The sequence below is a fragment of the Delftia sp. PE138 genome (genome assembly GCF_018320755.1).
GTDB classification, from domain to species: domain Bacteria; phylum Pseudomonadota; class Gammaproteobacteria; order Burkholderiales; family Burkholderiaceae_C; genus Comamonas; species Comamonas tsuruhatensis.
The window spans coordinates 838,824-896,494 of the sequence record NZ_JABEPN010000001.1; the positions used below are offsets into that span (position 1 = coordinate 838,824).

Consider the following 57,671-nt stretch of genomic DNA (forward strand, 5'->3'; position numbering starts at 1 on the left):
TAGAATCTTCGCTTCCTGCCTGCGCCGGGGGGCGATGCCGCCCGCCGCCTGCGCTGCCTGCACAGCCCCATCGAAGATCGCGTCCTCACATGTCTGCCAATCAACCAACGTCCGCCTCGCACAACCAGCTCGATACCAAGGCCCAGGCCTGGTCCGCTCTCTTCGAAGAGCCGATGAGCGATCTGGTCAAGCGCTATACCTCCAGCGTGTTCTTCGACAAGCGCCTGTGGCAGGCCGACATCACGGGCAGCCTGGCGCATGCCGAGATGCTGGCGGCCCAGGGCATCATCGCCGCCGCCGACCATGAAGCCATCCGCAAGGGCATGGCGCAGATCACGCAGGAGATCGAGTCCGGCCAGTTCGAGTGGAAGCTCGACCTGGAAGACGTGCACCTGAACATCGAGGCCCGCCTGACCCAGCTGGTCGGCGACGCCGGCAAGCGCCTGCACACGGGCCGCAGCCGCAACGACCAGGTGGCCACCGACGTGCGCCTGTGGCTGCGCGGCGAGATCGACCTCATCGAAGGCCTGCTGGGCGAGCTGCAGCTGTCCCTGGTCGAAGTGGCCGAGAAGAATGTGGACGTGATCCTGCCCGGCTTCACCCACCTGCAGGTGGCCCAGCCCGTGAGCTTTGCCCACCACCTGCTGGCCTATGTGGAAATGTTCAAGCGCGACGCCGAGCGCATGCTGGACCTGCGCCGCCGCGTCAACGTGCTGCCGCTGGGCAGCGCCGCCCTGGCCGGCACCACCTACCCGCTGGACCGCGAGCGCGTGGCCCGCACGCTGGGCATGGAAGGCGTCTGCCAGAACTCGCTGGACGGCGTCAGCGACCGCGACTTCGCCATCGAATTCACCTCGGCCGCCAGCCTGTGCATGGTGCACGTGAGCCGCCTGTCCGAAGAGCTGATCATCTGGATGAGCCAGAACTTCGGCTTCATCCGCATCGCCGACCGCTTCACCACGGGCTCGTCGATCATGCCGCAGAAGAAGAACCCCGACGTGCCCGAGCTGGCACGCGGCAAGACCGGCCGCGTGGTCGGCCACCTGATGGGCCTGATCACCCTGATGAAGGGCCAGCCCCTGGCCTACAACAAGGACAACCAGGAAGACAAGGAGCCGCTGTTCGACACGGTGGACACCCTGAAGGACACGCTGCGCATCTTCGCCGAGATGATCGGCGGCCAGGCCGACCCGGCCACGGGCGGCAAGAAGGGCGGCATCACCGTCAACGCCGAAGCCATGCGCGCCGCCGCTCTCAAGGGCTACGCCACGGCCACCGACCTAGCCGACTACCTGGTCAAGAAGGGCCTGCCCTTCCGCGACGCGCACGAGACCGTGGCCCATGCCGTCAAGCTGGCCTCGCAAAAGGGCGTGGACCTGACCGAGCTGCCGCTGGCCGAACTGCAGGCCTTCAATCCCGGCATCGAGGCCGACGTCTTCGAGGCGCTCAGCCTGGAAGGCTCGCTCAATGCGCGCAACACCCTGGGCGGCACGGCGCCGGCCCAGGTGCGCAAGCAGCTGGCAGGCCACCAGGCGCGCTTGAATGCACGCCTGAACGCGCGCCTGGGCTGATCCCCCCGTTCGCCGGAGCCACGCCATGACATCCTCCCGCCGCCAACTGCTGACGGGGGCGCTGCGCGCCGCCGGCGCAGTGACCGCCGTTGCCGCCTCGTCCGCCCTGGCCCCGCTGGCCTGGGCCCAGCCCGGGCAGGCCATTCGCATCCTCGTGGGCTTTCCGCCGGGCGGCGGCACGGATGCCATCGCGCGCCTGCTGGCCGACCGGCTCAAGGACGTGCTGGGCACCACGGTGCTGGTGGACAACCGCCCCGGCGCGGGCGGCCAGATCGCGGCGCAGCAGCTCAAGGCGGCTGCGGCCGATGGCCACACGCTGTTCCTCACGCATGACCACACCATCTCCATCCTGCCCCAGGTGGTGAAGAAGCCGGGCTTCGACCCGGCCCATGACTTCGTTCCCGTGGCCGGCTTTGCCACCTTCGTGAACGCGCTGGCGGTCTCCGCCAGCACGCCGGCGCGCAACCTTGCCGAGTATGTGGAGTGGGTGCGCCAGGGCGCAAAGCGCGGCAGCATAGGCATACCCGCGCCCGCGTCCACGCCGGAATTCCTGGTCAGGCTGCTGGGCGAGCACTACAGGCTGGACCTGGTGGCCGCGCCCTACCGGGGCAGCGCGCCCATGCTGGCCGACATGCTGGGCAACCAGATCCCGGCCGGCATCGCCTCGGTGCAGGACTTCATGGAAAACCACAAGGCCGGCAAGCTGCGCGTGATCGGCGTGCTGGGCACGCGCCGCCAGGCCACCATGCCCGAAGTGCCCACGCTGGCCGAGCAGGGCGTCAAGGGCTTCGAGGACACGCCCTACTACGGCATCTACGCGCCGCGCGGCACGCCCCAGGCCTTCATCGACCGCTTCTCCGCCGCCGTGGCCACCGTGCTCAAGCAGCCCGATGTGCACGAGCAGCTCACCGCCCTGGGCCTGACCGTGGGCCACATGCCGCCCGCGCAACTGGCCGAGCGCGAGCAGGCCTATACCCAGGTCTGGAAACGCATCATCCAGACCAGCGGCTTCCAGCCGCAGTAAGACAGGCGGACTGCGGGGCGACAGCCTCCGCGACCGGCAGGCGCTGTGAACCGGCAAGCGCTGTGTTTTGGTACGGCCATCGCCGGAGCTGACGGTGCAGTGGGTGGCGCGAATCCTTGTGATCGGACATATATGACGCCCTTGTGCGCCGATGTCTTACAGATGGATACACCGCAGACCCGGTTCCGGGCACCTGCAGCAGGGCCTGCAGCGGATGCGGCCCGGTATCATCCCGCGCAGTGGTTTTCAGCCGCAGCGGATGCGGCCCTGCATTCGGCGCATGCGGGCGGCGGGCATCTGCCTCGTTGCAGCCCTTGCCGCCGAGCCCTGCCGCAGCGCAGGGCTTTTCATTTGCAGCCTGTGCACCGTGCACGGCGCGCGCCGCAGCGCTGAAAGCCTGCTCATTCCAAGAAAACACCGGGCCATCTGAGCCCGACAGAAGGGATTGCCATGGGGGTGCTTCGCACGACAGCGATCAAGGGGTTCCAGAGTCCGCCGGCGCACGGCCGGCCCTGGGGCAGGTGGGGTTTGGGCCTGCTGCTGGGATCGGCGGCGCTGGCGGCGCAGGCCGTGGGCGTGCGCCAGTTCAGCCCGCAGGGAGAGGTGGCCAAGGTCGAGCAGGTGGTGGTGCAGTTCGATGGCACGGCCGTGCGCTTTGGCGACCCCAAGGCGGCCGCGCCGGTCACGCTCAGCTGCAGCGATGCGGCGGCCACCCAGGGCACGGGCCGCTGGAACAGCGACCGCGAATGGGTGTTCGACTTCAAGCAGGCCCTGCCGCCCGGCGTGCGCTGCACGGCCCAGCTCGTGGCCGGCTACAAGTCGCCTGCGGGCACGGCCGTGACGGGCGCTGCCAGCTACCAGTTCCAGACCGGTGGCCCGGCCGTGCTGGACATGGCACCCGACACCTATGAACAGATCGACGAGGAGCAGTACTTCGCTCTGCGCCTGTCGGGCCCGGCCACCGTGCAAAGCCTGCAGCAGCACATGTGGTGCACGGCCGAAGGCGTGGGCGAGCGCATTCCCGTGCGCCTGATCGAAGGCAAGGAGCGCGACGAGCTGCTCAAGCACCGCGGCTGGGACAAGGCCGCTGCCAAGAACCCGCTGCAGTACGCCACGCTGGCCTGCAACCGCCGCCTGACGGCGGGCACGACCATGACGCTGGTCTTCGGCGCCGGCATTGCCACGCCCAACGGCGTGGCCAGCCGCCAGGACAAGCGCTTCGAGTACCGCGTGCGCGAGCCCTTCGCCGCCGAGTTCAGCTGCGAGCGCGAGAACGCCCAGGCCGCCTGCCTGCCGATCCGTCCCATGCGCCTGCGCTTCAACGCCCCCGTGCCGCGCAAGCTGGCCGAGGGCATCCGCCTGAGCAGCGGCGCCTCCAAGGTGGCGCCCGTGATCGACAGCGAATACGGCGAAAAGCTCAGCGAGGATTCGCTGGTGCAGAACCTGAGCTTCCCGGCCACCATGCAGGCCCAGGCGCGCTACACGGTGGAGCTGCCTCCGCAGTTCAAGGACGCGGCAGGCCGCAGCCTGAGCAATGCCGACATGTTCCCGCTGCAGGTGGCCACGGGCGCGCTGCCGCCGCTGGCCAAGTTCGCGGCCTCGCCCTTCGGCATCGTCGAGCGCTATGCCGAAGGCCCGGACGGCCCGGCCCTGCTGCCCGTGACGCTGCGCAATGTGGAGTCCGAGCTGGCCACCAGGTCCCTGGACGCCAGCCGCGTGAGCACCAAGCAGCCCGGCAGCGATGCCGAGATCATTGCCTGGATGCGCCGCGTGGCCGACTACGAGTCCTCCGACATGGACCGCAAGCGCGCCTCGCGCGACATCAAGGGCCCGCTGCCGCCCGTGATCGACAACGAAAACCGCGACTATGTGCAGACGCGCATGCTGTCGCTGCTGGCCGGCCAGGGCGACGTCAAGACGCTGGAGCTGCCCAAGCCCGTCAAGGGCGATCCGCGCCCCTTTGAGGTGGTGGGCATTCCGCTCACGCCGGGCTTTCACGTGGTCGAGATCGCCTCGCCGCTGCTGGGGCAGTCGCTGCTCGACGAGCGCTACGGCTCGGCGCGCAGCATGTATGTGCGCACCGCGGCCCTGGTGACCAACCTGTCCGTGCACTTCAAGCTCGGCCGCGAGAACGCGGCCGCCTGGGTCACCACGCTGGACAAGGGCCAGGCCGTGGCCAATGCCAGGGTCCAGGTCTCCGACTGCAATGGCAAGGTGCTGACCTCGGCCACCACCGATGCCAGCGGCGTGGCCCGCCTGGACGGCCTGTCGCCCGAGCCGCCCCAGTGCACGGGCGGTGTCGGCTACCGCTCGCCGGCCTACTTCGTCAGCGCACGCGCCCAGGGCAAGGACGGCCAGCAGGAGCTGGCCTTCACCTGGAGCGACTGGCAGCGCGGCATCGAGTCCTGGCGCTTCAACGTGCCCACCAGCCGCAGCGCCCAGCGCGACGAAGTGGCCCACACCATCTTCGACCGCACGCTGCTGCGCGCCGGCGAGACCGTGTCCATGAAGCACCTGATGCGCACCCAGACCGGCATCGGCCAGGGGCAGGGCGGCTTTGCGCTGCCCGAGCAGCGGCCCACGCAACTGGTCATCACCCATGAAGGCAGCGGCCAGCAGTACACGCAGCCGCTGCAGTGGCGTTCCACGGGCACGGGCGGCCTGAGTGCGGAAAACAGCTTCTCCGTGCCCAAGGGCGCCAAGCTGGGTTCGTACTCCGTGGAGCTGCGCGGCGAGGGCAACGGCTCGCGCGGGCGCAACAACCGCTTCGGCACGGGCAGCTTCCGTGTCGAGGAATTCCGCCTGCCCGTGCTCGAAGGCCGTGTGGGACCCGAAGGCAAGCAGGCCCTGGTCGGCGTCTCCAGCCTGCCGGTGCAGGTGCAGGTGAACTACGTCTCCGGCGGCCCGGCCGCCAATTTGCCGGTGCGCGTGTCCGCCCTGGTGCGCTCCACCTGGATGGACCGCAGCGACTGGCAGGGCTTCAGCTTCTCGGCACCGCGAAGCGCCCAGGACACGGGCCAGAGCGATGACGAGGAGGCCACGGCCGCCCAGGACAGCAAGGTGGTGGCCGACAAGCTGCCCGTGACGCTGGACCGTGAAGGACTGGGCAAGCTCAAGATCGAGAACCTGCCCAAGCTGCGCGAGCCGCGCGAACTGCTGATCGAGGCCACCTATGCCGACCCCAATGGCGAGGTGCAGACCCTGCGCAGCACGCAGATGCTGTGGCCCGCGGCCATCGTGGCCGGCGTGCGCGCCGAAAGCTGGATCACCACGGGCCGCAAGCTCCAGTTCCAGGCGCTGGCCCTGGGCGTGGACGGCAAGCCCCAGGCCGGCGTGCCGGTCAAGGTGGAGGCCATCTCCCGCGTCACCACCAGCAGCCGCAAGCGCCTGGTGGGGGGCTTTTACAGCTACGACAACCAGACCGCGCTCCAATCCATGGGCACGGTGTGCACGGGCAACAGCGATGCCCAGGGCATGGTGCAGTGCGAGGCCCAGCTGTCGCAGCCCGGCGAGGTCGAGCTGATCGTCACCGCCTCCGACAAGGATGGCCGGCCCGCCCAGGCCGCCTCCAGCGTCTGGGTCACGCGCCAGGGCGAACTGTGGTTCGGCGGCGAGGACCATGACCGCATGGACGTGCTGCCCGAAAAGCGCAGCTACGAGCCCGGCGAGACCGCGCGCTTTCAGGTGCGCATGCCCTTCCGCTATGCGACGGCCCTGGTCGCCGTGGAGCGCGAAGGCATCGTCAGCACCCAGGTCATGCAGCTCAATGGCCAGAACCCCACAGTGGAGCTGAAGGTCCAGCCCGACTGGGGGCCCAACGTCTACGTGAGCGTGCTGGCCCTGCGCGGGCGGCTGCGCGAGGTGCCCTGGTACAGCTTCTTCACCTGGGGCTTCAAGGCGCCGCGCGAGTGGTGGAATGCCTTCTGGCATGAGGGCAAGGAATACATCGCGCCCACGGCCCTGGTCGATCTGTCCAAGCCCGCCTACCGCCTGGGCATGGCCGAGATCCGCGTGGGCACCAAGGCCCATCGCATCGACGTCAAGGTCACGGCCGACCAGGCCAGCTACCAGGTGCGCGGCACCGCCAAGGTCACCATCAGCGCCACGCTGCCCGACGGCAAGCCCGCCGCTGGCGCCGAGGTGGCCCTGGCGGTCGTGGACCAGGCCCTGCTGGAGCTCATGCCCAACACCAGCTGGCAGCTGGCCGACGCCATGCTGCGCCGCCGCGAGTGGGGCGTGCAGACCTCGACCGCGCAGATGGAGGTGATCGGCAGGCGCCACTACGGCCGCAAGGCCGTGGCCGCTGGCGGCGGCGGTGGCCGCAGCCAGACGCGCGAGCTGTTCGAGACGCTGCTGCTGTGGAATCCGAGCGTGGTGCTGGACGCCCAGGGCAAGGCCCAGGTCAGCGTGCCGCTCAACGACTCGCTGACCACCTTCCAGGTGGTGGCGGTGGCCGACTATGGCGTGTCGATGTTCGGCACGGGCCAGGCGCCCATCCGCACGGCCCAGGACCTGCAGATCATCAGCGGCCTGCCGCCGCTGGTGCGCGAGGAGGACCAGTTCCGTGCCATGGTCACGCTGCGCAACACCTCGGCCAAGGCCATGAAGGTGCAGGTCACGCCGCGCGCCACGCTGCTGGAGCTGGCAGCGCAGACCGTGGAGATTCCCGCGGGCGAGGCGCGCGAGGTGGGCTGGAACGTCACCGCCCCGGCCCAGCTGGGCCAGACCCGCGCCGAGTCGCTGATCTGGGAGATCGAGGCCCGCGACACCGCAGGCGGTGACAAGCCGGCCAGCGACAGGCTGAAGGTCAGCCAGCGCATCATCCCGGCCGTGCCGCTGACGGTGCAGCAGGGCACGCTGATGCAGGTCGATGGCAGCATCAACCTGCCCGTGCAGCTGCCGGCCGACGCGCTGGCCGGCCGCGGCGGCCTGCGCATGTCGCTGGCGCCCAAGCTGGCCGAAGGCCTGCCGGGCGTGCGCGACTGGTGGGCGCGCTATCCCTACAGCTGCCTGGAGCAGGTCACCAGCAAGGCCGTGGGCATGAGTGACGCCACGCTGTGGCAGTCCACCATGGGCCAGCTGCCCAGCTACCTGGACAGCGACGGCCTGGCCAGCTACTTCCCGCTGGCCGGCGACGGCTCGGGCCGTGCGGCCCGCGGCAGCGATACGCTGACGGCCCACCTGCTCAACCTCTCGGCACTGGCGCAGGGCGTGGACAAGCGCTTCGTGCTGCCGGCGGCCGAGCGCGAGCGCATGGAAAACGGCCTGATCGCCTTCGTCGAAGGCCGCATCCAGCGCAGCTTCTGGAGCCCGCGCAAGGACCTGGACATGCGCAAGCTGGCCGCCATCCAGGCGCTGGCGCTGACGGGCCGCGCCAATCCGCGCATGCTCGACAGCATCACCATCGCGCCCAACGACTGGCCCACGCATGCCGTCATCGACTGGGTGGCCCTGCTCAAGCACATGCGCGAGCTGCCCCAGCGCGAACAGCAGCTGGCCCAGGCCCAGCAGATCCTGCGCGCCCGCCTGAGCTACCAGGGCACGCGCGTGGCCTTCAGCAACGAGCAGGACGACCAGTGGTGGTGGCTGATGCAGGGCCCCGAGGTCAACCTGGCCCGCCTGATGCTGGTCAACATGGACGACCCGACGTGGAAGGAAGAGCTGCCGCGCCTGGCCAACGGCTTCATCTCGCGCCAGAGCAACGGTGCCTGGGGCACGACCACGGCCAACCTGTGGGGAGCGCTGGCACTGCAGCGCTTCTCGCAGCAGTTCGAGGCCACGCCCGTGACGGGCGCCACCCAGGCGGCTTTGGGCGCGTCCCAGGCCCGCGTGGAGTGGAGCCAGGTCACGCGCATGCGCGCCAGCGACAGCGAGGGCGCGGCGCACCAGGCGTCCAGCTTCGGCGCGACCACGGTGGTCGGCGGCCTGCGCAACAACACCATGTTCCTGCCCTGGAGCGCGGTGGGCGAGGCCCGCAAGGGCCAGCTGACGGTGACCCAGCAGGGCACGGGCAAGCCCTGGCTCACGCTGCAGTCTGTGGCGGCCGTGCAGTTGAAGGCGCCGTTCAGCGCCGGCTACACCGTCACGCGCACGGTCAAGCCCGTGGAGCAGGCCGACAAGAGCCTGCCCGCAGGCCAGTACTCGCGCGGCGACGTGCTGCGCGTCACGCTGGAGGTGCAGGCCCGCACCGACATGACCTGGGTGGCCATCACCGACCCCGTGCCCACGGGCGCCACCATCCTGGGCGGCGGTCTGGGGCGCGACTCGGAGATCGCCTCGGGCGGCGAGCGCGCAGAAGGCGCGGGCTGGCTGGCCTATGAGGAGCGCAGCTTCGAGGCCTACCGCGCCTACTACCAGTACCTGCCCAAGGGCAATACGCGCGTGGAGTACACCGTGCGGCTGAACAATGCCGGCGACTTCGCGCTGCCGCCCACGCGGGTGGAGGCGCTGTATGCGCCCGAGATGTTCGGCGAGGTTCCCAACGCCCGCATCAAGGTGGGCGACAAGCGCTGATGCAGCGTTGATGGCGCCCTGACAAGGGGGCGGCCCTGCGGCCTATGATGGCTGCAGGACCGCCCCCTTTTTTCATCACCCTCCGCTCCATGGCACAAGTCATCCTCTCTCCGGTTCCCGCGGGCAGCGCCCTGCAGGACCGCCTCAAGACCGCCTATTTCCACGACAGCTACCAGCTGCAATTGCCGGACGACGGCAGCAGCCCCATGGCGCTGTACCTGCGCTGCGTGGGCCGCACGCCGGGCTGGATCGACTTTCTGATGCGCCTGCGCAACCGCGTGGTGGCGCCCTTCGGCATCAAGGACCTGGGCACGCTCAGCGGCGTCGATGCGCAGCGCCAGCCATCGAGCTACCGCGTGGGCGACCGTGCCGGCATCTTCCGTGTCCATGCCCTGAGCGACAGCGAAGTGGTCCTGGGCGACAGCGACCGGCACCTGGACGTGCAGGTCTCCCTCATGCGGCTGCCCGGCCCCGAGGGCGCGACGTCCGCCACCTTCACCGCCGCCATGTCCACCGTGGTCCATGTGCACAATGCCCTGGGCCGCATCTACATGCTGGGCGTGGCGCCGGCCCACCGCGTCATCGCCCCGGCCGTGGTGGCCAAGCTGGCCGGCTGACCTGGCCTGAAGGCATCACGTCAGCAAAACGGAAGCCTTCAGGGCCTGCGTCCGACGCGGGCAGACGCGAAGAGTCACGATACTTGCGGCCTTTGCCCGGCGGACATACCCCGAGCAGGGAACGCGGCCCGCCCCACAAGGGCAAGGCCGCCACCATTGCGAATCGGTTCCCGGGCACACCATTGATCACAAGAGAGAGAGGGTCTATGCCAGACATGAACACCGATCCCCGCACGGCGCCACCGGCAGCTCCGCCACCGGATGCGCCGCAGGCGGCCACGCCATCGCCTGCAGAGCCTGCACCGCGCATCACGTTCTCGGGCCCCGTCGTCATTCCTTCCCTGCTGGTGCTGGGCCTGCTGCTGCTGTACTGCGGCTTCATGCCCGACAGCGCCGACCGGCTGTTCTCCAGCGCCCAGGCCTGGGTGGTGGGGCACATGGACTGGTTCTATGCCGTCTCGGTCACGCTGTTCCTGGTCTTTCTGATCTTCGTCGCGTCCAGCCGCTTCGGCGACATCCGCCTGGGTCCCGATGATGCGGAGCCCGAGTTCAGCTTCATCTCCTGGACCGCCATGCTGTTCGCCGCCGGCATGGGCATCGGCCTGATGTACTTCGGCGTGGGCGAGCCGCTGCAGCACTTCCTCAAGCCGCCCACGGCCGTGCCTTCCACGCCGGCCGCCGCACGCGAGGCGCTGCAGTCCACCTTCTTCCACTGGGGCTTCCATGCCTGGGCCGTCTACGGGACCATGGGCCTGGTGCTGGCCTACTTCGGCTTTCGCTACAACCTGCCGCTGACCATGCGCTCGGGCCTGTACCCGCTGCTGGGCAAGCGCATCAACGGCCCCATCGGCCACAGCGTGGATGCCTTCGCGCTGGTGGGCACCATCGCGGGTATCGCCACCACGCTGGGCTACGGCGCGCTGCAGCTGGCCGCCGGCCTGCACACCCTCACGGGCTGGGACACCTCTGCGGCGGCTTTCCGCATCGCGGTCATCGTCATCGTGGTCTGCCTGGCCGGGCTGTCGGCCGTCTCGGGCCTGGACAAAGGGGTGCGGCGCCTGAGCGAGTTCAACCTCATGCTGGCCTTCATCCTGCTGGCCTTCGTCATCGTCGCCGGGCCCACGGTCTTCCTGTTCGAGGCGCTGAGCGAGAACATCGGCAACTACGTGTCTGGCCTGGTGCAGCTGTCGTTCCGCACCTTTGCCTACGAGCCGCCCAGCCAGGAAGGCTGGTTCGGCGGCTGGACCATCCTCTACTGGGCCTGGTGGATCTCCTGGTCGCCCTTCGTGGGCATGTTCATCGCACGCATCTCCCGCGGGCGCACCATCCGCCAGTTCGTGACCGGCGTGCTGCTGGTGCCCACGGCCTTCAACCTGCTGTGGATGACGGCCTTCGGCAACAGCGCCATCTGGATAGACACCCACGTGGCCATGGGCGCGTTGGGGCAGACGGCCTCGAACGTGGATGCGCTGCTGTTCCGCTTCTTCGAGTACCTGCCCTGGTTCAAGCCCGTGGCCTGGCTCACCATCGTGCTCATCGCGGTGTTCTTCGTCACCTCGGCGGACTCCGGGGCCTTCGTGGTGGACAACATCGCCTCGCGCGGCCATGCGCGTTCGCCGGTCTGGCAGCGGCTGTTCTGGGCTGCCGTGCTGGGTGCGACGGCCATGGTGCTGATGCTGGCCGGCGGCCTCAAGGCGCTGCAGGCCATGACCCTGGTGGCGGCCCTGCCGGTGGCCGTCATCATGCTGGCGCTGTGCTACGGGCTGTGGCGCGGCCTGCTGGCCGACCGCGCGCACTTCTCGCCCGACCTGGCTCCGGCCACCAGCTTCTGGAGCGGCCAGCACTGGCGCAAGCGCCTGGAGCAGATCGTGCACCAGCCCTCGCGCGCCGATGTGCGCAGGTTCCTGGCCGGCGTGGTGCTGCCCGCCATGAACGAGGTGGCAGCCGAAATGCACAAGCGCGGCGTCGAGGCGGTGGTCACCGAGGACCTGGACGGCGAGGGCGCCGTGCGCCTGACCGTGCCCGATCCCTCGCTGCGCGACTTCGTCTACGGCGTGCGCGCCACGCGCCGCACGGTGCCCACCTTCCTGGTGAGCGAGGCGGCCAGCGAGCAGGAGCGCCGCCATGTCTACGAGCCCATCACGTTCTTCGAGGACGGCCGCCTGGGTCACGACATCCAGTACCTGCGCAGCGAGGAAGTCATCGCCGACATCCTGCGCCACTACGAGCGCTACCTGTCGCTGAGCGCCGACCAGCGCACGCATCTGCTGAACCGGGCGCCGGGCCACAGCTGAGCCGTGCCTGGCAGCGCCGCCGTCGCGGCACCCCGGGCCTTTGGGTAAACACCGGGGTGCCAGCCGGCGGCCGCCTGCGGATACTGGGCGCTGCCATGCAGCTCGAATACTCCACCCATTCGCAGGAGCCACGCCATCGTTTCGACTACTGGCACGAGGTGGTCTGCCGCCACTGCATCCCTGCCGACAGCCACCGCGCGCAGGGGGATGGTGCAGGTCCCGGCGGCTTCGGGGCCACGCTGTCCGTGCGGTCCCTGGGACTGCTGGAGATCAGTGCCATGTCGGCGCCCAGCCACCGCTGGGTGCGCAACGCAGCCCACCTGCGCCTGCATGCCCGCGACGAGCTGTGGCTGGGCTATCTGCTCCAGGGCCAGGCCGAGGTGCGCCAGGGCGGGCAAGTGGCCCGGCTGAGTGCGGGCAATCTGGTGCTTTATGACGCTGCGCAGCCTTTCGAATTCTCGGTGGCGCCCCGCGATATCCTGCTGATGCGCATTCCGCGCAGCGAATTGTTGAATCGCTTTGCCCGTGCACCCTTGCACGCGGGCCGGGCGCTGCATGGCCATGCCCCGGCCGTGGCGCCGCTGCGGGCCATGCTCGGCGAGGCCATGGCCATGCCGCATGCGCCGCACGGTGATGCCTTGGCGCAGCGCTTCGGCATGGCGCTGCTCGACGTGCTGGCCCTGGCGCTGGAGATGCAGGAAATGGCCGTGCAGCCCCGCGCGGAAAGGGACCTGCATGGCCGCATCCAGGCGTTCATCCAGGACAACCTGGGCTCGCCCGAGCTGTCGCTGCAATGGCTGGCGCAGCAGCACAACGTCTCGCCCCGTACCGTGACGCGGGCCTTTGCGCGGCACAACCAGACGCCCATGGGCCTGGTATGGCAGCTGCGGTTGCAGGCCAGCCGCCAGGCCCTGATGCAGGGGCGCTGCTCCAGCGTGACCGAGGCGGCCTTCGCGCATGGGTTCTCCGATGCGGCGCACTTCAGCCGAGCCTTTCGCAAGGCGTTCGGCTGCACGCCCCGCAGCCTGCTGGCCGCCTGAGCAAGGTCGCTGACCCTCCCGAACAAGCGTGGGTGCCGCCGGCTCCCTAGCATGGGGCTGCCGCGCGTCCCGTGCGGCTTTTCCAGTGCAACAACGGTGGCGCCCCGGAGCCGGGCGCCGGGAGACATGCCATGAACGACAGCGAACTGCACCATCTCGAACTGCTGGAGGTGGGGCGCGAGATCCAGTCCCGCCGCATTTCCTCGGAAGAGGTGACGCGCCACATGCTGGCGCGCATCGAGGCCGTGGACGCGCGGCTGCACAGCTACGTGACGGTGATGGCGCAGCAGGCGATGGAGGACGCCCGCCGCGCCGACGCCGAGATCGCGCAGGGCCGCCGCCGCGGTGCGCTGCACGGCGTGCCGCTGGCGCTCAAGGACCTGCTGTGGACCCGGGGCGTCCCCACCACGCATGGAATGACGCTGCACCGCGACCATCGCCCCACGGAAGATGCCACCGTGGTGCGCAGGCTGCGCGAGGCCGGCGCCGTCATCCTGGGCAAGCTGCAGCAGACCGAAGGCGCCTTCGCCGACCACCATCCCGAGATCACTGCCCCCGTCAACCCCTGGGGCGCCCAGCTATGGCCCGGGGCCTCGTCCAGCGGCTCGGGCGTGGCCACGGCGGCGGGGCTGTGCTTCGGATCGCTGGGCACGGACACCGGGGGCTCCATCCGCTTTCCATCGGCCGCCAACGGCATCACGGGGCTCAAGCCCACCTGGGGCAGGGTGAGCCGCCACGGCGCCTTCGAACTGGCCGCGTCCCTGGACCACATAGGCCCGATGGCGCGCAGTGCTGCCGATGCCGCAGCCATGCTCGCGGCCATCGCCGGGGCGGACCCGCTGGACCCTACGGCCAGCCAGTGCAGCGTGCCCGACTATCTGGCCATGATGACGCGCGGATTCTCCGGCCTGCGCCTGGGCATGGACCGGCAATGGGCACTGGACGGCGTGGATGCCCCCTCCCGCCAGGCGGTGGAGCAGGCCCTGGCGGTGGCGCAGCGCCTGGGGGCCAGCGTGCAGGAGGTCCGCTTTCCCGATGCCACCCAGGCGGTGGAGGACTGGCCGGCGCTGTGCGCGGTGGAGACCGCCGTGGCGCACGGCGCCACTTTCCCTGCACGGCGCGAGGTCTATGGCCCCGGGCTCGCCGGGCTGATCGACCTGGGGCTGGGCCTGTCCGCCACCGACTACCAGCGGCTGCTGCTGCGCCGCGCGGACTTCACGGGCCGGGTGCGTGCACTCTTCGCGCAGGTGGACCTGCTGCTGGTCCCCGCCACGGCCTTTGCGGCCCCCACGCTGCAGCGCATGGCGCATTTCGGCTCCGATGCCGAGCTGTTCTCGGGCATGCTGCGCTATACCTGCCCCTTCGACCTGACGGGCAGCCCCACGATCACGCTGCCCGGAGGACGCACTCCCGAGGGCGCGCCCGTGGCCTTCCAGTTCGTGGCCCCCGACTTCCGCGAAGACCTGCTGGTGCGCGCGGGCTGGGCGTTCCAGCAGGCAACGGACTGGCACAGACGGCACCCTGCTGCCTGAGCTGCCTGAGCTGCCTGAGCTGCCTGAGCTGCGCGGGGCGCCAGTCCGGTGGCGCGACACGGGCCTGTCACACAGCCTTCCTAGACTGGCGTGATGTCCTTGATCGAGATGGAAGGTGTCGCCAAGTCCTGGGGCGGCACCACGGCACTGCAGGCGCTGGATCTGCGCATTGAACCCGGATCCTTTTGCGTGCTGCTCGGTCCCTCGGGCTGCGGCAAGTCCACCACGCTGCGCATCATCGCGGGCCTGGAAAGCGCCACCTCGGGCCGCGTGCGCATCGATGGGCAGGACGTCACCCACCTGCCGCCCGCACGGCGCGGCATTGCCGTGGTGTTCCAGAACTACGCGCTGTTCCCGCACCTGACGGTGGCGCAGAACATCGGCTTCGGCCTGTCCGTGCGCAAGGTCCCGGCGGCCGAGGCGCGCCGGCGCATCGACGAGGCCGCCGCGCTGCTGGGCCTGGACGCGCTGCTGGCGCGCCGGCCCGGGCAATTGTCGGGCGGCCAGCAGCAGCGCGTGGCGCTGGGCCGTGCCCTGGTGGCCCGCGCCCGGGTCTGCCTGATGGACGAGCCCCTGTCCAACCTCGACGCCCAGCTGCGCCAGGAAATGCGCACCGAGCTGCGCGAGCTGCAGCGGCGGCTGGGCCTGACCGTGGTCTATGTCACGCACGACCAGGCCGAGGCCATGGGCATGGCCGACCAGGTGGTGCTGCTCAGCCAGGGGCGCGTGGAGCAGTGCGCCGCGCCCCAGGAGATCTACAGCCGGCCCGCCACCACCTTTGCGGCGCGCTTCATCGGCACGCCGGCCATGAACATCGCGCGCCTCGACGGCCTGCACATCGCGGGCAGCCATGCCAGCGCCGCGCCCGCCGGCCTGCAGCAGCCGGGCCAGGCGCGCTGGCTGGGCGTCAGGCCCGAGGACATGCGCCTGTCGCTCCATGGCGATGTCGGCAGCGGCCCCGTGGTGGCTGCCGACATCGAAAGCCTCGAATACCTGGGCGCCGACCTGGTGCTGCGCTGCCGCGTGGGCAGCGAGCAACTGATGGTGCGCACTGCTGGCAGCCAGCTCGGCGGCCTGCAGCCGGGCCAGCTCGTGGGCCTGCGCTGGGCGCGCGAGGCCACGCATTTCTTTGACGAAAAGGGGCGGCGCTGCACGGCCTGATGCCGAGGCACCGGCCCCCAATTCCTTCGCCAATCCACCGTTTCAGCCGTTCCGGCTTTCGCACCCGAAGCACCTTCCAGGAGAGTCCGCCATGCAACGCCATGCCTTCCTCAAAACCCTCGCAGCCGCTGCCGCCCTGGCCGCCACGGGCCTGCTGCACACCGCCAGCGCGCAGACGCCGCTGGAGGTGCCGTTCTACTTTCCCGTGGCCGTGGGTGGCCCCATCACCAAGGTGATCGACGGCTATGCGGCTGAGTTCAACAAGGCCCATCCGCAGTACCGGATCACGCCCGTCTATGCAGGCACCTACCAGGAGACCATCGTCAAGGCGCTGACGGCCCACAAGTCGGGCAAGCCGCCGGCCACCTCGGTGCTGCTGTCCACCGACATGTTCACGCTGATCGACGAGGACGCCATCGCCCCCATCGACGACTTCGTGAAGACCGATGCCGACCGGGCCTGGCTCAAGGGCTTCTACCCGGCCTTCATGGCCAACAGCCAGACGGGCGGCAAGACCTGGGGCGTGCCCTTCCAGCGTTCCACCGTGGTCATGTACTACAACAAGGAAGCCTTCAAGGAAGCCGGCCTGGACCCGAACAAGGCGCCGCAGAACTGGAAGGAGCTCAAGGAAGCCGCCCACAGGCTGACGAAGAAGGACGCCAGCGGCAAGGTCGTGCAGTACGGCATACAGATCCCGTCCACGGGCTTTGCCTACTGGATGCTGCAGACGCTGACCACGCCCAATGACGTGCTGCTGGCCAACGAGGCCGGCACCCAGGTCACGCTGGACAGCCCCAAGGTAGTGGAGGCGCTGGACTTCTGGGTGGGCCTGGTCAAGGAAGGCGTGCACCCTGCCGGCGTGGTGGAGTGGGGCACGACGCCCAAGGACTTCATGGAAAGGAAGACCGCCATCATCGTCACCACCACGGGCAACCTGACCAATATCCGCGCCAATGCCAAATTCGACTTCGGCGTGGGCCAGATCGCAGGCAACGTGCGCAAGGGCTCGCCCACGGGCGGCGGCAACTTCTACCTGTTCAAGAAGGCGCCCAGGGAGCAGCAGGAGGCGGCCTTCCAGTTCATGAAGTGGGTCACCCAGCCCCCGCTGGCCGCGCAGTGGAGCATGGACAGCGGCTACGTGGCCGTCTCGCCCGCCGCCTATGACACGCCCGCGCTCAAGAAGTACGGCCAGGACTTCCCGCAGGCCCTGGTGGCACGCGACCAGCTGCCGGTATCGGTGGCCGAGTTCTCCACGCATGAGAACCAGCGCGTGACCAAGGTGCTCAACGACGCCGTGCAGGCCGCCCTCAACGGCAGCAAGACCTCGGCCCAGGCCCTGCAGGATGCGCAAAGGGAGGCCGACCGCATCCTGCGCCGCTACAAGTGATGGCGCAGTGCCGCTGACCGCATGAGCTCCGCCTCCGCCTCCCTTGTCCGCGGCCGCCAGGCCGTCCATGCCTGGCTGATGCTTCTGCCGGCGCTGGTGCTGCTGGTGGCCTTCACGCACTGGCCGGCCGTGGCCACGCTGATCGACAGCCTGCATGCCACGCCGCGCGGCGGCCAGCCGGGGCCATGGGTGGGGCTGGAGAACTACGCCGTCATGGTGGACGACCCGGTGTTCTGGCAGGCCGTGCGCAACAACCTGTGGTTCGCGGCGGCCACGATTCCGCTGTCCATGGCGCTGGCGCTGGCCATGGCGCTGTGGGTCAACGAGAGGCTGGCCGGCCGCGCCTTCGTGCGCATGGCGTACTTCACGCCCACGGTGCTGCCCATGATTGCCGTGGCCAACATCTGGCTGTTCTTCTACACGCCGCAGTACGGGCTGCTGGAGCAGTTGCGCGGCGCACTGGGCCTTCCCGCGCACAACTGGCTGGGCGACCCGTCCACGGCGCTGGCCTGCGTGACCGTGGTGGCGGTGTGGAAGGAGGCGGGCTTTTTCATGATCTTCTACCTGGCCGCGCTGCAGACGCTCAACCCCAGCCTCAGGGAAGCTGCGGCCATCGAGGGCGCCTCGCGCTGGTACTTCCTGCGCCGCGTGCAGTGGCCGCTGCTGATGCCGACCACGCTGTTCGTGCTGGTCAACGCGGTGATCAATGCCTTCCGCCTGGTGGACCATCTCTTCATCCTCACACGCGGCGGGCCGGACAACGCCTCCACGCTGCTGCTCTACCACCTGTACGAAGTGGGCTTCAAGTTCTGGGACACGGGCTATGCGGCGGCCATCACCGTGGTGCTGGTCGTGGTGCTGGCGGCCGTGGCGCTGCTGCAGTTCTTCGTGCTCGACAAGAAGGTGCACTACCAATGAGCGCCGCACCCGTTGCCCCGCGCCATGCGCCGCCCGCGCTGTACGGTGCCACCTGGCTGGACACGCTGGCCGCCTGGCTGCTGGCCCTGCTGTGGATACTGCCGCTGGCCTATGCGTTCTGGACGGCCTTCCATCCGCCCGAATACTCGGCACGCTTCGACCTGGCCGCGCCCTGGACGCTGGAGAACTTTCGCCGTGCCTGGCAGGCCGCGCCCTTTGCGCGCTATTTCCTGAACACGGCCGTGCTGGTGGCCATGATCCTGGCGGCCCAGCTGGTGCTGGGCACGCTGGCGGCCTATGCCTTTGCACGCTACCGCTTTCGCGGCCAGGGCCTGGCCTTTGCGCTGGTGCTGGTGCAGCTGATGATCATGCCGGACATCCTGCTGGTGGCGAACTACCAGACCGTGTCGCGACTGGGCGCCGTCGATACGCTGCTGGGCATAGGCCTGCCGTACTTCGCATCGGCCTTTGCGATCTTTTTGCTGCGCCAGACCTTCCTGGGCATTCCCCGGGAACTGGACGAGGCCGCGCGGGTGGAGGGTGCCAGCACCCTGCAGATCCTGTGGCGCGTCTACGTGCCGCTGGCGCGGCCCGTGTACCTGGCGTTTGCGCTGGTGTCTGTGAGCTTTCACTGGAACAACTTCCTGTGGCCGCTGATCATCACCAACAGCGTGCAGGCGCGTCCGCTAACTGTGGGCCTGCAGGTGTTCTCCAGCGTGGAGTCTGGCGTGGAATGGGCCACCATCACGGCCGCCACGCTGATGAGTTCGGGCCCGCTGCTGGTGGCCTTCGTGCTGTTCCAGCGCCAGTTCGTGCAGAGCTTCATGCGTGCGGGGATCAAGTGACGGCGGTGCTAAAGTCACTCTTCCCTGCTTTCAATGCCGAGGTTCACCATGTCCGGACCCGCTAGCGCCGGCCTGTTCATCTACGCCAAGCAGCCTGACAGGCTGGCGCTGTTCTACATGGAGGTGCTGGCCATGCGCATGCTGCACCACACGAGCGAGCTCATGGTGCTGCAGTCGCCGGACCTGCAACTGGTGCTGCACGCCATTCCCGAGGCGATTGCGCGGCACATCACCATCACCGAGCCACCCCAGCCGCGCGAGAACGTGGCCATCAAGTTCTTTGCCACCGTGAAAAGCTTTGCGGCCGTGCGCCCCCTGGTCATCGCGCATGGCGGCCAGCTGTGGGAGCAGTCCTGGCTGGGCCCGGGCTTTCGCGTCTGCAACGCCATGGACCCCGAAGGCAACCTGTTCCAGCTGCGCGAGCCGCTGTCCGCATGATGCAGATCCTCACCTGGAACACCCAATGGTGCCTGGGCCTGGACGGCCGCATGGACCCGGAGCGCATCGTGGCGCATGCACTGTCCATGGCCGATATCGACGTGCTGTGCCTGCAGGAAATCGCCGTCCACTATCCGGGCCTGCAGGGCGCGCCCGGCGACCAGGTGGAGCAGGTGCGCGCGGCCCTTCCCGAAGGCTGGAAGGTCTTCTTCGGCGCGGCCGTGGACGAATTCACGGCCGTGGGCCGGCAGCGCTTCGGCAACCTGGTGGCCACGCGCCTGCCTGCTCTGCAGGTGGCCCATCACCGCCTGCCGTATCCGCACGATGGCGGCGTGCGCAGCATGCCGCGCTGCTGCACGGCAGTGACCGTGATGGATGCCGCACTGGGCCCCGTGCGCGTGATGAGCACCCACCTCGAATATTTCTCGCGCCGCCAGCGCATGGCCCAGGCGCTGGCGCTGCGTTCCCTGCAGATCGAGGCCCTGGGCCAGGCCGAGGCGCCGCCCCAGCCAGCCAGCGACGGCTCGCCCCAGCAGACCAAGCCGCACACGCCGCATGCCGTGCTCTGCGGCGACTTCAACTTCGAGCCGCACGAGGATGAATACGCCGGCCTGTCCGCCCCCTGGGCGGCCGGCGAGCAGGGCGCCCTGAGCGCAGGCCAATGGCACAACAGCTGGAGCGTGCTGCACCCGGACCAGCCCCAGCCGCCCACCTTCCGGTTGTTCGACCGCCAGTGGGGCCCCGAGCCCGGCGCCTGCGACTTCGCCTGGGTCAGCGACAGCCTGCGCGGCCATGTGCGCGGCTGGGCCGTGGACAGCGACACAAGGCTCTCCGACCACCAGCCCGTGCTGCTGCAGCTGGATTGATCCAGGTCACGGACCGCCGCCAAGCCGGCCTTGGCCTACAGACAGTGCCGCAGGCCTGCTCCAAGGTCATGGGGACTGTTTTGAAGGAGCATCCATGAGCCCCAATCCGCTGTCCACGATTCTTCACCGCACCTGGTGGGTGCTGCTGCTGCGCGGCCTGGTCGCCATCGCCTTCGGCGTGCTGACCTGGGCGCAGCCGGCGGTATCGCTGGCGGCGCTGGTGCTGACCTTCGGCGCCTTCACCTTCGTCGATGGCCTGCTGGGCGTGTATTCGGCCATCCAGGGGCGCGACCAGATGCGCCATTGGTGGGTGCTGCTGCTGTGGGGTCTGGCCGGCGTGGTGGTGGGCGTGCTCACCGTGGTCGCGCCCGGCGTCACGGCCCTGGTGATGACGCTGTACATCGGCGCCTGGGCCCTGGTCACGGGCCTGCTGCAGATCGTGGCGGCCGTGCGGCTGCGCAAGGAGATCACGGGCGAGTGGCTGCTGATCCTGGGCGGCGTGCTGTCTGTGCTGTTCGGCGCCTTCGTGCTGGCCCAGCCGGGCGCGGGCATGATGGCCATGCTCTGGGTGCTGGCCACGTATGCGGTGGTCTTCGGCGTGCTCATGGTGCTGCTGTCCTTCAAGCTCAAGAAGGGCATACGCCATTCTTCCTGAGCCGCTGGCTCAAAGGCGGACAATGCCGGCTCCATGATCGAATCCCGGCGACCTTCCCCCTTCATGCGTCTTCCCCGCGCGGCCCTGGCGGCCGCGCTGCTGTTCGCGGCGGCCGGTGCCGCCCAGGCGCTGCCCAGCTTTTCCGAAGTCCGCGAAGGCCACCGCTCCTCCGAGACCGAACTGCTCTCGCGCGAGGGCGAGGTGCTGCAGCGCCAGCGCACAGACGCCAGCGTGCGCCGTGGCGACTGGGTGGCCCTGGCCGACATCTCTCCCGCGCTGCGCACGGCCCTGGTGCTCAGCGAGGACAAGCGCTTCTACGAGCACAGCGGCGTGGACTGGGCGGCCGTGTCCGCCGCCGCCTGGGGCAACCTCTGGAACCAGCGCACGCGCGGCGCCAGCACCATCACCATGCAGTTGGCGGGCCTGCTGGACGGCGACTGGCGCCAGGGCCCGGGCGGGCGCAGCGTGGTGCAGAAACTGGGCCAGACCGTGTCGGCCCAGGTGCTGGACCGGCGCTGGCGCAAGGACCAGATCCTGGAGGCCTACCTGAACCTGGTGCCCTTCCGTGGCGAGATCGTGGGCATCGATGCGCTGTCGCGCACCCTGTTCGGCAAGGCCGCGCACGGGCTGGACGCGCGCGAGGCCGCCATTGCCGCCGCCCTGGTGCGTGCCCCCAACGCCTCGCCCGAGCGCGTGGGCCGGCGCGCCTGCGGCGTGCTGCAGTCGCTGGCGCCCGAGGATGCGGCGGCGCGCGACTGCACGGCCATGGAATTGCTCACCGCCAGTGTGCTGCTGCGCCGGCAATGGGCGGCCAGCGAAGGCCAGGCCCCGCACCTGGCGCGCCGCCTGCTGGCCGAGACGCAGTCCAAAGGCCAGGCCCGCGTGCGATCCACGCTGAGCGCGCCCGTGCAGCGCTTTGCCGTGCAAAGCCTGCAGCAGCAACTGCGTGAGCTGCAGGGCCGCAACGTGGAGGACGGCGCCATCGTCGTGCTGGACAACGCCACGGGCGAGGTGCTGGCCTGGGTGGGCTCGTCTGGCGAATTGAGCCAGGCGGCCGAGGTGGATGGCGTCACGGCCATGCGCCAGCCCGGCTCCACGCTCAAGCCCTTTCTCTACGCCCAGGCCATTGCCGAGCGGCGGCTGACGGCGGCCTCGCTGATCGAGGATTCATCGGCCCACATTCCCACGCAGAACGGGCTCTACATCCCTCAGAACTACGACCGGCGCTTCAAGGGCTGGGTCTCGGCGCGCACGGCGCTGGCGTCGTCGCTCAACGTGCCGGCCGTGCGCACCCTGGTCATGGTCACGCCCGATGCCTTCTTCTCGCAACTGCAGCGCCTGGGCCTGCCGCTGCGCGAAAGCGGCGGCTACCACGGCTTCAGCCTGGCGCTGGGCAGTGCCGAGGTGCCGCTGCTGCAGCTCACCAACGCCTACCGCGCCCTGGCCAACGGCGGGCAGCTGACGCCCGTGCGCTGGGCGGCGCAGCCCACGGGTGCCGGGACCGCAGCGCAAAAGCCGGCTGCGCCCGTGCAGGCCATCGACGCACGCGCGGCCTTCATCGTGGGCGACATCCTGTCCGATCCCATGGCGCGCGCGCCCACCTTCGGCACGGACAGCGTGTTGGCCACGCGCTTCTGGTCGGCCGTCAAGACCGGCACCAGCAAGGACATGCGCGACAACTGGGCCGTGGGCTGGTCGCAGCGCTACACCGTGGGCGTGTGGGTGGGCAATGCGCGCGGCGAGGCCATGCACTCGGTCAGCGGCACCAGCGGCGCGGCACCTGTCTGGGCCGCCGTGATGGGCTTCCTGCATGCCCGCACGCCCAGCCGCGCGCCCAAGGCGCCGGCGGGCGTGCTGCAGCAGGCCGTGCGCTTCGGCCCCGATGCGTCGGGCCTGCCGCTGGAGAGCGCGCGCAGCGAGTGGTTCGTGGCGGGCACGCAGCAGAGCCTGTTCGCCATGGCGGGCAGCGGCCTGCCTGCCGCATCCGCATCGACACGCGGGACTTCGGCCGCCTCGCCCGTGCGCATTGCGCGCCCGGCCAACGGCACCATCCTCGCGCTGGACCCCGACATTCCGCCAGACCGCCAGCGCGTGCAGCTGTCGGCCCGCCCCGCAGGCACGGCCGCCACGCAGGAATGGCAGGACGCCAGCCTGCGCTGGCGCATGGTCAGCGTCGCCCCGCCCGGCGCGGCCGAGCCGCCGCCCAAGGAGATCGGCCGGGGTGCTGCCGCCGCCTGGATGCCCTGGCCCGGCCGCCACCGGCTGGAACTGGTCGATGCCAAGGGGCAGGTGCTGGACAGCGTGCAGGTGGAGGTGCGCGGCGCCGGCGTGGTGGCTTCGCGCGCGGGCGGGCGCTGAAGGCCGCAGTGCGGCATCAGTGAGGCATCAGTGCGGCCCCAGGGCAGCATCAGGGCAGCATCAGGGCCGAGCCCGCACGAAGCGCTGCTCGGTCACGGTCTCGCCCCATTGCTGGCCCGGCCATTCCTCGGCCAGGGTGAAGCCTGACGATTCGTAGAGCCGGCGTGCCGCATCCAGGCCGCTGAACGTCCACAGCTGGGTGGCCTCGAAGGCCTGCTGGTCGCAGAACGCCAGGGCCTGCTGCAGCAGCTGGCGCCCCGTGCCGGCGCCGCGCAGGCCGTCGTCCAGGATGAACCAGCGCAGGTGCGCCTGGCGGTCCTCGGGGTGCTTGGCCAGGTCCTCGCCATCGATGGCCACGGAGCCCACGACGCGGTCGCCGTCCAGCGCCGTCCACAGCTGGTTGCAGGGTTTGTCCAGCCGGCTAGCGAACTCGGCCAGGCCGCTGGCCACGCGGCTTTCGAAGAAGACGCCGAAACCTGCGTGGCGTGCATAGAAGCGCGCATGCATTTCCACGATGCGGCCGATGCAGCCGGGCCGGTATCCGGGCAGGACCTGTATCTGCGCGGGTGCGGGCAGGGGCTCCTCCTGCCGATGCGCCTGCAGTGCCTGAGCGTAGAGGGCCAGCCCGCGCGAGACCGCCTGTTGCTGCGGCGGCTGCATGCGGTCCAGCGCGGCCGTCACCTGCTGGCGCCCGAAGGCCTCGATGGCGGCCAGCGTGCGCCGGCCCTTGGCGGTGAGGGCCAGCCGCTTGACGCGGCCGTCCTCGCCATCGGCGGTTTCCTTCAGCTCGCCGGCCTCCACCAGCTTGCGCACCATGCGGCTGACGCTGGATTTCTCCAGCCCCAGCGCCTGGGCCAGTTGCGAGGCCGCCATGGACCCCTGCGCGCCGATCTCCAGGATGGCGTGCACGGCCGAGGGCGGATAGTCCGTGGCCGCCAGCGTGGCCTGCATGAAGCCCAGCTCGCGCACCATCTGGCGCGAGGCGGCGCGGATGTCGTCCACCAGGGAAAGATCGTGCTGCGGCATGGGTGCTCCTTGGGGCCGTGCAGGGTTTGAATATGGTTGCATGGTACAACCATAAATGCCGCTGCGCATCTGTTGATGCAGCGATGCATACCCCAGGCGCAAAAAAGCCGCCCGGCGCATGCGGGCGGCTGAGGCCTGGCGCAGATGCGCAAGGCTCAATTGACCATCAGGCGGAACGGCCAGACATAGGCCTGCAGCGTCACGAAGATGCCCATCAGGCAGGCCAGGGCGACGGAGTGGAAGAACACGTAGCGCAGGATGTCGCCCTCGTGGTTGAACCAGCGCGTGGCCGTGGAGGCGACGACGATGGACTGCGCATCGATCATCTTGCCCATCACGCCGCCCGAGCTGTTGGCCGCGCCCATGAGGTTGGGCGACAGGCCGAGCTGCTCGGCCGCCACCTTCTGCATGCCGCCGAACAGCACGTTCGATGCCGTGTCCGAACCCGTGAGCGCCACGCCCAGCCAGCCCATCAGCGTGCCGAAGAAGGGGTAGAACACGCCCGTGTTGGCGAAGGCCAGGCCCAGCGTGGTGTCGGTGCCCGAGTAGCGCGTCAGCGTGCCCAGCGCCAGCATCAGCACGATGGTGATGAGCGAATAACGCACCAGCCAGAGGGTGCGCACGAACTGGCTGACCAGTTGCACGGGGTTGTACTTCATGACCAGGCCGCCCACGATGGCCGACAGCAGGATGCCCGTGCCCGTGGCCGACAGCAGGTTCAGCGTGTAGATGGCGCCTTCCTTGGTGGGCTGGCGCACCACGGGCGGCACCTTCTCGACCATGTTGTGCAGGCCTTCCATGGGAAAGGCCGGTGCGAACAGGCCATTGAGCGCTGCCTTGACCGAGGGCAGGCCCCAGATGAAGACGAAGACCGTGAGGATGGCCCAGGGCGTCCAGGCGCGGATCACGTCGGCGCGCGGGTGCTGGGTCACGGCGCGGGGCGCCTGGGCCTCGCCGCCGCTGCTCTCATGGCCCTTGAGCGAGGTCGAGCGCCAGATGGTCCTGGGCTGCCATATGCGCAGGAAGCCGACCGTGCAGACCATGGAGACGATGGCCGCGATGATGTCCACCAGCTCGGGTCCGATGAAGTTGGACACCAGGTACTGCGGAATGGCGAAGGACACGCCGGTCACCAAAATGATGGGCCAGATCTCCATCATGGCCTTGCGCCCGGCAAAGGCCCAGATCAGCCAGAACGGCACCAGCACCGAGAAGAACGGCAGCTGGCGGCCGACCATGGCCGTGACCTCCATCAGGTCGTAGCCATGGACCTTGGCCAGCGTGATCACCGGCGTGCCCAGCGCGCCGAAGGCCACGGGCGCGGTATTGGCGATCAGCGACAGGCCCGAGGCGGCCAGCGGCGAAAAGCCCAGGCCGATGAGGATGGCCGCCGTCACGGCCACGGGCGTGCCGAAGCCGGCCGCGCCCTCGAAGAAGGCGCCGAAGGCGAAGGCGATCAGCAGCAGCTGGATGCGCCTGTCCTCGGTGATGCCGGCAATGGAGTCCTGCAGGATCTTGAAGCTGCCGTTCTTCTCGGTCAGCTGGTGCAGGAAGATGATGTTCAGAACGATCCAGCCGATGGGCAGCAGCCCCGTGAAGCCGCCGAACAGCGCCGCGCGCCCGGCCATGCCGGCCGGCATGTTGTAGACGAAGACCGCGATCACCAGCGCGGCAACCAGCCCGGCGCCGGCCGCCAGATGGGCCTTCATGTGCAAAAAGCCCAGTCCCACCAGCATGACCACGACCGGAATGGCCGCAAGCAGTGTGGACAGCCACATGTTGGAAAGAGGGTCGTAGACCTGTTGCCAAACCATAGGAGCTTCTCCTGAAGAGTTTTTAGGATGTTGTGCGGGGCGGATCGTTACTCCCATGGCGGTTTGGCGCACTAGCGTTAGCCCTGGGTTGGGCTGCGAGAGAGAAAATTTCAATCGGCGCACAAATCACTTCAAACCCGAACGGGTGGCCGGAGCCCGCGCACGGCACTACCATGCTCGGCAGTCCCGCGGCATGCGGGTTCCAGAAAGCCAGAAAACGTGTCCACCGACCTTTCCAAAATCACCTGCATCGAAGATCTGCGCGTCGTGGCCCAGCGCCGCGTGCCGCGCATGTTCTATGACTACGCCGATTCGGGTTCCTACACCCAGGGCACCTACCGCGCCAACGAGGACGACTTCCACCGGATCAAGCTGCGCCAGCGCGTGGCCGTGAACATGGAGGGGCGCAGCACGCGCACCACCATGATCGGCGAGCAGGTCGCCATGCCCGTGGCCATCGCGCCCACGGGCCTGACCGGCATGCAGCATGCCGACGGCGAGATCCTGGGCGCGCGCGCGGCCAAGGCCTTCGGCATTCCGTTCACGCTGTCCACCATGAGCATCTGCTCCATCGAGGACATTGCCGAGCACACGGGCCGCCATCCGTTCTGGTTCCAGCTCTATGTGATGCGCGACCGCCGGTTCATGGAGCGCCTGATCGAGCGTGCCCGCGCGGCCAACTGCTCGGCCCTGGTGCTGACGCTGGACCTGCAGATCCTGGGCCAGCGCCACAAGGACATCAAGAACGGCCTGTCCACGCCACCGAAGCCCACGCTGCGCAACCTGGCCAACCTGGCGACCAAGCCGCACTGGTGCCTGGGCATGCTGGGCACCAAGCGCCGCACCTTCGGCAACATCGTCGGACATGTGGATGGCGTGGCCGACATGAGTTCGCTGTCGTCGTGGACCGCCAGCCAGTTCGATCCCAGCCTGAACTGGGGCGACGTGGAGCGCATCAAGAAGCTCTGGGGCGGCAAGCTCATCCTCAAGGGCATCATGGACGCCGAGGACGCGCGCCTGGCGGCCGACAGCGGCGCCGACGCGCTCGTCGTCAGCAACCACGGCGGGCGCCAGCTCGATGGCGCACCCTCGTCCATCGAGGCGCTGCCGGGCATTGCCGAGGCGGCGGGCAAGGACATCGAGGTCTGGATGGACGGCGGCATCCGCAGCGGGCAGGACGTGCTCAAGGCGCGTGCCCTGGGCGCCCAGGGCACCATGATCGGCCGCAGCTTCCTCTACGGCCTGGGTGCCTACGGCGAGCATGGCGTGACGCGCGCCCTGCAGATCATCCAGAAGGAGCTGGAGACCACCATGGCCTTCTGCGGCCACACGCAGATCGATACCGTGGACCGCAGCATCCTGCTGCCCGGAACCTATCCGGGCGCCGTGCGCTGAACCGGCAAAAGCTGCACGAGAAAAGGACCGCCTCGGCGGTCCTTTTCTCCTTTCAGGCTGCGCCTCAGGCTTGGGCAGGTACGCGCCGGTTTTCCGGCTGCGCCGCCACCAGCCGGCCCGCCGCATGCAGCACGGCCAGGATGGAGGCGGTCACGATGTTGGCATGGCGCCCCGCACCGAAGCGCGTGCCCGCCACGCCGGGCAGGGCGGCCTCGACGATGGCCAGCGCCGTGGCGCCGGCGCCCTGGCCCAGGCTGCGCTCCTCGTAGTGGTCTATGCGCAGCGCCACGCCCAGGTGCTGGCCGATGGCAGCGGCCACGGCGTCGATGGGACCGCTGCCCTCGCCATGCAGCTGCATTCGAAGCCCGTCCGTCCGCACCACTTCCAACGCAATGCCCTGGCCCTTGGCGCTGTCGAACAGATGGTGGCTGTGGTAGCGCCAGGGAAGCTGCCGGGGTGCGAGGTAGGTGGACTCGAACAGCTCCCACAGGTCTTCACTGGCCAGCTCGGCCTCGCTGGCGTCGGCCTGGCGCTGCACCACGGCGCTGAATTCCACCTGCATGCGCCGGGGCATGGTCACGCCATGGTCGCGCTGCAGCAGGAAGGCGATGCCGCCCTTGCCCGACTGGCTGTTGACGCGCACGATGCTGTCGTAGGTGCGGCCCAGGTCCTGCGGGTCGATGGGCAGGTAGGGGACGCGCCAGGGCGCATCGGGCCGTTGCGCCGCAAAGCCCTTGGCGATGGCGTCCTGGTGCGAGCCCGAGAACGCCGTGAACACCAGGTCGCCCACATAGGGGTGGCGCGGGTGGATGGGCAGGGCCGTGCATTCCTCCGCAATGCGCGCCACGGCGGCGATGTCCGAGAAGTCCAGTCCCGGCGCGATGCCCTGCGTGTACAGGTTGAGCGCCAGCGTCACCACATCGAGGTTGCCGCTGCGCTCGCCATTGCCGAACAGGCAGCCTTCCACGCGCTGGGCGCCGGCCAGCAGCGCCTGCTCGGCGCAGGCCACGCCCGTGCCCCGGTCGTTGTGCGGGTGCACGGACAGCACGATGTGCTCGCGCCGCTCCAGGCGGCGGTGCATCCACTCGATCTGGTCGGCGAAGACATTGGCCGTGCTCACCTCCACCGTGGTCGGCAGGTTGATGATCATGGGCCGCGCGGGGCCTGCATCCCAGGCGCGGATGGCCGCGTTGCACACGGCCAGCGATACCTCCAGCTCGGCCATGCAGAACGTCTCGGGCGAGTACTGCAGAACCCATTCGGTCTCGGGGTGGGCATCGGTGAGTTCGCGCAGCAGGGCGATGTGCCGCTCCACCATGGCGATGATCTCGGGCACCTGCATGCCGAAGACGATCTCGCGCCAGGCCGGTGCCACGGCGTTGTAGAAGTGCACGATGGCGCGCCGCGCGCCGGCCACGCTGACCACCGTGGCGCGGATCAGGTCCTCGCGCAGCTGGGTGATGACCATGGGCGTCACGTCGGCGGGGATCAGCCCTTCGTCGATCAGGTGGCGCACGATGGCGTAGTCGGTCTGCGAGGCAGAGGGAAAGCCCACCTCGATCTCCTTGAAGCCTATGCGCACCAGCTCGTGGAACAGGCGCAGCTTGCGCTCGCGGTTCATGGGCTCGAACAGGGCCTGGTTGCCGTCGCGCAGGTCGGTGGACAGCCACACGGGCGCCTGGCTCAGCTGGCGCGAAGGCCATTGGCGGTCGGGCAGGTCGACGGCGGGGAAGGGAAGGTATCTGGACGCGGGATTCTTCAGCATGCGGGCCTCGCAGGAAACGCTGGGTATGCAGCCACCGGATCGGCCGGCAGCCCCGCTCTCCTGGCTTCCCGGTGTGGGGAAGCTGCGCCAGGCCGGGATCAGGGAGAGTCGGTGCGAAATGCGGCGCCTGCGCAGGCGCCCGGACCCCGGCCATGGGCCAGGGATGGTAGGGAGGGCGAGGGCAGGCGGTGCATGGTGCGATGGCGGTGAATCACAGGGAACGGTTGCCAGTTTGCGGGCAGGGCGTTTGTCTGTCTTTATAGAATTTCTCATTTTCTCCATGGATCTGGACAAACATGCGCACTGCCGCCGACCTTCCCGCCGTGCCCTGTGGCCATGCCGGCCTGCCTGAGCTGCAGGCTGCCGCGCCCTTGCCCGTCACGGGCGTGGCCGGCGACTACCCGGCCGGGATGGAAGTGCAGGAGCACTCCCACGAATGCTGCCAACTGCTCTATGCCGTTCAGGGCGTGCTGGAGGTGCGTGCGCGCAGCGGGCGCTGGGTGGTGCCACCCACGCGCGGCGTCTGGCTGTGCTCGGGCGTGCCGCACAGCCTGCGCATGCGTGGTGCCGTGCAGGTGCGCAGCCTGTTCGTGGATGCCCAGGCGGCGCAGGGGCTGCCGGTGGCGGACTGCGTGATCGAGGTCTCGCCGCTGTTGCGCGAGCTGATCAGCGAGGTCGCGCGCTGGCCGGCGGCGCCGCAGCGCGGACAGGATGAAACGAGAAACCGGCTGGTCGTCGAACTGCTGCTGCAGGAATTGCGCCAGCCGCCTGTCGTGCCATTTCACCTGCCCTGGCCGCAGGATGCGCGCATGGCGGCTGTCTGCCGCGCGCTGGCCGAAGAAGGCCAGGCCGTGGGCCAGGGCGGTGAACGGGCTGAAAACCTGGCCGCCACGGCCGCCGACTGGGCCGCACGGCTGGCCATGGGCGAGAAGACCTTCCACCGCCATTTCCTGCAGGCCACCGGCCTGAGTTTCGGCCGCTGGCGGCAGCGCGCGCGGCTGCTGTCGTCCATGCAGGCCCTGCTGGCCGGCCGGCCCATCGTGCAGGTGGCGCTGGAGGCCGGCTATGAAAGCCACAGCGCCTATTCGCTGGCCTTCAGGCGCCAGTTCGGCATGCCGCCCTCGGCCTTCGGGGCAGGGGGCGGGCAGCCGTAGCGGCACCGGTGGCGGCGGATCAGGAAGCCTTCCAGATGATGTAGTCGGCCTGGTACTGCACCACCTGCTTTTGGCCCAGCGTGGAGCTGTTGCAGGCCATGGCCGGCGCCACGCCGCCGCGCGTGGCCACGCGCTGGATATAGGTCACGCCCTGCATGGCGCCCATGCCGGTGGCAGGTTCGGCCTTGACCAGTTGCAGGGGGATGTTGCCTGCGCTGGACGGAGCCACCGCGACCTGGGTGGCCGTGACCTTGGAGCCGTCCTGGTGCGCCCAGGTGGCGGGCGGGCCGAAGTAGCGGCCGATGACGCGGCCCTGGCGGTCCGTCAGGCGGGCATCGGGGCCGACGAAGGCCCACTCCTGCTCCATCGCCTGGTCCTTCTTGGCGCGGCACTCGTAGGTGATCTGGCCGATGCCGACGGTTTCCATGGCGACCTTGTGGCCTGCGGGCACCTGCACGGCGGCCGGCAGGCCGGACTGGGAATAGCTCTTGCTCATGTCCATGGAGGAGCAGGCGCCAAGCGTCAGTGCAGCCATGGTGGCCAGGCCGAGGGGGAGGATGTAGCTCATGAGGTTCTCCAGGTCGAGGGGTTGAGGGATGTCGCCTTGGACCGCTGTCCGGGGCGCGACACACGGAATACGCAGCATGGGTGAGGTTGGATTCACCTGGGTGCAAAAAAAATTTATCCGCATCCGGTTCGCAATGTGCTGCGTATTGCCCAGTGAGAGCCGGCGCAGGCCGGCAGACCGGTACCAGACCCCCTGCAGGCCACCGATATGACCCCTGCAGCCGATTGAAGGACACGACAAGCCCCCCGGGGCGGCGACGCAACAGTGCGGGCCACGGGGCCGCCCGCTCGCCCACAATGCGTGCATGGGCACCACACCAACCGACCAAGAGCTGATGGACCTTCTGGACCGCATCGCAGCGCAGGACGAGCCCGCGCTCCGCAGCCTGTACGAGGCCACCTCGTCCCGGCTGTACGGGCTTGCGCTGCGCATCCTGCGGCACAAGGACTGGGCCGAAGACGTGCTGCAGGACAGCTACCTGCACATCTGGCGCAGCGCCTCGGGCTACCGGGGCTCGCTGAGCCCGCCGCTGGCCTGGATGGGCCTGGTGGTGCGCAGCAGGGCGCTGGACTTCCTGCGCCGGCGCCGCGCCGAACGCCTGCACCTGAACGAGGAGTTCGATGAGGCGCAACTGGCGGCCCATGGCGGCGGTAGCGATGAAAGCCAGGGCCCGCTGCAACTGGCCGAGGCCAGCGAGCAGGCGGTGGCGCTGTACCAGTGCCTGGAGCGGCTGGAAGGCCGCCAGCGCGAGGTGGTCAGCCTGGCCTACCTGCGTGACCTCAGCCACGGCGAACTGGCCGGCCAGCTGCAGTTGCCGCTGGGCACGGTCAAAACCTGGATCCGGCGCGGCCTGGAGCAGTTGCGCCGCTGCCTCTCGCGCCATGCGTGATGCAGATGACATGCTCTGAGCGGCCCAAGGATTTGCCATGAATATTTCCCGACACCCCGAACTGCTGGACCGGCTGGCCGCCGCATACGCCCTGGGCACGCTGCGCGGTGCGGCACGCCGCCGCTTCGAGCAACTGGCCCGTGACCAGGCCCCGGTGCGCGCCGCCGCCCTGCTGTGGCAGGGCCGCTGGTCGGCCCTGTCCGAAATGCAGGCTCCCGTGCGCCCCGACGATGCGGTCTGGGTCCGCATCGACAACCTGCTGCAGGCCGAAAAAGCCCGCGCCGCCCAGCCGCACCGGCGGCGCGCCGTTGATGGGCAAGGCCTGGACGAACGCGCGAAATCCGGCGTGGGCCGTGCCCTGGCCTGGTGGCGCGGCGCGGCCCTGCTGGGCGCCTGCGCCACCGTGGCGGCCGTGGCCGTGGGGCTGTGGTCGCACCAGGACCTGCGCCAAAGCGGTGAGCGCCAGCTGGCCGTGCTGCGCAACCAGCTGCAGGCCGCCCAGGTCGCGCTGCAGGCAACGCCCCAGATCCAGTACGTGGCCGTGCTGGCCGACGACAAGGCCGATGCCTCCATGCTCGTGACCTTCGACCCCGGCAAGAACAGCCTGGTGCTGCAGCGCGTGGGCGACTTCCACGAGGCCGCAGACAAATCGCTGCAGCTGTGGGCCCTGCCGCCCCAGGGCGGCCCGCAATCGCTGGGCGTGCTGGGACGCGACAAGCTCGTGAAGCTGACGGCAGCGGCCGCCGAAGTCCAGGGCGTGCCTGCCTTGGCCATCAGCCTGGAGCCCAAGGGCGGCGTGCCCAGCCAGACCGGGCCCACGGGACCGGTGCTGTTCAAGGGCGCGCTGATCCGGCGCGACCTGTAGCGCGCCGCGCAGGCCCGCTCGCCATTGGCGACGGCCGTGCTGCTGCACAACGCAGCCTGCTTGCCCTGGCCAGAGCAGGGCGCGCGTGCAGCGTTGGCTGGCCGGCCTCTGTTTCGCTGCCGGGCGCGGCAGCCTTCTCCAAGTGCGTGCGCCTGGTGCCCGACCGGCGGCTATGCTGGCCGGCACTCAGTCGCCCGCGCCATGCCGGCGGTGCCTTCCCTTTTTTGCCGACATGCTTTCTTCCCTCCAAGACCTGACCTGGCTGTGGGTGCCCGTGGTGCTGTTCGCCGCAGCCGCCCAGACTGTGCGCAATACGGCCCAGCGCTCGCTGACCTCCGAACTCGGCACCCTGCCGGCCACCCTGGTGCGCTTTCTCTACGGCCTGCCGTTTGCCGGCATCTACCTGCTGGCGCTGTACCTGGGAGGGGACGGGGCCTGGGCGCTGCCCCGGTTCTCCTGGGCCTACCTGGGCTGGATCGCGCTGGGCGCCTTCTTCCAGGTAGCGGCCACGGCGGCCTTGCTGCTGGCCATGAAGGAGCGCAACTTCGCCGTGGCCGTCACCCTGTCCAAGACCGAGGTGCTGCAGGTCGCCCTGTTCGCAGGCCTCTTCCTGCACGAGCTGCCCACGGCCGTGGCCCTGCTGGCCATGGCGCTGGCCACCTTGGGCGTGCTCATCCTGTCGCTGCCGCCGCGCGGCCAGATGCTGTCGCTGTCGGCCTGGGCCAGCCGCTCGGCGCTCTACGGCCTGGCCTGCGGTGCCTGCTTTGCCATCGCCACCGTGGGCTACCGGGGCGGCGCCGTGGAACTGGCGCGCCTGGGCGAGATATCTCCCTGGCTGTCGGGCGCCTGGGGCGTGCTGATTGCCCAGCTCATGCAGACCCTGGGCCTGGGCGCTTGGATTGCGCGCACCCACGCGCAGGGCCTGCGCCCCATCTTCCGCGCCTGGCGCGTGTCGCTGCTGGCCGGCGGCATGGGCGCGGCCGCCTCGCTGGCCTGGTTCACCGCCTACGCCCTGCAAGGCGCCGCGCCCGTGCGCACGCTGGGCATGGTCGAGGTGGTGTTCAGCTACATCGTCTCGCGCCGCGTGCTCAGCGAAAGCCTGAGCCGCCAGGAGAAGATCGGCATGGCTCTGATGGTGCTGGGACTGGTCCTCATCTGCCTGCAGGGATGAATGGTCCAGGGCCTGTGGGAACAAGCCCTGCAGGCTGTATGAATGCACAGTTGCCGCAATAATGGCGGCGTGCCTGAAACGACACCCACGACACCCGCAAGCCCTGCCGATGCTGCGCCTGCGCGCCGCATCGCCCACCTGGACATGGACGCCTTCTATGCCTCGGTGGAGCTGCTGCGCTATCCGCAGCTCAAGGGACTGCCCGTGGTCATCGGCGGCGGGCGCCGCGCGCATGACGAGGCGCTGGATGCGCGCTACGCCGGGCGGCTGCACGAGATTCCGGTGGACGAGTTCTCGCGCCTCAAGGACTACGTCGGCCGGGGCGTGATCACCACGGCCACCTACCCGGCGCGCCAGTTCGGCGTGGGGTCGGCCATGGGCATGATGAAGGCCGCGCGCCTGTGCCCCCAGGCCATCATGCTGCCCGTGGACTTTGCCGAGGTGCGGCGCTTCTCGCGCATGTTCAAGGAGATCATCGTCTCCATCGCCCCGCTGATGGAGGACCGCGGCGTGGACGAGGTCTACATCGACTTCACCGACGTGCCTGGCGGCCAGCGCGAAGGCGGGCGCGTGCTGGCTCGGCTGATCCAGAAAACCATCACCGACGCCACGGGCCTGACCTGCTCCATCGGCGTGGCCCCCAACAAGCTGCTGGCCAAGATGGCCAGCGAATTCAACAAGCCCAACGGCATCTCCATCGTCCAGCCCGAGGACCTGCAGACCGTCATCTGGCCGCTGGCCTGCCGCAAGATCAATGGCATAGGCCCCAAGGCCGACGCCAAGCTGCAGGCGCTGGGCATACGGACCATCGGCGAGCTGGCCGCGCAAAGCCTGCCCCAGCTCGTGCAATGGTTTGGCCGCGCCTACGGCAACTGGCTGCATGGTGCCTCCTGGGGCCGTGACGACCGGCCCGTGGTCACGCACAGCGAGCCCGTCTCCATGAGCCGCGAGACCACCTTCGAGCGCGACCTGCACGCCGTGCGCGACCGGGCCGAACTGAGCGCCATCTTCACCGACCTGTGCGAACGCCTGGCCCAGGACCTGCAGCGCAAGGGCTACATGGGCCGCACCGTGGGCATCAAGCTGCGCTACGACGACTTCAAGACCGCCACGCGCGACCACACGCTGGAGCTGCCCATGGCCGATGCCGCCACCCTGCGCCGCGCCGCAGGCCAATGCCTCAAGCGCGTGCCCCTGGCCAAGCGGCTGCGCCTGCTGGGCGTGCGCGTGGGCAACCTCGTTCGCACGGCCGACTGGAACGCCACCGCCCACGACCCGCTGGCGCGCGAGCAACTGCTCAGGGGACCGGCCCAGCCCGCGCCGGACAGCGATCCCTTTACACCTCAACTGTTCTGAATCATCACCACAAATCTGGCGCACACGCTGTAAAACCATGCACCAGTTCCGAGCATGGGACTGAGGTTGCCGTGCTGTGAGATGATTTGGAAATGTGAATTTGTGTTTCCGTTTGATGGATTCCGGTGGCTTCAGAGCGCTTCGCCTTGCCATTTCACAAGAACAAGAGACATCCCAAAGGAGTGGTACCCATGCGCGTGAATTTGCCCGTCAGCCAGCTCAACTACGACTTTCCGGGCGATGAGCTGCTGGTATCCGTCACCAACACCAAGGGCGAGATCACCCATTGCAACCCTGCCTTCGTGCGGGTCAGCGGCTATACCTACGAGGAACTGATCGACCAGCCGCACAACCTCATCCGCCACCCGGACATGCCGGCCGCCGCCTTCAAGGACATGTGGCGCACCATCGCCCACGGCTACCCGTGGACTGCCCTGGTCAAGAACCGGCGCAAGAACGGCGACCACTACTGGGTGCGCGCCAACGTCACGCCCATCATGGAAGGCGGCCGGCCGCGCGGCTACCTGTCGGTGCGAACCAAGCCCCGGCCGGACGAGATCGAGGCCGCCGAAGCCCTCTATGCCCGCATGCGCGCCGAAGCCGATGCCGGCCAGGAAACCCTGCGACTGCGCGGCGGCGAACTGCGCCGCCTGGGCCTGGCCGGGCTGTGGGACCGCCGCAGCGACCTGGGCCTGACAGCCCGCATGGCACTGATGCTGGGCGGCGTGGGCCTGGCGGCCATGCTGCCCGACCTGCTGGGCTGGCAGGGCGCCGCAGCCTGGGGCACGCGCCTGGCCGCCTTGTTGGCGGGTGGCAGCTTTGTGCTGTGGCGCTTCCAGCAGCGCTGCGTGGCGGGCCTGGAGCAGGCCAGCGGCTTTGCCGCCGACATTGCCAGCTGCCAGCTGGGCACTGACATGCAGCACGACTACAGCGGCCCCATGGGCGCCCTGATGCAGCGGCTGCAGCAGATCCAGATCAACCTGCGCGCCGTGGTCGGCGACGTGCGCACCGAAATGCGCGGCTTTGCCACGACGGCCCACGAGATCGCCCAGGGCAGCTTCGACCTCGCGCAGCGCACAGAATCCCAGGCCACCAGCCTGCAGCAGACGGCGGCCTCGATGGAAGAGATATCGGGCACCGTCGCACAGACCGCCGACACGGCCCAGCTCATGGCCCATGAAAGCGACCAGAGCCGCCAGGTCGCCGGCAAGAGCGGCGCCGCCATCCAGGAAGTGGGCGCTGCCATGGAGCACATCCGCGGCTCCTCGCGCCGCATGGGCGAGATCATCGGCGTGATCGAGAGCATTGCCTTCCAGACCAACCTGCTGGCCCTGAATGCCGCCGTCGAAGCGGCACGCGCAGGCGAGCAGGGCCGCGGCTTTGCCGTCGTGGCCGGCGAAGTGCGGGCCCTCGCCCAGCGCAGCGCCTCGGCCGCCAAGGAAATCAGCGGCCTCATCAACCGCACCGTGGACGGCATCAACGATGGCAACGCCCGCATGGACGCCGCAGGCCGCACCATCGACGGCATGGTCGACGCCGTGGGCCGCGTCAGCGACTTGGTCCACCAGATCAGCATCGCCACGCGCGAACAATCCGTAGGCATCGCCCAGGTCAACGACGCCGTGGCCCAGCTCGACTCCGTCACCCAGCAAAACGCCGCCCTGGTAGAGCAATCGGCCGGCGCGGCGGGCTCGCTGCGCGCCAGCGCTCAGTCGCTGGAGCGGTCGCTGGAGGTGTTTACGTTGAGGTGAGGGGAAGGGCCGGTTGGAGGGGGTCTGCTTGGGGCAGGCCACAGTCAGGCCATGGGCTGTGACTGCCTTGAAATGCCGGGACAGTTCAGAAATCCCGGCTTTCGATAAAACAGAATTCGGTGCGGTTCGCGCCTGAGTCGGTTTTGAGGCGAGAGTCCGCGCTGACGATATGCAGCTCGTTGCCATAAGCATGCACGTAGTTGAAATCATTGCCGGATGCCACTACACCTGATTCTGTATCTATGCTTGTATGGACTGATTGGTCTTGCTGACTGATGCGGTGCACTAGGAGCTTCCTATCATTTACGCCAACCCAGGCAATGTCTTTGCCCACCTCTACCATCTTCCCAAAAATGGAAGCGATGTTCTGGCGTTGATGAAGCTTGGTTCTCCATAGAAATCCAAAATTCTCCGAACGTTTTTCTACATAGAGCTGCTCGCCGATCCAGTAGCTGATGGCCAGGCCTCCATCTTTGAGTGCAATGCCTGTGGTTGCAGTTGAATTCAAAGGGATTTCAATCAACAGATTTCCTGTGGCACCATAGACTCTCAGTGCCGATCCGATAGATTGCTGAGAGATTTTTTCTACGTAATAGTTGAGAATTCCGATGATGCGCCCCTGGCTTTCGAACAGCGCCGTTATCTCCCCTTGGCGATTACCTTGTATTTTTAGTGGCTTGCTTTTCTGTAGGTCATGGCTGAGATACTGTAGGGATGGCATATCTTTTTCTGTTATTCCTCCTATGAAATAGCCCTTGGCACTTGCGGCGATGCTGAGGACAAGTGTCATTTCGCTCAATGGTCTGGTGCGCGATACCATTGACAAGTCTTTCTTCAATTGCAGAATTGTCGAATCACCTTTGTGGCCCATGTGAATTAGTAATGGACGGTATTGGGTGGTTTCTGCAAATGACGGGAGAATATAGAGGCTGATCGGTGAATTTATTATCTCGGTGGATTTTTCTGAGCCACATCTCATCTCCTGGGTATATAGAGTTGGGGTGTTTTCAGATGAGTGTGTTCTTAATATTGACTTGACTAGATGCGAGGTGCCATTTCGTGAGATTAATTGTACATACGGAGGATGTGCTGGCTTTGTATTTGTAGTGGATAAATTTAACTTTGCGTACGCTTGAGTGATGCTGGTCGCAAAATATATGATCAATAATCGGAATATTTTCATGAAATATTCCGAATGGTTTGATGAATGATTGTCTGGCGTACGACATGTTGTGGAATGTGTTCTGGATTGTTCATGCATCGGCATAAAGTACAACATGAAAGAACACAGGCTTACGGGGTTTGCATCCATATCATCATGGATGGGCTGGAGTTTATTTTCCTGCATATGCCCCTTATTGAATGTTCTGAGTAATTGCTTCTGTCTAGCGCCACTTATAAGGTTCAGCGGTGATTTCCACTTTGTCATCTCGAAATATGACAATCATCTTCAATTGGGTATTTGGGCGGTCTGCTCGGACTTTTGAAATAAGCTCTGGAGTCAGTATGGGAGTCAGGTCCACACGCTGTACGTAATGGGGGTTGGTGGCCCAGAGTTTCTCATAAATTTCATCGCTTTTGCTCGAGTACTTTATTTCTTGCGGAGTGTTTTTTGACCAATCGAGAAATTCATTGCTATAAATAAACCACTCTATTTCTACAGATCTTGGTATTCCTCCTTGTGTATCTCCTGGCATAAAACTCATATGTGATCCTCCTCCTCCTGGGCCAAGTGGACCAGGAAATGGTCCTCGTCGTCCGTCAAAATCAAAACGCTTTGCTAATAATGAGCTTATTCCTTTGTTGTAAAAAGACAATGACAAGCCAATGCCTTGCTTTCTATTTGCGCAACTGGCTAATGGTAATAAAAATGATGAGGAAAAATAAACTATCGCAGTGCGACGGTTAGTCCATAATTTTCTTGTAGCCATTTTGCATATTCCCTTATATCTATATCTCCAGTAATAGCTGATACACCATCTCTATCAAATCCCGGCCTGTCTCTATATTTGATGAATTTTTGGCTCTCGGCGTGCGTCAGTCCTTCTATCTCTGCAACACGTCGATAGATACAATCACCTTTCTTTTCATTGTTCTTTTTTAAACAAAAAAGGCTGTCTTCTGGAATTCCGCCGGGAGGTGTAGTGCTTTTGTCGTGAAGAACGGGCTCGGTTACTGTGCCCCATTTTTTGTCACCAGCCTCCTCCCAGCTTCTCATTGCTAAACCACTCTCCTTTGCCTTCTCTGTAATCCAGTTCAGCGCCACATTGGACAAGTCGCCCGTCCCAAAGCTGCCGCCAATATCGGAATGGCTTCCAATAAAGCCTAACTGGATGCCTCGATCAATAGCTTCACCAGGGAATATTGAGCGATGCTCATTCAGCGCCACGGCCTGGAATACATGTTGAATTTCAGCAGGAATAGCGAGTTGCCATTCGTCATTGCTGGCTCCAAGGGCACCAAACTGTGCTACGGTATCCCACAGCCCCAGGAAACGCATTTCCACACAGTCGGATTTTTCCTTCCATCGACGCTCCTTGGTGCGAGTGATCACCCGGTTTGCAAAGTCCCTGGCCATGGCGGCACCACGGCTGAAACCTACAATATCTATACTTACTCTCTTTCCGTCCGCAAACTGATGAGACTCCATGTACTTATCCAGCTGTCCCAGCATGTAGTCCACACGTTCGCGGGCTGTGACACCCCTGGAATAGTCTCCCATTCGTGTGCGGATACCTTTATCCAAGTCATCACGGCCCACACCATTGATATGCAGGCGCGGTCCATTCGCTGTCTCGTCATACGCTAGAAAAAACTTGTAGACATTGGATAACGTGTCATTTCCGGGTGGTGGATTGGAATTACCTGTTCCATCAAACGCAAACAGAATTAACCCCTCCGGATCCACATACCGCAGCGGATTGCCCCGCACATAGCTGTAGGGATTGGGCCCATCCGGCGTGCCCAGCGGGTCGGGTGTGAGGTATTGGCCCCGGTCCGGGTCGTAGTAGCGGTGCAGGTTGTAGTGCAGCCCGGTTTCAGCATCGTGGTACTGGCCCGGCAGGCGCAGCGGCATTTCAAAGCCGGGCTCCGATGCCTTGGACAGCACCTGCTGCCGGCCAAACGCCGTGTAGCGGGCGCGCCAGATCAACTGGCCCTGCGTGTCGGTGGCCGCTTCCACGGCGCCCAGGTGGTTGGTGTGCAGCCAGGCCAGGCGTTCGCCGCCGCCCACCCAGCAGCCCGCGATGGTGCCCAGGTCCTGCACGATGCGCCCCAGCGTGCCGGCGCCATCCGCAGGCTTGCGGCCTTGGGGCGTGTCGATGACGGCCAGGGGCCACTGGCCCAGGTGGATGTACTGGCGCGTGATGCGGCCCTGGGCATCGAGTTCGGCGCTGAGTTGGCCAGATTCGTAGAGGTACGCCCGGCTGTCTCCTTGGGCCTTGCCGGTGTGTTTGGCAATGCGCTCGCCCCGGTGGTTGTAGCGGTAGCGGGCCAGCGGGGCGCCCTGTTCGCTGACCTGTTCCAGCCGTCCCAATGCGTCCCAGCGGTAGCTGTGCGGGCCTGCCTGCAGGGGCTGGCCGTTGGCGTTGTACTGGGTGCGCTGGATGGTTGTGTCTTTCTGGTCCGCTGCACGCTCGGCACTCCAGCGGTGGCTGCCTGGCAGGTAGGCGATGGCCCGCGTGCCCGCCTTCAGATTGCCGGAGGACACGTTCTGCTGGTCCAGGGTGCGCCTGCCGGCCTCGTCATAGTGGTAGCGGCTGGAGCGCAGTTCCTGGCCAGTGCGCTGGACCTGGACGATCAGGCGGTCGTGCATGTCGTAGGCATGGCTGTCCTGGTGCAAAGTCTGCGGGGCTTGGCTGTAGTGGTCCTGGCGCAGCAGCAGGTTGCCTTGGCTGTCCCACAGGTAGCGCATGTCCAGCAGGGCTTGGGGGTCGGTGGGCTGGCCCAGGGCTCCGGGCTGGTCGGGCGCCGGTTCGGCTGTCGTTTGCGCGGCAGTTGCTGCAGTGGCCTGTGCCTTGGCTTGCATGGGCTCGGCCGCATGGGCCGGGGTCAGGCCTAGCAGTTGCTCTGCAATGTCGGTGGGCCGGGCACCCAGCATCCAGTCATGGGATGTGCCAGAGGCAGTGCGTGTGTTGTTCTTGCCGGTCTGGCGGTAGACGATGCGCGCCAGCAGACCTTCGCGGCTGCGCTGATAGCGGGCCTCGATGCCGTTGCCTGCCTGCCAGCTGCGCAGTCCCACCAGGTCGCGCTCGAATCCGGTGGCAATGGTTTGCGCCGGGCTGAGCCAGCGCAGCCAGGGAGTGCGCACGCGCTGCCGCTGCAGGCCGGTGATCTGGCCATGGCCGTCGCGCAGGTAGTGCAGCCAGCTGCCGTCGGGAAGGCTGGCGGCGGAGAGTCTGCCGTGGCTGTCGTATTCGTAGTGGAGGGTGTGGTGCTGGCTGCTCTCCCCGCTTTCACCGTTTGCACCGCTTTCTTCATGGCGGGTGATGCGCTTGCGCACGCGCAGGCCCCTGTCGTTGTATTCGTAGGCCTCGCTTTGCTCGGGATGCTCCAGCGCCACCAGCCTGGGGCCCTGGTAGCGCCAGCGGGTGGTGGTGGTGCGTGGCCGCGCGCCATCTTGCGGCAGTTGCGTGATGGTTTGGCGCAGGATGCGGCCGCGCAGGTCGTATTCGTAGCGCGCCTGCTGGCCCAGGGCGTCGCGGCCCGAGACCAACCGGTCGGTGGCGTCGTAGCCGCGAATGCTCAGGCCGCTGTCGGGGCTGAGGGTGGCGACGCTGCGGCCGAAGTCGTCGTAGAACTGGCGTGCCTGCGGTGCAGTTTCAGTGCCGGCCTTGTCTGCGGCGGATGGCGGCTGCTCTGGCGCGCCGGGCTGGTAGGTCTGCACCTGGGCCATGAGGCGGCTGCCGTCATCGGCGCGGCCACCGTAGCGACCGGACTGCAGCAGGCGGCTTTCCGTGTCGTAGCGGTGCTGTGTGAAGCTGCCTCGGACATCGGCGCTCCACAGCAGGCGGCCCAGGGCGTCATGGTGCTGGCGGGTCTGGGCCGCATAGGCGGCATTGCCCGTCTTGTCCCCGTTGCCGGGCCAGCCGCCGGTGCCGGTTTCCGTGAGGTGGCCCAGCGCGTCGTAGCGCCAGCTTTGCTCTTGCAGCACGCTGGCGTCGGGGGCCAGGCTGCGCATGGCCACCAGTCGGGCCTGGGCGTCGTGGCGCAGTTCGGTGCGCCAGCCCGTTTCGTCCTCCTTGGCCGAGGGATCCCGGCTGTGCATCTGGATGATGCGCCCGGCCTGGTCATGCTCCAGCGCCACGGCGGTGCCATCGGGCTGCAGCACGCGCGTGACGTGGCTGCCGCTGCGGTCCCAGCGCAGCCGCGTGAGATCGTTCTGCGCCGGGCTTCCGTCGTCATAGCCTGCCAGCGAGGTGGGCAGCGGCCCGTCGATGTCCACCAGCACGCTGCGGCCGTTGATCTCGGTGTAGCGGTAGCGCGTGCTGCGTTCGATGGGCGTGGCGCCGTCCGCATTGCCTGCGGGCTGGCCCTGGGCATCCAATGGGCTGAAGCCCGTCTCGGTGATCTGCAGCGGCTGGCGGCTGCTGTTGTAGCGGATGCGGATCTGGTGTTCGCGCCCGGGCACGACGCTGGGCCGGGCAATGAGTTCGGGCGCGTATTGCTTCCAGGGGTCCTTGCCGTAGCCGTAGCGCACCTGCAGCTGCGGGGCCCGGGCTTGGCCTTGTGTGTAGGGAATGCGGTACACGGCCAGCGGGCGGCCGAAGGGGTCCAGCTCGGTGCGCGTGCCTTCCAGCGGGCGGCCTGCGGGATCGAGCCGCGTGGCTTCGGTCAGGCGCCCTTGCGCGTCGTACCGGTAGCGCATGTCGCCGGGGCCGCAGCTGGCGCAGCCCGGGCCGCGCACTTCAAGCAATCGCCATTGCCCGCCGATGGTGTCGTAGTGGTAGGTGGTTGTTTGCCCNAGGCTGTTGGTGAGGGTGTTCTTCCAGGGCTGGCTGAGGTCCAGGGTGACTTTTTCCTGCTGGCTGTCCGGCGGGCCGCGCACGCTCAAGATGGCGCGGCCGGTGTCGCCGTAGGCGTAGCTGGCGATGCGCTCGTCCATGGGCTTGCCGTCGCTGCCTTGGCCCTGGACGCTGATGCCGGTGAGCAAGGTGGGGTGGCGCGGCTCCTCATAGTGGTAGTGGCGCTGGACCGGGGCTTGGCCATCTGCCGACGGGAGGCTGACCTGCACGAGGCTGGCGTTCAGCTTGGCCTGGGGCTGGGTGCTGCCGGGCAACGGTGCGCTGCCGTGGCGGTAGCCGATGCGCCCCAGCGGGGTGTCGATGGCCTGCACGCCGGTGAAGCTGTCCTCGCCCGAAGATTGGGCGTAGTGCAGGCGCAGGCTGCGCCCCTGCGGGTCGGTGACCTTGAGCAGGCGGTTGCCCTTGGCGTTGTAGTCCAGGCGGACCTGTTCGCCCGAGGGCAGGCTGATGCGGGTCAGGCGCCCCCGGTGGTTGAAGCGCAGCTCGCGCCCGTCCATCCATTGCCAGGTGTAGTGCCGTTCCTGGCCGGGCTTGGTTTCCTTGGTGCCCTTTGTATCCGGGCCTTCGATGCGCACGATGCCGTTGCCCGGCTGCTCGCTGGCGCACAGGCTGGGGTGCTCGCGCAGCTTGCTGAAGATGATGCGGGTGCCGTCGGCCTGCACGATCTGCAGATTGGTGGGGTGGTCGTACAGGCGGGCCTCGTAGCTGAGCAGCCAGCCGCGGCCGAGCAGGCCTGGCGGCACGTAGGTCCGGCTGTAGCTGCTGTTGTAGTGGCGCACGACTTCCAGGCCGAGCACGCCTGGCAAGGCGGGCATGTCCACTTCGCGCTGGTATTTGTTGCCGTTGATGAGGTGGATGGGGTTGCCTGCGCCCTGGTTGGTACTGCTGGAGTTGCCCTGGGTGGCGGGGCCGGCGCCGCCGCAGGGGCTGCCGCCGGGCGTGGGGGCGCAGGTGCCGCCGCCCGAGCCGCCACCGCCACCGCCAAGGTCGATGCCGCCGCCCGTGCCGGGGGCGCAGCTTTGCACGGTGGGGTCGCATTTGCTGGAGCCGCCGCCCAGGTTGGGGGCGGCGGCTGCGGGGGAGGCCTGGGCCAGCAGTGAGGCGATGCACAGCAGGGCGCTGCCCAGCAGGGGGGTGAGATGGGGTCTATTCAACATCATGCGTCTCCCGTGCAGTTGGGGCAGTCAGCCCCTTTACAGTCGTTGTCGTTTCCATCTCCATTGCCTCCATCTCCATTTCCATCTCCTCCATCTCCGGTGCCATCGCCGCCGTCGTCTTCATCGCCCTCATCGCCCGGCCCCGGCGGCCCGACCGTGGTGCAGCCCACGGTTTCGCAATCGGGCGGTTCACCGGGTTCCGATGTATCGGGCTGGCCTGGGTCCTGCGGATTGCCCTTGTTGCCTGTGTCGGGGATGGATACCGTGGCATCGCTTTGCATGGCGTCGCTTTGCATGTGCAAGGTGGCCTGCGCGACGATGGGCAGTCGACCGTGCTGGATGAGTTCGGTGTGGAAGGGGTCGCTGCCGTCGTCCAGCCAGCGCAGGTAGTGCTGGTAGATGCCGCGCACCAGCGGGATCTTGAGTTCGTAGCCGTGGGTGACGCGGATCTTGAGCAGGTTGGCGTCCTGCACGCTCTGGCCCGACTTGCTGCCAATGTCTTTTTTGTCCCGGTGCGCCAGGCCGGCGTTGGGGATGGCGGGCACGCCATATTTCTCTTTCAGGTGGGGCTCGCTCCAGTCCTCGAAGCTCTCGCGCGTGGGGTTGATGAGGTCGATGCGCAGGTGGTCTTTAAGGTCGGCCTTGGCCTTGGCCTTGGCATCCGCCAGTTCGGTGCTGTTGCTGCCACCGCCATACAGCGGAACCATGGCGCGCAGATAGGCGTCACGGATATCGTCCATGCGCGCATGGGCCATGGTGCCCGCGCGGGCGGCCATGAAGCTGGCGTGATTGATCTGGTTCTTGTTGAAGAAAACCAGGCCGTACTGCAGCAGGGCCAGCCCCAGCAGGGTGATGATGGGGCCGACCACGGTGAACTCGACCATGGCGCTGCCGCGCTGGCGCGGCCTGCGGAATGAGGTGCTCTGGCGCATGAGGATGCCTGCAGGTTTGCGGCCGGCGGACGGGCTTGTATCCACCCGCTGGCCATGCTTCAGGGCCTGTTTGGGTGTGGCAGGGGGATGTGGATGGGCACGTCCGGTCCGGCCTTGTCCTTGCGCATCAGCATCAATTGCATGGTGCCCTGGGGGCCGGCGCCGAGGATGTGGATGATCTCGGCCTGCTTGCCGGTGATTTCGCCTTCGAGGCCATCGAGGGTGTAGTCCTGCCGGGTGAGGGGTGTGTCGGGCCGTGGAGCATCTGCGCGGACGTCGCTCGCAGGGCCTTCCAGCACGACGTTGATGCGTTGGCTGCGCGAGTCAGGGATCAACTGCGAGTTCACAAACGTCAGCTCTGGCACTTCCATCACTGTGCGCCTCTGGCTTTTGGGGTCTGTGTAGTCGATCTTTACGCCAGTGAGCTTGCCCGTGGCCGTATTGAATTCCGCCTCGTAGTTGACGCCGGTGTCCAGTATGTCGGTGGTGTACGGGTCCAGCCGTTGTGCCGTGCCGGCCAGCGTGCTGACACTGCCGATATAGGTCACGGTCGGCTCGCTCGGCGCCTGGCTCTGGTCGGTGAGCAGTCTGATGGCGGAAATCCAGTTGGTGTTTTCGCTGCGCATGTTGGGCATGCGGCCGACCATGCTGAGGTTCTGGCCTTCCGAGAAGGTGGTGCCCCAGATGCCTTCCTCGTGCTGGTCCGGTGGTCCTACGAGGAAGATGACGCCTGCATCGCCGCTGATGTTCTTGTAGTGGCTCTGGCCTGCCTCCGGGTAGTGCGTGACTTGCGGGTACTGCCTGCCCTGCACGATGAAGGTGTTGCGCCCTACCTGGAAGTCGCGCCTTGCCATGCCGTAGGAGCTGTAGATGAAACTGCTTTCGATGGCCTGGCCCGGCTGCTGGCTATAGGTGAGTGTGGTGTTGTGGATCACACCCATGCCGCTGAAATCGATCAACGACGTTTGTGCATCGGGATCGGTGATGAGTTTGATCAGGTCAGACTCCTCAATGGCCGATGAGGTGGGTTGCAGACAGCTGCCCGTGCTGCTGAGTTTGGTGCACAGCGGGCCTGAGGGGGCGATGAAGACGCCGGAACTGGCGGTGCCTCCGGGGCCTGGGTCTCCCGCGCCGCCTTCGTTGCCGGAGCCGCCACCGCAGGCGGTCAGGGCCAGACCAGCGGCGCAGGCCAGTAGCCAGGATGAAGGGTGTGTCAGCCGCATGTGCGTGGCACCGTGGTCTGTGGGAGAGGTGATGGATGGATGGTGCATGTCCGTCGGTTTTTCAATGCGTAGTGGAGGAAGGCCGGCAGGGCCGGCTGGCAATTCACTTTGGTGTGTTCTGGGCAATGCGTTGTGTGGGCACCTCCGCGGCGTTGCATTAGGAGTTGGACCCGTCAGGGGTGAAGGCGCAGACGTTCAGCGCAGCCCCGGCACCTTCGATGGGCCAGGGCTGCAACTGCATGCCCGACACCAGGCCCTGGCAGGCGATGGCACCTGCACGCATCTCCAGCACATGCCTGCTGCCGCGTTCGCCCCGGCTGAGGCGCCAGGGCGCAACGCCTGGACGCAGGCCGGTGATGCGGCCCTGCCGATCGAGGTAGACGATGTCGATGGCCTGCCGCATGAAGCAGGTGTGCACGCTGGTGCAGCGCGCGATGAGCAATGCGCAGCGGGCGGCGGGTTGGGCCTGGCCCATGAGGCCGGCAAGGCGCTGCCAGAAGCCGCAGGCCTGGCGCACCAGGAAGGGGGAGGGCGGCATCTGCATCACAGTCCCGAGTTCAGCAGCTTCATCGCTATGGGGAACAGCAAGACGATGAAGGTGCAGGGAAAGATGAAGGCGATCAGCGGAAACAGCATCTTCACGGGCGCTTCCATCGCGAGTTTTTCCGCGCGCATGAAGCGTTCGGAGCGGCGCTGATCGGCCTGTGCCCGCAGCACGGGGCCGAGGTTCATGCCCATGCTCTCTGCCTGGATCACGGCGGAGGTGAAGTTGGCGACGCTCGGTTCGTTCAGGCGCTCGGCCATGCCGCGCAGTGCTTCGGCACGCGCCTTGCCGGCGCGTATATCGCGCAGCACGCGCTGGAATTCGTCGCGCACCAGTCCCTGGGGGCCTTTGGCCACGGCCTGGGTCATGGCGCCCTGCATGTTCAGGCCGGCTTCCACGCACAGCGTGATGATGTCCAGGAAGAAGGGCAGCATGCGCAGCAGTTCGCGCCGGCGCACGGCGATGCGATCCCTGAGCCAGATGGCGGGGTAGGCCCAGCCCAGCAGTGCGCCTGCGGCCATGGCCTGCAGATAGATGGGCAGGGCGATGTGGCGTACACCGCCATCGGCGCCCCGGGGCAGGCCGTCGAAGCTGGAGACCAGCCACCAGGCCGCCAGCGCGGCCACCCCGGCGCCGACGATGCGGCTGGCGATGAACTGCGCAGGACTGAGCGCGTAGTCCAGTCCCGCCTGTCGCAGCCGCAGTTGCACGGCTTGCGCGGTTCTGCCCGTTCCGAGCCGGGGCGACAGGTGGTGGCTGGTCCACTGGATGGGCCACCAGACCATGCGCAGTGCCAGTGGCGGCGGATCCTTGTAGCTGCGGTCCTCGGCGGGAACGCTGCTCATCGAGTGGCCCAGGAGCCAGGCCACCAGGGCAGCACTGAGTCCGGCTGCCACAGCGATCAGGGCGAGTATCACGGTGTTGGAGTCCATGGCGCGGCCTTCAGACGTCGATGGCGACGATCTTTCGGATGACATAGATGCCCATGGCCTCGAAGCAGGCGATCACGGCCAGCGCCCCCCAGCCCACGCGGGAGTGCCAGAGCATGGACATGGCTTCAGGCTCCATCCGGTCGAGGATGAGCATGAGGACGAGGGGCAGGGCGCCAACGACCCAGGCCTGCAGTTTTCCCTGGGCGGTGAGGGAGCCGATCTTGGCTTCCATTTGCAGCCGGCTGCGCACCGTGGAGGCCGTGCGTTCCATGGTCTCGGCCAGGCCGCCTCCGGTTTCGCTGGCGATGCGCATGGCCGAGGTGATGAGCACGGTGCTTTGGGTGGGCACGCGCAGGCTCAGGTGATTGAGTGCCTGTTCCAGGGATACGCCCAGGCGCTGCTCGCGCAGCATCAGCGAGAACTCCTGGCTCAGCGGCGGGCGGGACTCGGCCACAAGCTGGGCGATGGCGCTGCTCAGGCCAATGCCGGCGCGCAGGCCGCCGCTGAGCATCATCAGCGCATCGGGCAACTGCTCTTCAAACTTGCGCAGCCGGCGCTTGCGCATGTGCCGGTACAGCAGCCGGGGCAGCAGCCCCAGCGCGAAGAAGGCGGGCACAGCCAGCAGATGGCTGCCGCTGACCAGCCACACCAGGACGCCGCCCAGCGACATGACTGCCAGGTTGGCCAGGAAGAGTTTGCGCGGGTCGATGAAGAGGAAGAATTCCGCGGCCTGAAAGCCGGCGCGCTCCGTGAAGCCGGCCCGGTAGCGCCTGAGCGTGGAGCCTCCCAGGTCCAAGGCCAGCCATGTCAGCAGACCGACGCAGAGGGCGACCACGGCCGTGATCAGGGCCAGGACGGTGTCTGGCGAGAGCCCGCTCATGGCCGCTCTCCGGCATGCAGGTCCGCGCTCTCGGAGCCCGGACGGAAGATATCCAGGTCCAGCGCATGGCCGCTGGCGCGCAGTTCGTCGTAGAAGTGGGGAACGACATCGCAGCCGGTGAACAGGCCCTGCACCTTGGCCAGGCCGTTGGCCTGGGCGGCGTAGCCTTTGTTGGCAAAGCGGAACAGCTCCTGCAGCTGGATCTTTCCGCTTTCCATGCCGCTGACTTCGCAGATGTGGGTGACCAGGCGTGTGCCGCAGGCAAAGCGGGTCTGCTGCACGATGATGTCCACGGCGCTGGCGATCTGCTCGCGTATGGCCGCCAAGGGCAGTTCCATGCCGGCCATCAGCACCATGGTCTCCAGCCGGGCGAGCCCGTCTCGCGGGGTGTTGGCGTGCAGCGTGGTCAGAGATCCCTCATGGCCCGTGTTCATGGCCTGGAGCATGTCCAGCGCCTCGGCGCCGCGGCATTCGCCGACCACGATGCGGTCCGGGCGCATGCGCAGGGTGTTGCGCACCAGTTCTCGGATGGGCACGCCGCCCTTGCCTTCGACATTCGCGGGGCGCGACTCCAGGCTGATCAGGTGCTCGTGGGCCAGCTTGAGTTCGGCGGCGTCCTCGACGGTGATCACGCGTTCGCCGGACGGGATGAAGTTGGACAGGATGTTGAGCAGCGTGGTCTTGCCAGACCCCGTGCCGCCCGAGACGATGATGTTCTTGCGGGCCTCCACGCAGATGCGCAGAAAGTCGGCCATGGCCGGGCTGAGCGCGCCGAACTGCACAAGGTCGGCGGCATTGAGCTTGCGCCTGGCGAACTTGCGGATGGTCAGCGTGGAGCCCTTGAGCGCCAGCGGCGCGATGATGGCGTTGACGCGCGAGCCGTCCTTGAGCCGTGCATCGACCATGGGCGAGGATTCGTCGATGCGCCGGCCCAGCGGTGCCACGATGCGCTCGATCACGCCCATGACGGCGCGATCGCTGGTGAAGCTCAGGGCATGCTTTTGCAGGCGCCCCGCGCGCTCGACATAGATTTCGTCGAAGCGGTTGACCATGATTTCGCTGACCGTTTCGTCGGCCAGCAATTCCTCCAGCGGCCCCAGTCCCACGGCCTCGTCCAGAACCTGCCTGCGCAGCGCGTTGCGGTCCAGCTGGGCCGGTATCTCGTCGTCCATGTCCTGCAGCGTTCTGGCGATGAGCCGGTCCGCCTCGGCGCGCAGGTGTTCGTCGGACATGCTGGAGACGTCATGGCGGCGCAGGTCCATGGTGTCGATGAGCTTGGTGTGCAGGCGCTTGCGCCATTCGAATTGCAGCGCCTGCAAGTGGGCGTCCCCGGGCTCGGCTGCCGCAGGCTCGGGCGCGTCGGCAGGCGCTGCCAGCGGCGTGTCCTGTGTGCTCTGCATGGGCGCTGTGGTGGCGGCATGCGCTGCGGCCGGTACAGGAAAAGCCGCGGCTTGCGGCTCTTCACCGCTGTTCAGGATGCGCAACTGGAACGGGCCAATGCCGATGAGGTCGCCGTTTTGCAGCGGGCCGTATTGGGCGGTGATGCGCTGACCGTTGACCAGCACGCCGCCGAAGCTGCCTGCGTCGTCGATCAGCACGCCCGAGGGGCTGGTGAAAAGGCGTGCATGCTCCTTGGCAAGGCGCCAGTTGTCCAGGCGGACTTCGCACTGGGAGCCTTTGCCGATGGAGCACATATCGGGCACGCTCAACGGCTGGCGCCGGCCGTCGGGGTGGATGATTTCAAGGTCGATCATTGGGGGCTGCCGGTTGCGGAGGTCAGGGGTGAAAGCCACTGGGTCTCGGCCCAGCCCAGCCGGTCATCAATGCGCACGGCCGAGAACTGGGCCTGCGGGGCCTGGGGCAGCACTTGCAGCAGGCTGCCTGCAGGCAGGCTTTGGAGGACTGGGGCGTTGATGTCGGGGGACACGCGCCTGAGGGGAGACAAAGGCGATTGCTCTGAGTCCAGGGTGAGCTGCTACGGCTTCAGCTGCGCAAGATCGACCTGTACAGGTCGGTTTCGACGTCCGGTCTTGCCATCGCCCAACTGACCGGAGTAGTTCAGACCCCAGGCCCATAGGCGACCTTGCTCATCGAGCGCCAAAGTGTGGTAGCTGCCTGCTGCAAACGCAACGACCTTGCTGCCATCCAACGGTGCAAGGTCCACCTGCACGGGCCGGTTTCGAGCTACGGTCGTGCCATCCCCCAACGTACCGTCGTGGTTATAACCCCAGGCCCATAGACGACCTCGCTCATCGAGCGCCAAAGTGTGGAAGGTGCCTGCTGCAAGCGCCACGACCTTGCTGCCGTCCAGCGGTGCAAGGTCCACCTGCACGGGCCGGTTTCGATCTATGGTCGTGCCATCGCCCAACTGACCGTAGGAGTTCTCACCCCAGGCCCATAGACGGCCTTGCTCATCGCGCGCTAGGGTGTGGGAGCCGCCTGCAGCAACTTCCACGACTTTGCTGCCATCCAGCGGCGCAAGGTCCACCTGCACGGGCCGGTTTCGATAGGCGTTCGTGCCATCGCCCAGTTGGCCGTAGGAGTTCAGACCCCAGACCCATAGACGGCCTTGCTCATCGTTCGCCACAATATGGTCGGCGCCTGCTGCAAGCACCACGACCTTGCTGCCGTCCAGTGGTGCAAGGCCCACCTGCACGGGCCGGTTTCGATCTATGGTCGTGCCATCGCCCAATTGACCACCGGAGTTCCAGCCCCAAGCCCATAGACGGCCTTGCTCATCGAGCGCTAGAGTGAAGTTGTCGCCTGCAGCAACTGCCACGACCTCGTTGCCATCTAGCGGTGCAAGGTCCACCTGCACCGGTCGGTTTCGATCGATGCTCGTGCCATCGCCCAACTGACCGGCGTAGTTCCTACCCCAGGCCCATAGACGGCTTCGGTTATCGAGCGCCAGAGTGTGGTTGCTGCGTGTAGCAAGCGCCACGACCTTGCTGCCGTCCAGCGGTGCGATGTCCATCTGCACGGGCCGGTTTCGCTCAGTGCTCGTGCCATCGCCCAACTGACCGAGGTTGTTCCCACCCCAGACCCATAGCACACCTTCACCATTCAGGATCAAAGAATGCGTTTCCCCCGCTACCAGCCTGCTGCCCTGGCCTGCGTCACCACAGAAAAGCGACTTTTCGCCCAGCAAGCGCGATGCAAACCCCGACAGTGGGTCCACGGCCCACAGTTGTACGGCACCATGGCGCGCCCAGGCATTGCCCAATTTCGCCCAGGCAGGGTCGGGCGTTTCGCACTGCACATCCACCGAAACCTCCAGACCGTCTATTGCCGCCAAGCTTTGCTTCAAGGCACCGGCACTGCCTGCGCTAAAGAAAGCCGAAGCGTCGCGTGGCGGTCGAATCGTCAGCATGAACTGGCCCTTGCCCCTTTGGTGCGCCACCTGGTACGCCTGCCGAAAGCCTCTGCCGGGGTAATCCGGGAGGCTGGCTCTTGCGCCCATGGACGACAGCACATACATCGGTAGATCCACACCGGGGGTCACCAGCTTGTCGGCCATGGCGTTCAGATCTGCGGTATTGGCGTAGTAATGCTTGATCAGTTCGATGGAGCCGGACAGGCCCACATCGTGGATGCAGGCTTCGCGGTAGTAGCCCTTCAAGCCCGCGCAAGCAATTTCGCCCGATGTGCGTTGCTTGTCGCTCAACACCACGGCCTTCTCTGGGAAGCTTGGCTGGGCCATGCAGCCGCTGCCAAACAAGCACTCCTGCGGCTTGACCAGCCAGTCGCCGCCAAACAGCGCATACAGCGCCGTCCAGCTCAAGGTGCTGCCATGCGCCAGCACCTCGCCATTGCGGCGGATAAGGTCGTTGCCGGGGCTGCCGTCGTTGTTGCCCAGCATGCCCCGGGCCGCGCCCTGCGCCGCCGCCGGCCGGATGATCTGAACCTCCATCAGCGAAAAGCTGTCTGCCTTGGCTGTGCCTTGTTCAAAATACGGCGTCGATAGCTTGACCGCATATTCCGCAAACGGGCCATTCTGCGGCCACAGCACCGTGACGGCGCGGGGCACCCAATAGGCACCGCCGCCACGTCCGGCAAAATCATCAAAATAGACCAGTCCGCCAGACGGCAGGTTTTGCACCCGTGTGCGGCGCAATCCGTTCCAAAAGCCGTCGTCGCTCAGGCTTGCCAACAGCTGCCCATTGACATGCAGCTCCAGCGTGTTGACATATCCGGCCCACTCCATTCCCGCTGGAGCGAACGGAACTGCCCGCACTTCCACCACATCATTGCCCACCTGCATGGCTGCCGCCTGCGGCCATGAAACGTCGTAGCCAGGCAAAAAACGGGACTGTACTTCAAACCCATGCACTGGCTCTTCATCGGCATCGTGCACGCGCGCCAGGATGTAGTCGCCGCTGGCCACATAGTCGTAGGCAAGGCCGTCGGCCGTCACCAAATGGGGCGAGGCCCAGGTGCGGTCGCAGTCCTTGCTGCCCGGCTCGCAGTTGCATACCAAGGTGTTCGGCTGCTCATCCGCCACCTTGCCGCCTACCGATAGCTGTATCTTGCCTTGGGTTACGCCGCGCGCGGTGCATGCCGCGCTGGCGCTAAAGCTTTGGCGGCCGCCACCGGGCAGCGTGAGCACGGCTGGCGCCGGCCGCAGCGGCGAGCCGGCCAGGCTTGCATTGACGCTTGCCGGTCCCTGGGTGCCAGCTGTGCCCGTGGCGCTGGCCGTATCGCCCACATAGGCCGATGCCATCACCGGCGACACCCAGGTGGCCTTGCAGAAATCAGCATTCCTTTCGGCCTTGCCGCAAAACAGGCCGCCCTTGCAGGCCACCAGCGGCGTGCTGATGGTGCCGCCCCGGGTATCGCATTCGTCCAGTTCGTAGGTGATGTTGCCGGTGGGGTCGTTGTATACCGAGCTGTTCTGCAGGCTGGCATAGCCCGCAGTGCTGCCGGCAAAAATGGATTTCAGCACCGACGGCAGCGTCAGTTCTTTGAATGACACCGAGCCTGTGCCGTCGCCTGCATCCTTTACCTCCTGGATGGCATAGTTAGCCTCTACTTTGCTATCGATGAGCTTGAGGGAAACGCCTGCGCCCACCTCGGCCTTCAGCCCCAGGAAGCTCAAAAAATCCACAAAACCTGATGATGCCAGCACGCTGACCTCGGGCTTGAGGCTGAACGATGCATTCGACGCATCGCTCCACTGCTTGACCGCCGCCGCATTGCGGTTGTCCACCGCCGTGCCCATGCCCAGTTCGGCCTTGGCCTCCAGGCTCACCACCTGAAAGGTGCCGCCAAAGAGGGAGAAAGGCTCAAGTTTGAGCGCCACGCCCACGCCCACACCGCTGCCCAGACCTACGTCCAGCCCCCAGGGCGCGCCGTCCAGTCCCTTGCCGCTGGCGGCGTCACCGCCGCTCATCTGCACTTGGGGCGATGCCATGCCGCCGCGATAGCTCACTTGGCCCGTTTGGCTGAAAAACACCGCCACCCCGGTGTCGGACTTGGGCGTCAGCCCGATCTTGGCCTCGCCATAGGGGCCGGCTTCGAGCTTAATCCCCACCAGCGACGCCAGACGCGCCAGTGGCAGCCCCGTGGATAGCGAGGAGACAATATCTGTTGCGCCATCGATCTTGGCCGAGCATTCCACCTTGGTACCGTTGGCCGCGACGGTGTATTCGATGCCCACGTCAACCTGCGGCGAAATCTGCAATATGGGGGTGAACGTCAGGCTCATGCTGCCGCTGGCATTGCAGCTGGGGGCCACGCTGATCTTGGCTTGCGCCAGTACATTGCCGTCCTGCCAGGCCTCTCGGGCCTTGATGCCGCTGCGCTCCTCGGGGCCAAAGTATTCCAGTTCGGGTTCGCTCATGTCCCCTGGGGCCTGCTGCGACGGCCCCTGGCGGTAGGTGACAAACTCGGGCATGACCCCTTCCCTCACCAGCGGGTCCCCCGGCAGCAGTTCATAGGTGGCGGCCAGGTCAAAGTCCAGAATGGCCAGTTGCTGTCCGCCACTGCCCTCCACCACGCGCAGCACCCTGCCGCCGTAGGGGTAGCTGCCTCCTTCGGGGTGCGGAATGCGTGCATCCACCAGCTGGCCTTCGGCCAGGCCGGCGCCCGCCACTACCAGCGGCTTGAGCAGGACTGCGCCCGGCAGCGCGGCATAGGCTTGGCGCAGGTGCTCGGCAATCTCGGGCATGCTGAAGGCGCTGCCTGGACTGGGCTGTATGCCTTCGCTGAAACGGGCCGGGTAGAGGATGCGGCCCACCTCGATCGGCCGTACGCCCGCACGCCTGGGCCATACCTCAACCACCAACGGCACGCTCCAGCGCTCGGCAATGGCGTTTTGCCCCTTGTCGCCCAGGTCGGGACGAATGCCGATGAGCAGGCGCCCCTTTTGCATGCCGGCTGGCACGCCGATACGCAAGCGGCCGGGGTTGGCGTCGTCCCAGCGCAGGTAGTCTTTGTGGGTATGCGCGGGCACGTAGTCAACCGTGCCGCTGCTTTGTTGCACACGCAGCTCAAAGCGCAGCCGCGCCTGATCGGCCTTGCGCAACGGGCCCAGGCTTTGGCCTGCCGGGTCGATTCTGGCAAGCTCGACCGCATAGCTGCCGCCCGGCTCGGCCACGATAAAACTGGTGCTGATCTGCGTTTTGTGCCAGCGGGGTTCGGGATCGACGGCCGCCAGTACCAGGCTGTGATTTCGCCGCAGGCGCTGACTGCGCGCGGCGCTGCCGGGGGTTTTGTCGGTCTTGAAGGATTGTTCGAGTTGCTCGGGCGTGCTGGGGGGCAGGCGCGAGTCTCCGTCGGCCAGCGCTTGGGCGCGGTCGGCAAAATCGTCAGGACCTTGCGGGTTATCGATAAAGCCACCGCTGCCACCACCGCCGCCGCCTCCTCCGGTGCCACCGCCGCCACCACCACTAGTGGTGTGTGTCACCTCCACGGCGCAACTCGCCTCGTTCTGCAGCCGCAGGCCTGGCTTGCAGATGGTCGTGGTGATGCTGTATTCGTTGGCACTGTCATCGCCCAGGCCAATGCTTCTCAGCACCACGGGATGGCCTGTTTTGTTGCGTACCAGCACGCTGTTATTCTGACCTGGCTGTATCTGCAGCATTGCGGGGCTGCGGCGCAGATCGAGCGTTTGCTGCGGAAGCTGCGCGCGCACCGTATCCATGCCCAACAACCCGGCAGCCACCGCCAAGGCGGCCATGCACGGCAAGGCGCCTGAACCGCGCAGCTTGCCCATGCGGGCCAGAACCAGTGCCAGCAGCATCACGCCCAAGGCTAAAAACAGGTGCGACGGCCCCAGAGGCACGGCCACCGGGGCGGGGCCAAAGGTGACGATGACCTGGGGTGGCAAGACCTGCGCCAGGGCCGAGCCGGGCGCGCTGACCGCCAGCGCAGCCACTGTCCCGGACAAGGCGGGGCTCCAGGCCGGGCGGGGGGTGGCGTGGGCAGCATTCATGGAAGTACCTTTCTTGAAACTCGTGACCATTCGCGGTCAGCCACCACCGTCAACTGCCGGGATTGGCCCAGGCACCGGCGTGCCTGCAAGATCGCGTTTTGCAAGTACATGGGCGCATCCAGCAGGTTCTGGGCCTGCTGCATGGTCTGTTTGTTGATCTCTACGGCTGAGACGGTTGCCTGGACCAGCGGCGGCGCCATTTCGGCCATTGGCTGGATGCACTGGCCCGCATGCTGTACGGTGGCGTTGCACATGAGTGCATACACGAGGCCATAGCGGGAAGCCGCGCCAATCGCAGAAAACGTGGAAAAGGGAAAACGCAATTCAGGCCGAAGCGGGCACCAGGGCGTTGGTTGGCGGTTCTTCCGAATTGCGCATGCGCAGGGAATAAGCCGTGCCCAGGCGCAGCGCCTTGACCTGGGCGTCAGCGCACTGCGTCAAGACGCTGAATGAAAGCGATGCATGGATGGTCTCTCCCTCAAGGTTGGCGGTGGACTGCCGCTTTGGCGCTGCGCGCCAGGACAGTTCTGCGTGGGGCATTGGCAGGAAAAAGGCACCTGCCTATGCCTGACTTTCAGGCGGCGATTCATTGCTGCCTGAAGTTATTTCTTGTGCCGCCAAGCCTATGAACTTTTTTTTCGCTTGTCTCTAAGACAACTCCTGACGATGTTTCTGAATGCATCGACGGAGATTTTTGCTGCCATTTCAATAGCAAGCTATTTAGTGAATTCCGTGTTTTCGACGATCCATCCGTGGCAGATAAATCGAGGCGAAATAGGCTCAAATAGGGTGATCTGAAAAGTCAATCTGAATCGATGCAGGACGATTCCTGTTTTTCAGAATTCAGGTGCGGGCCGCCGACAGGAGCCTGGGCGCGGGGCTCGATGGGCAGGAGTGCGGGCATGCCGCTGCGGCGTCGGCATGCCGGTGAAAAGCTTGAAATGACGGCCGGCCTGAGGATGGCCGGCCGCGTCTTTTACTGCCGTGCAGAGCGCACGTTGGCCGGCAGCGCGCCAGGATGGCTGGTGCGGAATGGGTTGATGTCCAGGCCGCCACGGCGCGTGTAGCGTGCGTACACCGAGAGCTTGATGGGGCGGCAGCGGGTCCAGATGTCCATGAAGATGCGTTCCACGCATTGCTCATGGAATTCGTTGTGGTTGCGGAAGCTCACCAGGTATTGCAGCAGGCCTTCCTGGTCGATCTGCGCGCCGCTGTAGCGGATCTGCACGCTGCCCCAGTCGGGTTGGCCTGTGACCAGGCAGTTGCTCTTGAGCAGGTGGCTGACGAGGGTCTCGGTGACGGGCGCTTCCTCGTGGTTGGCGTGCAGCAGCTCTGGGGCGGGCTGGTACTGCGTGCATTCCACGTCCAGGCGGTCCAGCAGCAGGCCGTCCAGTTCCTGAACCATTTCCTGGTCGAAGCGGTCCAGGCCGATGATCTTCACGCCGATGCTGCCCTTTTGCTCGCTGCCTCGCCATAGTGCTTCGGCCAGGTCGGTGCGAAGGCGTGCCTGGACTTCGGCCGCGTCGGACAGGCGGGTGTTGTTGAAGCTGTTGAGGTAGAGCTTGAACGACTTGC

39 protein-coding genes (1 of these 39 only partly in view) are annotated in these 57,671 nt (G+C 67.0%); 22 read left to right on the plus strand and 17 right to left on the minus strand.

Annotated features, from left to right (window positions below; genetic code table 11):
* The first annotated feature begins 89 nt into the window (after positions 1 to 89).
* The 15 genes from argH to pbpC all read left to right on the plus strand — a co-directional run bounded on the left by argH (position 90) and on the right by pbpC (position 23,219).
* On the plus strand, positions 90 to 1,571 hold the full coding sequence (argH, locus tag HFGMBDPB_RS03830) for an argininosuccinate lyase (protein ID WP_016445811.1): 1,482 nt from the start codon (positions 90 to 92) through the stop codon (positions 1,569 to 1,571).
* Between the two features lie 25 nt (positions 1,572 to 1,596).
* Positions 1,597 to 2,595 carry a Bug family tripartite tricarboxylate transporter substrate binding protein gene (locus HFGMBDPB_RS03835; protein WP_016451125.1) on the plus strand — a complete coding sequence of 333 codons (999 nt, stop codon included), beginning with the start codon at positions 1,597 to 1,599 and terminating at the stop codon, positions 2,593 to 2,595.
* Between the two features lie 450 nt (positions 2,596 to 3,045).
* Entirely contained in the window at positions 3,046 to 9,108 is a 6,063-nt protein-coding gene (locus HFGMBDPB_RS03840; RefSeq protein ID WP_212644954.1) for an alpha-2-macroglobulin family protein, read from the plus strand.
* A gap of 89 nt (positions 9,109 to 9,197) precedes the next feature.
* A complete protein-coding gene (locus tag HFGMBDPB_RS03845; protein WP_212644955.1) occupies positions 9,198 to 9,725 on the plus strand; it encodes a DUF2867 domain-containing protein in 528 nt (175 codons plus the stop codon).
* A 206-nt stretch (positions 9,726 to 9,931) separates the two neighbouring features.
* Positions 9,932 to 12,019, plus strand: a complete 2,088-nt coding sequence (locus tag HFGMBDPB_RS03850; RefSeq protein ID WP_047473084.1) for a BCCT family transporter — start codon at positions 9,932 to 9,934, stop codon at positions 12,017 to 12,019.
* Positions 12,020 to 12,114: 95 nt separating this feature from the next.
* The gene (locus HFGMBDPB_RS03855) at positions 12,115 to 13,059 is read left to right on the plus strand and encodes a helix-turn-helix domain-containing protein (RefSeq protein WP_212644956.1); all 945 of its coding nucleotides are present in this window, start codon (positions 12,115 to 12,117) and stop codon (positions 13,057 to 13,059) included.
* Between the two features lie 131 nt (positions 13,060 to 13,190).
* Complete coding sequence (locus tag HFGMBDPB_RS03860; RefSeq protein ID WP_212644957.1) at positions 13,191 to 14,591, plus strand: amidase; 1,401 nt, start codon at positions 13,191 to 13,193, stop codon at positions 14,589 to 14,591.
* 93 nt (positions 14,592 to 14,684) lie between these two features.
* Positions 14,685 to 15,752, plus strand: a complete 1,068-nt coding sequence (locus HFGMBDPB_RS03865) for an ABC transporter ATP-binding protein (RefSeq protein ID WP_212644958.1) — start codon at positions 14,685 to 14,687, stop codon at positions 15,750 to 15,752.
* Positions 15,753 to 15,843: 91 nt separating this feature from the next.
* Positions 15,844 to 17,139, plus strand: a complete 1,296-nt coding sequence (locus HFGMBDPB_RS03870; RefSeq protein ID WP_212644959.1) for an ABC transporter substrate-binding protein — start codon at positions 15,844 to 15,846, stop codon at positions 17,137 to 17,139.
* 21 nt (positions 17,140 to 17,160) lie between these two features.
* Positions 17,161 to 18,057 (plus strand): carbohydrate ABC transporter permease, encoded by an 897-nt coding sequence (locus tag HFGMBDPB_RS03875; RefSeq protein ID WP_212644960.1) that lies wholly within the window; start codon positions 17,161 to 17,163, stop codon positions 18,055 to 18,057.
* Positions 18,054 to 18,902 (plus strand): carbohydrate ABC transporter permease, encoded by an 849-nt coding sequence (locus HFGMBDPB_RS03880; protein ID WP_209799583.1) that lies wholly within the window; start codon positions 18,054 to 18,056, stop codon positions 18,900 to 18,902. The genes HFGMBDPB_RS03875 and HFGMBDPB_RS03880 overlap by 4 nt, the downstream gene beginning before the upstream one ends.
* 48 nt (positions 18,903 to 18,950) lie before the next feature.
* Positions 18,951 to 19,340, plus strand: coding sequence for a VOC family protein (locus HFGMBDPB_RS03885; protein WP_016447842.1), 390 nt, complete (start codon positions 18,951 to 18,953; stop codon positions 19,338 to 19,340).
* The gene (locus tag HFGMBDPB_RS03890; protein ID WP_212644961.1) at positions 19,337 to 20,206 is read left to right on the plus strand and encodes an endonuclease/exonuclease/phosphatase family protein; all 870 of its coding nucleotides are present in this window, start codon (positions 19,337 to 19,339) and stop codon (positions 20,204 to 20,206) included. Before HFGMBDPB_RS03885 ends, HFGMBDPB_RS03890 begins: the two co-directional genes overlap by 4 nt.
* Before the next feature lie 94 nt (positions 20,207 to 20,300).
* The gene (locus HFGMBDPB_RS03895; protein ID WP_012207099.1) at positions 20,301 to 20,861 is read left to right on the plus strand and encodes an HdeD family acid-resistance protein; all 561 of its coding nucleotides are present in this window, start codon (positions 20,301 to 20,303) and stop codon (positions 20,859 to 20,861) included.
* A gap of 33 nt (positions 20,862 to 20,894) precedes the next feature.
* On the plus strand, positions 20,895 to 23,219 hold the full coding sequence (gene pbpC / locus HFGMBDPB_RS03900; RefSeq protein ID WP_212644962.1) for a penicillin-binding protein 1C: 2,325 nt from the start codon (positions 20,895 to 20,897) through the stop codon (positions 23,217 to 23,219).
* A 60-nt stretch (positions 23,220 to 23,279) separates the two neighbouring features.
* Here pbpC and HFGMBDPB_RS03905 read toward each other — a convergent pair whose 3' ends face one another.
* Entirely contained in the window at positions 23,280 to 24,245 is a 966-nt protein-coding gene (locus HFGMBDPB_RS03905; protein ID WP_016447839.1) for a bifunctional helix-turn-helix transcriptional regulator/GNAT family N-acetyltransferase, read from the minus strand.
* A gap of 155 nt (positions 24,246 to 24,400) precedes the next feature.
* Positions 24,401 to 26,059 (minus strand): L-lactate permease, encoded by a 1,659-nt coding sequence (locus HFGMBDPB_RS03910; protein ID WP_016447838.1) that lies wholly within the window; start codon positions 26,057 to 26,059, stop codon positions 24,401 to 24,403.
* 219 nt (positions 26,060 to 26,278) lie between these two features.
* Here HFGMBDPB_RS03910 and HFGMBDPB_RS03915 point away from each other — a divergent pair, with 219 nt between their 5' ends.
* Positions 26,279 to 27,454: an alpha-hydroxy acid oxidase gene (locus HFGMBDPB_RS03915; RefSeq protein WP_016447837.1), complete on the plus strand. Its 1,176-nt coding sequence runs from the start codon at positions 26,279 to 26,281 to the stop codon at positions 27,452 to 27,454.
* 64 nt (positions 27,455 to 27,518) lie between these two features.
* On the opposite strand, the gene HFGMBDPB_RS03920 is transcribed toward HFGMBDPB_RS03915, so the two are convergent.
* Positions 27,519 to 29,219, minus strand: coding sequence for a 2-isopropylmalate synthase (locus HFGMBDPB_RS03920; RefSeq protein WP_061287403.1), 1,701 nt, complete (start codon positions 29,217 to 29,219; stop codon positions 27,519 to 27,521).
* A 296-nt stretch (positions 29,220 to 29,515) separates the two neighbouring features.
* On the opposite strand from HFGMBDPB_RS03920, the gene HFGMBDPB_RS03925 reads away from it, so the two are divergent.
* A complete protein-coding gene (locus HFGMBDPB_RS03925; protein WP_016451140.1) occupies positions 29,516 to 30,373 on the plus strand; it encodes an AraC family transcriptional regulator in 858 nt (285 codons plus the stop codon).
* A gap of 19 nt (positions 30,374 to 30,392) precedes the next feature.
* On the opposite strand, the gene HFGMBDPB_RS03930 is transcribed toward HFGMBDPB_RS03925, so the two are convergent.
* The gene (locus HFGMBDPB_RS03930) at positions 30,393 to 30,941 is read right to left on the minus strand and encodes a DUF3455 domain-containing protein (protein WP_016447834.1); all 549 of its coding nucleotides are present in this window, start codon (positions 30,939 to 30,941) and stop codon (positions 30,393 to 30,395) included.
* A 304-nt stretch (positions 30,942 to 31,245) separates the two neighbouring features.
* On the opposite strand from HFGMBDPB_RS03930, the gene HFGMBDPB_RS03935 reads away from it, so the two are divergent.
* From HFGMBDPB_RS03935 to HFGMBDPB_RS03955, 5 genes are all read left to right on the plus strand, one after another.
* Entirely contained in the window at positions 31,246 to 31,830 is a 585-nt protein-coding gene (locus HFGMBDPB_RS03935) for an RNA polymerase sigma factor (RefSeq protein WP_016447833.1), read from the plus strand.
* A 37-nt stretch (positions 31,831 to 31,867) separates the two neighbouring features.
* Positions 31,868 to 32,695 (plus strand): anti-sigma factor, encoded by an 828-nt coding sequence (locus HFGMBDPB_RS03940; RefSeq protein WP_016451141.1) that lies wholly within the window; start codon positions 31,868 to 31,870, stop codon positions 32,693 to 32,695.
* A 232-nt stretch (positions 32,696 to 32,927) separates the two neighbouring features.
* The gene (locus HFGMBDPB_RS03945) at positions 32,928 to 33,866 is read left to right on the plus strand and encodes a DMT family transporter (protein ID WP_017404187.1); all 939 of its coding nucleotides are present in this window, start codon (positions 32,928 to 32,930) and stop codon (positions 33,864 to 33,866) included.
* 42 nt (positions 33,867 to 33,908) lie between these two features.
* The gene (locus HFGMBDPB_RS03950) at positions 33,909 to 35,222 is read left to right on the plus strand and encodes a Y-family DNA polymerase (RefSeq protein WP_016447830.1); all 1,314 of its coding nucleotides are present in this window, start codon (positions 33,909 to 33,911) and stop codon (positions 35,220 to 35,222) included.
* 191 nt (positions 35,223 to 35,413) lie between these two features.
* Positions 35,414 to 36,973, plus strand: a complete 1,560-nt coding sequence (locus HFGMBDPB_RS03955; RefSeq protein ID WP_046239606.1) for a methyl-accepting chemotaxis protein — start codon at positions 35,414 to 35,416, stop codon at positions 36,971 to 36,973.
* Between the two features lie 85 nt (positions 36,974 to 37,058).
* Here the strand turns inward: HFGMBDPB_RS03955 and HFGMBDPB_RS03960 are convergent, their stop codons facing one another.
* From HFGMBDPB_RS03960 to queF, 13 genes are all read right to left on the minus strand, one after another.
* Positions 37,059 to 37,793, minus strand: coding sequence for a hypothetical protein (locus HFGMBDPB_RS03960; RefSeq protein ID WP_212644963.1), 735 nt, complete (start codon positions 37,791 to 37,793; stop codon positions 37,059 to 37,061).
* 565 nt (positions 37,794 to 38,358) lie between these two features.
* Positions 38,359 to 38,904, minus strand: coding sequence for a hypothetical protein (locus HFGMBDPB_RS29620; protein WP_249343339.1), 546 nt, complete (start codon positions 38,902 to 38,904; stop codon positions 38,359 to 38,361).
* Entirely contained in the window at positions 38,862 to 44,156 is a 5,295-nt protein-coding gene (locus HFGMBDPB_RS03970) for an RHS repeat-associated core domain-containing protein (RefSeq protein WP_283248010.1), read from the minus strand. Before HFGMBDPB_RS03970 ends, HFGMBDPB_RS29620 begins: the two co-directional genes overlap by 43 nt.
* Entirely contained in the window at positions 44,153 to 45,085 is a 933-nt protein-coding gene (locus tag HFGMBDPB_RS03975) for a TadE/TadG family type IV pilus assembly protein (RefSeq protein WP_151019794.1), read from the minus strand. Before HFGMBDPB_RS03975 ends, HFGMBDPB_RS03970 begins: the two co-directional genes overlap by 4 nt.
* Positions 45,086 to 45,144: 59 nt before the next feature.
* On the minus strand, positions 45,145 to 46,356 hold the full coding sequence (locus HFGMBDPB_RS03980) for a hypothetical protein (protein WP_249343340.1): 1,212 nt from the start codon (positions 46,354 to 46,356) through the stop codon (positions 45,145 to 45,147).
* Between the two features lie 109 nt (positions 46,357 to 46,465).
* On the minus strand, positions 46,466 to 46,846 hold the full coding sequence (locus tag HFGMBDPB_RS03985) for a DUF192 domain-containing protein (RefSeq protein WP_223275333.1): 381 nt from the start codon (positions 46,844 to 46,846) through the stop codon (positions 46,466 to 46,468).
* A gap of 5 nt (positions 46,847 to 46,851) precedes the next feature.
* Entirely contained in the window at positions 46,852 to 47,784 is a 933-nt protein-coding gene (locus HFGMBDPB_RS03990; RefSeq protein WP_017407675.1) for a type II secretion system F family protein, read from the minus strand.
* A 10-nt stretch (positions 47,785 to 47,794) separates the two neighbouring features.
* Positions 47,795 to 48,664, minus strand: coding sequence for a type II secretion system F family protein (locus HFGMBDPB_RS03995; RefSeq protein WP_016451158.1), 870 nt, complete (start codon positions 48,662 to 48,664; stop codon positions 47,795 to 47,797).
* The gene (locus HFGMBDPB_RS04000) at positions 48,661 to 50,418 is read right to left on the minus strand and encodes a TadA family conjugal transfer-associated ATPase (protein WP_212644964.1); all 1,758 of its coding nucleotides are present in this window, start codon (positions 50,416 to 50,418) and stop codon (positions 48,661 to 48,663) included. Before HFGMBDPB_RS04000 ends, HFGMBDPB_RS03995 begins: the two co-directional genes overlap by 4 nt.
* Complete coding sequence (locus HFGMBDPB_RS04005; protein WP_249343341.1) at positions 50,415 to 50,609, minus strand: SH3 domain-containing protein; 195 nt, start codon at positions 50,607 to 50,609, stop codon at positions 50,415 to 50,417. The genes HFGMBDPB_RS04000 and HFGMBDPB_RS04005 overlap by 4 nt, the downstream gene beginning before the upstream one ends.
* 30 nt (positions 50,610 to 50,639) lie before the next feature.
* Positions 50,640 to 56,096, minus strand: a complete 5,457-nt coding sequence (locus HFGMBDPB_RS04010; RefSeq protein WP_212644965.1) for an RCC1 domain-containing protein — start codon at positions 56,094 to 56,096, stop codon at positions 50,640 to 50,642.
* Positions 56,093 to 56,350 carry a hypothetical protein gene (locus tag HFGMBDPB_RS04015; RefSeq protein ID WP_047469956.1) on the minus strand — a complete coding sequence of 86 codons (258 nt, stop codon included), beginning with the start codon at positions 56,348 to 56,350 and terminating at the stop codon, positions 56,093 to 56,095. The genes HFGMBDPB_RS04010 and HFGMBDPB_RS04015 overlap by 4 nt, the downstream gene beginning before the upstream one ends.
* A gap of 722 nt (positions 56,351 to 57,072) precedes the next feature.
* On the minus strand, positions 57,073 to 57,671 hold the 3' portion of the coding sequence (gene queF / locus HFGMBDPB_RS04020) for an NADPH-dependent 7-cyano-7-deazaguanine reductase QueF (protein WP_203400496.1). 250 nt of this gene lie beyond the right edge of the window; 599 of the gene's 849 nt are visible here — the last part of the coding sequence; its start codon lies beyond the right edge, outside the window; it ends in the stop codon at positions 57,073 to 57,075.

Excerpts from the sequence above, each read along its gene's own strand:
- argH (WP_016445811.1), top strand. The coding sequence starts at position 90 with ATGTCTGCCAATCAACCAACGTCCGCCTCGCACAACCAGCTCGATACC.
- HFGMBDPB_RS03835 (WP_016451125.1), top strand. The coding sequence starts at position 1,597 with ATGACATCCTCCCGCCGCCAACTGCTGACGGGGGCGCTGCGCGCCGCC.
- HFGMBDPB_RS03840 (WP_212644954.1), top strand. The coding sequence starts at position 3,046 with ATGGGGGTGCTTCGCACGACAGCGATCAAGGGGTTCCAGAGTCCGCCG.
- HFGMBDPB_RS03845 (WP_212644955.1), top strand. The coding sequence starts at position 9,198 with ATGGCACAAGTCATCCTCTCTCCGGTTCCCGCGGGCAGCGCCCTGCAG.
- HFGMBDPB_RS03850 (WP_047473084.1), top strand. The coding sequence starts at position 9,932 with ATGCCAGACATGAACACCGATCCCCGCACGGCGCCACCGGCAGCTCCG.
- HFGMBDPB_RS03855 (WP_212644956.1), top strand. The coding sequence starts at position 12,115 with ATGCAGCTCGAATACTCCACCCATTCGCAGGAGCCACGCCATCGTTTC.
- HFGMBDPB_RS03860 (WP_212644957.1), top strand. The coding sequence starts at position 13,191 with ATGAACGACAGCGAACTGCACCATCTCGAACTGCTGGAGGTGGGGCGC.
- HFGMBDPB_RS03865 (WP_212644958.1), top strand. The coding sequence starts at position 14,685 with ATGTCCTTGATCGAGATGGAAGGTGTCGCCAAGTCCTGGGGCGGCACC.
- HFGMBDPB_RS03870 (WP_212644959.1), top strand. The coding sequence starts at position 15,844 with ATGCAACGCCATGCCTTCCTCAAAACCCTCGCAGCCGCTGCCGCCCTG.
- HFGMBDPB_RS03875 (WP_212644960.1), top strand. The coding sequence starts at position 17,161 with ATGAGCTCCGCCTCCGCCTCCCTTGTCCGCGGCCGCCAGGCCGTCCAT.
- HFGMBDPB_RS03880 (WP_209799583.1), top strand. The coding sequence starts at position 18,054 with ATGAGCGCCGCACCCGTTGCCCCGCGCCATGCGCCGCCCGCGCTGTAC.
- HFGMBDPB_RS03885 (WP_016447842.1), top strand. The coding sequence starts at position 18,951 with ATGTCCGGACCCGCTAGCGCCGGCCTGTTCATCTACGCCAAGCAGCCT.
- HFGMBDPB_RS03890 (WP_212644961.1), top strand. The coding sequence starts at position 19,337 with ATGATGCAGATCCTCACCTGGAACACCCAATGGTGCCTGGGCCTGGAC.
- HFGMBDPB_RS03895 (WP_012207099.1), top strand. The coding sequence starts at position 20,301 with ATGAGCCCCAATCCGCTGTCCACGATTCTTCACCGCACCTGGTGGGTG.
- pbpC (WP_212644962.1), top strand. The coding sequence starts at position 20,895 with ATGATCGAATCCCGGCGACCTTCCCCCTTCATGCGTCTTCCCCGCGCG.
- HFGMBDPB_RS03905 (WP_016447839.1), bottom strand. The coding sequence starts at position 24,245 with ATGCCGCAGCACGATCTTTCCCTGGTGGACGACATCCGCGCCGCCTCG.
- HFGMBDPB_RS03910 (WP_016447838.1), bottom strand. The coding sequence starts at position 26,059 with ATGGTTTGGCAACAGGTCTACGACCCTCTTTCCAACATGTGGCTGTCC.
- HFGMBDPB_RS03920 (WP_061287403.1), bottom strand. The coding sequence starts at position 29,219 with ATGCTGAAGAATCCCGCGTCCAGATACCTTCCCTTCCCCGCCGTCGAC.
- HFGMBDPB_RS03925 (WP_016451140.1), top strand. The coding sequence starts at position 29,516 with ATGCGCACTGCCGCCGACCTTCCCGCCGTGCCCTGTGGCCATGCCGGC.
- HFGMBDPB_RS03930 (WP_016447834.1), bottom strand. The coding sequence starts at position 30,941 with ATGAGCTACATCCTCCCCCTCGGCCTGGCCACCATGGCTGCACTGACG.
- HFGMBDPB_RS03935 (WP_016447833.1), top strand. The coding sequence starts at position 31,246 with ATGGGCACCACACCAACCGACCAAGAGCTGATGGACCTTCTGGACCGC.
- HFGMBDPB_RS03940 (WP_016451141.1), top strand. The coding sequence starts at position 31,868 with ATGAATATTTCCCGACACCCCGAACTGCTGGACCGGCTGGCCGCCGCA.
- HFGMBDPB_RS03945 (WP_017404187.1), top strand. The coding sequence starts at position 32,928 with ATGCTTTCTTCCCTCCAAGACCTGACCTGGCTGTGGGTGCCCGTGGTG.
- HFGMBDPB_RS03950 (WP_016447830.1), top strand. The coding sequence starts at position 33,909 with ATGCACAGTTGCCGCAATAATGGCGGCGTGCCTGAAACGACACCCACG.
- HFGMBDPB_RS03955 (WP_046239606.1), top strand. The coding sequence starts at position 35,414 with ATGCGCGTGAATTTGCCCGTCAGCCAGCTCAACTACGACTTTCCGGGC.
- HFGMBDPB_RS03960 (WP_212644963.1), bottom strand. The coding sequence starts at position 37,793 with ATGGTATCGCGCACCAGACCATTGAGCGAAATGACACTTGTCCTCAGC.
- HFGMBDPB_RS29620 (WP_249343339.1), bottom strand. The coding sequence starts at position 38,904 with ATGGCTACAAGAAAATTATGGACTAACCGTCGCACTGCGATAGTTTAT.
- HFGMBDPB_RS03975 (WP_151019794.1), bottom strand. The coding sequence starts at position 45,085 with ATGCGCCAGAGCACCTCATTCCGCAGGCCGCGCCAGCGCGGCAGCGCC.
- HFGMBDPB_RS03980 (WP_249343340.1), bottom strand. The coding sequence starts at position 46,356 with ATGCACCATCCATCCATCACCTCTCCCACAGACCACGGTGCCACGCAC.
- HFGMBDPB_RS03985 (WP_223275333.1), bottom strand. The coding sequence starts at position 46,846 with ATGCCGCCCTCCCCCTTCCTGGTGCGCCAGGCCTGCGGCTTCTGGCAG.
- HFGMBDPB_RS03990 (WP_017407675.1), bottom strand. The coding sequence starts at position 47,784 with ATGGACTCCAACACCGTGATACTCGCCCTGATCGCTGTGGCAGCCGGA.
- HFGMBDPB_RS03995 (WP_016451158.1), bottom strand. The coding sequence starts at position 48,664 with ATGAGCGGGCTCTCGCCAGACACCGTCCTGGCCCTGATCACGGCCGTG.
- HFGMBDPB_RS04000 (WP_212644964.1), bottom strand. The coding sequence starts at position 50,418 with ATGATCGACCTTGAAATCATCCACCCCGACGGCCGGCGCCAGCCGTTG.
- HFGMBDPB_RS04010 (WP_212644965.1), bottom strand. The coding sequence starts at position 56,096 with ATGAATGCTGCCCACGCCACCCCCCGCCCGGCCTGGAGCCCCGCCTTG.
- HFGMBDPB_RS04015 (WP_047469956.1), bottom strand. The coding sequence starts at position 56,350 with ATGTGCAACGCCACCGTACAGCATGCGGGCCAGTGCATCCAGCCAATG.